Below are 57,671 nucleotides of genomic sequence, written 5' to 3' on the forward strand. Positions count from 1 at the left end.
TCACAAATTGGAAAAACAGGGAATGACCCAAAGTATGTCCCGTGTAGCCCACTGCATTGACAACGGGCCTATGGAAGGATTCTGGGGCATCCTAAAGCGAGAGATGTACTACGGCAAACGATTTACCAGCAAACAGAATCTAATAGATTCGATTGAAAACTACATTCAGTATTACAACTACAAGCGTGTGCAACGTAATCTCGGAATCCTAACACCGATAGAGAAACACACCTTGTATTTAGCCGCATAAAAAGACCGGCAGACGAATCTACCGGCCTAAGAAATCTTATAATTTTTTATTGTCCTCTTGACGGGGAGCGGTTCAAAGGGCAGGCTGGCAAAATCCCAGCCGCTTTCCTTATACCATTTGTCATACATCCAGGAACCCTTGCAGACAATGCAGTTGCCCTTCTGCGGGGGGATGCGCTGAGAATTCAGCTGGTCCACACCGGCCCAGGTATGCCCGCGGGCCACATCATACTGCACCGAGAATTTATAGCCTTTGAAATTCTCCTTGATTTCCGGCTGCATTTCGATATAGGATTTTCCCGGGTCGCTGCCGCCGTAACCGGTGGGGCTTTCCCCGCCCTGATTGTTTTTCATATAGGAATTGTATTCCAACGGATAAGCCTCTTTATAGGCTTCTTTGCCCACATGGGCATAATTTTCATGGGATATCTTGGCCAATTTTACGCTGTCATCATTGGGCGCTGCACCCAGACGCACCACCACGAAGCCGAAGAACAGCGCACAGACGGCCACAATCCCTGCTAGAATCTTTTGCAGCTTACTCAACTTTTATCCCCCCTTCGAGATGGTTGCTTCCATGAGCTATGCGGCTGTGACATTTCAAACAGTCCGCTCCGGTGTCCTTGTCCACGCCCACGGCCATATGCACGCCGCTCATGGTCTGTTCATGGCAGCGCAGGCAGTTGCCATTCACAGTCTTTTCTCCACCCGCAGACAAATCAATCCGCGCCGGATAGTCGCGCAGTACCGCATGATAGGTATCCACCATGCCCGTACGGCCCTTCTCAATCATATAGATGGCCATATTGTCATGGGGAAGATGACATTCCACACAATCCTGTTTGCTATGCGTTGACTTGGCAAAGGATGCTGCTTCACCCTTCATCGCATGGCAGGATCCACAAAACGCCACCGACCCGGAAAAAGACATCATGCCCGCTCCGATGGCACAAACCACCAGACCAATCGCGAATCCGCCCGCCAGACAGCCCAGGGTATGTTTGGTAAAAAATGCTTTCCAATCCACTGCCGCTCCCCTCCTCTCGACTTTGGCCCCATTATATCATTATTCAGAATACTTTGAGGTTGCTACAGCAACTTCCCTGAAAAAAAATTGCAAAAAAAAGCTGAAAAAGCCCACTGCCTGCTTGCAGTTTAACTTTTCCAGCCTGTAAATCTTATCCTTATTGGAAATTCTGTACTTCTTCCACCGTGGGAATCGAAGTCTGTGCCCCCTGACGGGTTACGGCAATCGCGGAGGCTTTGGCACCAAAGTCGATGGCTTCGGCAAAGTTCTCACCGGTAAACCGGCTCATAAAGGCTGCCAGGAAGCAGTCGCCGGCCGCCGTGGTATCCACAGCCTTGACCTTGTATGCGGGGAATTTTTCAACCTGCTCTGCACTTACGAGCAAAGTACCGTCCCCGCCCAAAGTGACCAGCACATGTTTTACGCCTTTGGCAATCAGCGCCTGCGCAGCCGTGACCACTTCTTCTTCCGTTCCCGTGGGCAGGCCCGTGAGCAGCGCCAGTTCCGTTTCATTGGGCTTGGTGATGTCCACCTGTGCCCAAAGTTCATCCGGCAAATCCTTGCGTGCCGGCGCCGGGTCAAGCACGACGGTTTTGCCATGCGCCTTCGCTAGTTTAGCGGCAGCAATCACAGCAGGCACAGGAATTTCAAGCTGCATGACTACCGCATCTGTCTGCGAAAAGCGTTCTTCCTGCTCCAGCACCATTTTTTCGTCCACAGCCGCATTGGCACCGGCAATTACGCTGATGCTGTTCTGCCCACTGTTTTCGATTTCAATGAAGGCCTTGCCGGTTTCCACACCGGCAATTTTTTTGATGCCGTCTGTGTTTACGGAAACCTGTTCCAGATTTCTAAGCATCTGCTGGCCAAAGGTATCCGTGCCGACAGCACCAATCATGGCGGTATTGGCCCCGAGTTTGCCCAGCGCATAAGCCTGATTAGCCCCCTTGCCGCCGGGTACAAGCTTCATGCTGCGTGCCATCACGGTTTCCCCAGCCTGCGGTCTTCTGTCCATATAAACCGCAAAATCCATATTCAAACTGCCGACAACCAATACCTTATCCATGAAAATCCCTCACAATTACCTTATTTCTATGTTTTCTCCCACGAGGCCTATCCAGGCACCGTCCTTATCAAGGCCGCTGTCCTTATGCGCCAGCAGCCATTTATTCCGCTGCAGGAGAAGTTGATTCTCCCCGTTTTTCTCCAGCACAACGTCCAGCGGTTCATTCGTGCCACGGGGCAGCGCCACGCCCATGCGGAACTCCTTGCCGGAAACGCTGCAGGGCGCAAAGTGCAGGGTGGTGGCATAAAGCTCCACCGCCGTACCTGCGGGCACAAGGAAGGCCTCCACCTTAGCGGTATCATAGGTGAAATTTTTCCAGTCAATATCCTGCTGACAGCCCAGCAGCAAAATCAAATCCGTAGCGGCCATATCCACTTCCGAAGAACGGTGATATTCCAAGCCGTTGAGCTTGTTATTCCAGCCGCTGCAATGCCCCAGTTCCACCGGCATTCCGCCAAAGACCTCATCCCGCAAACGGGAAAATACAGGCAGCTGCTCAAACTCCGGTACCGATGGTTCATATTCCACCTGACCTTGTGCCACAGGCTTCCGCTCCCCTATGCAATTGCTAAAATCCTGCAAATCCAAGGGAAGCACACGGCCATATTTACGAAAGGCATCAGCCATTACAGTCTGCAAGTTTCATTTCCTCCCCTTCTTCTAAGCGGGCTTCCTTATGGAAGTACCAAGCGATAAAGGCAAAGCATACGACATTAACGATGAAGGACAGCTGCATGGAACCCGTGATATCGGATACATACCCCTGCAGAGCCGGCACGAAAGCGCCGCCGATAATGGACATCACGATGATGGCGCCAGCCGTTTCCGTGTATTTCTTTTCCACAGCATCCAGCGTGCGGGCATAAATCGTTGCCCAGCAGGGGCCAAAGAGGAAGCTGGCAAAGACTGCACCATAGAGAGCTGCCATGCCCGGAGCAAAGGCCACCACGAAGATATCCAGCACACCGATAGCAGCATAGAGAGCCAGAACCTTGTTGGCCGAGAATTTCGTCATCAAGAAGTTAGCCACAAATTTGCCGATAAAGAAGAAGATAAAGCTTACGACCATGTAATTGGCGGCAGCACGTTCATTGATGGACGGGTCCAGATGCAGAGCCAGACGAATCGTAAAGGACCAGACAGCCACCTGCATGCCCACATAGAGGAACTGTGCCACAATACCGCGTTTGAAGCGGCCATTGCCTGCCAGATAAGAAAGCGTCTTGCCAATGCTGGGCACACCTTCTGTCGAAGCACTCTTAACCTTGCATTTCGGATAGGCCGTAACCGCAAACAGCACAAAGATACCGAGGAGAATGTAAATCATGATATGATAGGGTTCCAACGTATGCTGCAGCATTTCCATTTTATAGGCAGCTGCCTGCACGGCATCCATGCTGGCCAGCTGTGCAGCCATGGATTCGCCTTCCTGGAAGATGAGGTATTTGCCTAAAAGAATGCCGGCAATGGAACCAATCGGCTGGAAGGTCTGGCTGATGTTCAAGCGCAGCGTAGCCGTTTCCTGCGGGCCAAGCATTGTGCTATACGTATTGACCGAGGTTTCCAGGAAGCCCAAGCCGATAGCAATGGCAAAGATGGCCACGAGGAACATCGTATACGTTGCCATATGCGAAGCGGGGAAGAACAGGCTGCAGCCGGCAATGTAGAAGCCCAGACCGCAGAGAATCGCCGTCTTATAGGTCGTATTGCGAATGACCATGGAGGCCGGAATCGAAATCAGAAAATAACCGCTGTAAAACGCACTCTGCACCAAAGCACTGGCAAAGTCGCTCAAGGCAAACACGCTCTTAAACTGCGTGATGAGCACATCATTTAAGCTGGCTGCCGCCGCCCACAGAGGCACCAGACAGGAAAGGAGAATAAACTGAAATACCGGAATCTTGCTGATATAACCATTGTCATACTGTACAATATCGTTGCGATTACCAAAGAGCATTGGTATACCTCCTAAAATTTTCATTAGCCAGCGGCAGGCGCCGCCGTACTACCACGAACCACAAAGTCCGTGTACATCTGCGTTTTCGTATGGATGCTGCCGGGATTCTTGGCCAGCTGCAGAAGCTTCTGCACGGCCAACTCACCGAGTTCCTTTGTATGCACCTTAATGGTCGTAAGCCCCGGCGCAAATACCGCACTGAACTCAATATCATCAAAACCGATTACCGACACATCCTCCGGAACCCGAATATGATGCTTCTGCAAGGCCTGCATTACCCCTAACGCCACCATGTCGTTGTAAGCCACAAAGGCTGTAGGCAGTTCCACGCCTTTAGCAATAAGCCCGTCAAAATATTCGTAGGCCCCGGTAATGGATACCGGCAGGCTAAATAAATACTTTTTCTCCACAGAGAGATTATGCTTGGCCATCCCCTGTTCATAGCCTTCATAGCGTTCATCGCCATTGGGAGAGCTTACATCCCCCTGCAGATAGCCGATTTTCTCATGGCCCAAAGAAGCCAGATAAGACACCGCCCGCGACACGGAATGACGATTTTCCATCAATACCGCGTGGAAGGGCAGGTCGGCAAAATTGCAATCCAGAAGCACCAACGGAATATCCGTCTGCGCAAAGATCTTCGCGTCATTTTCATTAAGCTCGGTCCCCACCAGCAGGATAGCTGCCGAAGGGTCTTCCAAAAGCCGTTCCACCTGCTGCTCGTAATCATCATCATGGCGATAGATGTTTACCAGTTTCGCCTCCATGCCATTTTCGCGGCAGGCAGCCGTGACGCTTTCCAGAAGATTATTAAAGAACGGGGCGTCCGACAAAATCTTACCCGAATCGTGATAAATCACCAGCTTGATGCTTTTGATTTTGTTCTCCGTGATATAGCCGCACTCTTTGGCAATGGCCAAAATCTGCATGGCCGTATCGTGATTTACGCCCTTCTTGTTATTGAGGGCATTGGACACGGTTGCGGGAGAAAAACCGGACAGTTCGCTAATCTTCTTGATATTAACCTTCACGCTTTGTCAACTCCTATTAAAAGACAACTCCTGCCCGCAGGATGACATTGGGATATGGCGTGAACTCGCCGGTACGAATAGCGAAGCGAACCTTTTGCGACAGCTTCTTCAAGTCATCATGGGGCATATATTCATATTCGATATTCCCCAGCTTTTCCTTGATGTACTTGTGCAGCTCCGGGTTATGTTCGTGGATTTCCTCTGCCAGATAGCAGCCTTCCACAGCGGCTTCTGAAAGCAGCGCATCCATAACCTGACGGAATGTGGGCACCCCTTTGGTCACAGCTAAATCAATCACCGTGACTCCCGGAGGGATGGGCATTCCCGCATCCCCGACCATAAATAAATCCTTATGGCCGAGGGCAGCTACACAGCCGGATAACTGGGCGTGTAATATTCCTGACTTCTTCATTATCCATTACCTCCCCGATAAACGTCAAGCGGACTATATAAATATTTGGCCATTTATTTATATAATTTTTATATTTACAAATGTCATTATAATTACATATCTAAAACAAGTCAATAGTTTTTCTTATTTTTTTATATTATTTTCGCTATAAATAGCATAAAAATCGTTTTTTGTTCGCCAAAGTAATAGAAAACCAAAAAATTCCTGTAAATATTTTTATAAATATTTACAGGAATTTTTTATGTTTTATTATTAAATGCTATTTACATCTGCTTAACCGGCACCGGCCCACGAGAAAGGGCGATGGCGCCCGTACGGGCAATTTCGATGATTTCGTATTCGGAAAGGACTTCGATAATGCCGTCAATCTTGCTCTGTTGACCCGTAAGTTCGATAACGACATTTTCCTGGCTCACATCCACGATACTGGCGCGGAAGATATTGACGATATCGATAAGCTCGGCACGGTTGCTCTTATCCGCCCGAACTTTAATCATCACGAGTTCCCGCTCAATGGAATCCACCTCGGACAGGTTGACGATTTTGATGACGTCAATGAGCTTGCCCAGCTGCGTAACCACCTGGTCCAGCTCATTTTTCGATTCCACCGACACCACGATATTGATGCGGGTCACATCCGGCTCTTCGGTGTAACCAGCGGAAATGCTTTCGATATTGAAGGCCCGGCGGCTGATCAGCCCCGATACATGGGTCAGAACACCAGGTTTATTGTCTACGAGAACCGCGAGTAAATATTTTTTCATCATTTTTTACCTCCCAGTACCATCTGGTCAAGCCGCTTGCCGCCCGGAACCATCGGCAGGACATCTTCCTCCTCCGGAATCAGCACATCGATAAGGGCAGGGCCTTCTTCGGCCATGATTTGCGGCAATACCGTATCGAGTTCTTCCTTCTTGGTCAGACGGTAGCCTTTAAGCCCCATGGCTTCCGCCAGTTTCACAAAATCCGTCTTGCCCTTGAGTTCCGACTGGGAATAATGATGATTGTAGAACAGACGCTGCCACTGGCCCACCATGCCTAAGATGCAGTTATGGACAATGACCACCTTCACGTCGATATTGTTGTCCGCAATGGTGGCAAATTCCTGACAGTTCATCATAATACTGCCATCACCGGTAAAGAGTACGACTTTGCTCTTTGGTGCACCTATCTTAGCCCCCATAGCTGCAGGCAGACCGTAGCCCATGGTGCCCTGACCGCCGGAAGTCAGGAAATGACGGGGCTTGAACACATCAAAGAACTGCGCCGCCCACATCTGATGCTGCCCCACATCCGTGACCGCAATGGTATCCTTATCGGAAAGCTCGCTGACTTTCCGAATAAGTGCTCCCGGCTTAATCGCATCGCCTTGTTCCACGAAGCTGAAGGGGTGCTCCTTATGCATTTTGAGGACTTCTTCCTTCCAGCCCTTGAACTTTTCGGCAAAGGATTCTCCAACCGCCGCCAGCTGCTCATTAAAGCGGGGCAGTGTCCAACGCAAATCCCCCAATACCTTCAAGTCAGCCGTAACATTCTTGTTGATTTCCGCCCGGTCAAGCTCAAAGTGAACGATTTTCGCCTTGGGCGCAAAACCATCCACCCTGCCGGTCACGCGGTCGCTGAAGCGCATGCCGATGCACAGCAACAGGTCGCATTTCTGAATGGCCATATTGGATGCATAACTGCCATGCATCCCCGCAAAGCCCAAAAATCCCTCGGTATCAGCTGGCACGGAGCCCAAGCCCAAAAGCGTTGAAGTCACCGGCACGCCTAAAACCTGCGCCAGCTTCTGCACCTCGGCCGCCATATCGGAACTGATGATACCGCCACCGGCAAAAATCAGCGGGCGTTCAGCCTTGCGTACGGCCTCCACTACTGCCGCAATTTCCTCTTCATGACCATCATAGACACCGGAATAACCGCGCAGGTTTACCTTTTCTGGATATTTATAGTCGATTTTGGCGTCAAAGACATCTTTGGCTACATCAATGACTACCGGCCCCTTGCGTCCCGTACGGGCGATAAAGAACGCCTCTTTAAGCACACGCGGCAGTTCTTTTACATCTTTGACCAGATAGTTGTGCTTGGTAATCGGCGTCGTGATACCGAAAATATCGGCTTCCTGGAAAGAATCCTTGCCAATATAGGGATTGGCCACCTGCCCTGTGATGCAGACCAGCGGCACCGAATCCGTGCACGCCGTGGCAATGCCTGTAATGAGGTTCGTTGCCCCCGGCCCGGAAGTGGCAAAGACAACTCCGACTTTCCCTGTAGCCCGCGCATAACCGTCCGCCGCATGAATGGCCCCCTGCTCATGCCGGGTCAATATATGCGGAAATTTCATCTTGTAAACCGCATCATACAGTGTCAGCACCGCTCCTCCAGGATAGCCGAACACCACATCTACGCCTTCCTTTTTCAGGCTTTCCAATACCGCCTGAGCTCCATTCATCATCAAATCAAGCCCTCCCCATCGTCTGCGTAGCCATGACAAAACACAACTTCGCCGTCTCTAAGTTTACATTTCAAGTCAAAGTCATAGGATTATTATACACTATTTGTATACAATATTACAATATGAGAATACCATAAGTATTTATCCTATAAAAGCAAGATAAAAAATACCGGCTAACTTATTCGTCAGCCGGTATTGAATTTCCTGCTATACCTTAAATTTCGCTACTTGTTTTTTAAGGTTTTCCGCACCTTCCATAGATGCGTTCATCTTATCTAAAATATCGTTGGCTTTCTGCGCCACATCGGTAACCTTTTCGGCCACGGTGGTGTTGCCCACAGCCCCTTCATGAGTGGCCTTGGCGATTTCTTCCATGGACTGGTTCATGGTTTCCACGGCGCGGATAAGTTCCTGCGATGCCGTGTTGCTCTTTTGGGCAAAATCATTCACATAATCGGCATCCTCCTGATAGCGGATAGCCGTTTCATTGATGAGTTCGTAATCCTTGCCGACCTTTTCATCCATGAATGTCAGCAGGTCAAAAGCACCATCAGAGAGGTTCTGTACCGAGCCGGTCACCTTGCCGGTCAGCTCCTTAATCTTTTCGGCGGTGTCATGGGACTGTTCGGCCAGTTTTCTAACCTCGTCAGCAACTACAGCAAAGCCGCGGCCGGCATCGCCAGCTCTGGCCGCTTCGATAGCAGCATTGAGCGCTAGCAAATTGGTCTGTTCGGCGATTTCCGTAATATCCTGCGTGAGGTTATTGATGTTATCAACAACCTTAACGGATTCGATGGCTTCTTCGAGGGATTTTTTCGTACCTTCATACATCTGTTCTGCTTCTTTGCTGGATTTTTCCATGGTTGCCTTTAGAGAACTTGCCCGCTTGGCGATTTCCACCGTATAGCCCTCGCTATCGGCAGCAGCCTTAGCTGTAGCATGAATCTTATCGCGGAGATGATCAGAAAGGTTCTGCATGCTCACGGTGGAGGCAGCGGTTTCTTCCATGCCGGCAGCCATTTCCTCGGTTACCGCCGACATATCCTGCGTGCTTTCATTGAGGTTGCCGACCAAAGCCTGAACATCCGTAACCATGTTGGCGCTGTTTTCCGCCTCGTCATGGACATTTTTCAGCACAGTGCGCAAGGATTTCTGCATTTTGGCCAAAGCCTGCACCATCATGCCCACTTCATCCTGACGGGCAGCCAGTTGCTGCGGGATATCCTGGGTCAAATCCCCATCGGCAACAGCGTTGAGCTGTTCGATGGAAGCCGAGAGCGGTGCGGCGATGTTCCGGGCAATCAGGAAGCCCACGGCAATCCCCACCAGCAGGCCTGCCAGAATAATGCCCAGGAAAATCTTGATGGTCAAATCGTAATTGGCGTTGTTTTCCTCAAAGAGCACCTTGCCCTGCAATACATTATCCGGGGTCAGCACCGCCATATCCGTGGCAATAACACCGGTGGCGGAGAGGTTTTCAAAAAGCTTTACCTTATCCTCCTGGGTATTGCCCAGCGATTCGCAGTCCTTGACCTTGGAGGCTACCGTCACGAGGTTCTTTTCCAGGCTGGCGATTGTTTCCTGCGCCCGAGGGCTTTTATCGATTTCCTTGACCTTTTCAATGTCCCCCTTGATGGAGTCCAATCGCCCGCTGATGTCCGCCAGGATGATCTTGCGGCTGTCGGCAGAGAAATCCTGCTGCAAGAGGTAAGCCACATCCACATCAATGCCCCGCAGATGATTGTTGGCATCATTGAGGTACTGGGTGGTCATCAGGTTGTAATTATACATATCATCCAAGGACTGTTTGGACTTGTGATTGGAATAAATCCCTACTGCTGCCACCACACAGGTGATAATCAGCATAATCGCAGAAAGCAGCAGTATCTTGGTTCTTACACTCAAATTTTCCATGACTGTATCCCCCTTCCCTTATTTGCGGAACTGCGCTATGTTTTCCTTGGTAATGGGGGTAAAGTCCACAGTGATGTTCTCCGTGGGAGTCGTCCCCTTCAGACAGGCGTCGGTGAGCTTAAAGGCACCCTCTGCCAAAGCATCCGCATCCTGCTTGACCGTCTGGCTCATTTCCCCACTAGCGATAAGCTTCAGGGCATCATCCACCGCATCAACGCCGGATACCAGACAGCCATTCAAGCGGCCTGCATCTTTAAGAGCCTGCACGGCACCAACAGCCATGCCATCATTTGCTGCAACCACGCCGTCAATCTGCGGGAACAGCTTTAGCCAGAGAGCTACGTCTTTGAGGGCATCTGCTGTGCGCCAATTAGCCGATTTGCTGGCCAGAAGCTGCACATCCGGGCGCTTGTCCAGGCAGGCCTCCTTAAAACCTTCCCAGCGCTTTACGCTGGCATCAAATCCCGTTTCGCCTTCGAGATAGACCACCTTGGCATTGGGCGGCAGATTCTTGGCCATGTATTCGCCCTGCATTCTTCCAGCCTGCTTCTCATCCGTCATGCAGGAAAAGAATTTGCCGCCGTTCAGGCCACGATTGGTAATAATAATGGGAATACCGGCCTCATTGGCCTTCTCCACCATGGGCACCAGCGCCGTAGCATCCACCGCTAGCAGCACAATGGCACCGGGCTTAGCCTCAATTGCTTCCTTCATCTGGTCAATCTGCAAGCTGACATCGCCCTTGGCATCCCGGAATTCCACAGGAATCCCCGCAGCCTGGGCTTTGTTGGCAAAAGATTTCCGGATCATATCCGTAAATCCATTTCCATCCTGATGGCTCAAGTAAAACACCGTGCTTGAAGCACTTCCACCGCCGCCACAACCGCTAAAACACAGCATAGTCATGGCAATCAACATCAACCCCAGTAGTGCACGAAAATTTTTCATCACACCGTCACCTCTTTATCTCCCATAATAAATATAGATAATTAAACGATTTCCTCATGTTCCTCTGTGAGTTCATGAGCTAATTTTATTAAAACACGGGTAATCCGTGCTCCGTCCACTTCTTCCACGTAGAAAAGGTTGCCCTGTGCCGCGGCCATCTGGCCGACTTTCGGCTCGCTGCCAATCTGGTCATAGAGCCAGCCCCCTACGCTGTCCACATCTTCATCTTCAATGGTGAGTTCCAATATATCTTCGAGTTCTTCCAACAGCATCTTGGCATCCACCGAGTAAACATTGTTTCCCCGCGCTTCTGCCGTAGGCCGTTCCTCGTCAAATTCGTCCTGAATATCACCGACGATTTCTTCCATGATATCCTCAATCGTGACCATACCTGCTGTACCGCCGTACTCGTCCACCACAATGGCCATCTGGCTGTGGCTGCCCTGCATGGTCTTCAACAGAACGTTGACATCCATGCTCTCCGGCACCACCAGCGCCTTGCGTGCCAGCTTGCGAAAATTGGGACGCTTGCCGCTGGCCATAGCCTTCATGAGGTCTTTTACATGGAGGAAACCGATAATATGGTCTTTATCCTCTTTGCAGATGGGATAACGGGTCATTTGCTCCGAGAGAATGACATCCATATTGTCCTGCCAACTGTCTTCGAGATAAATGACCACCATATCCGTGCGGGGCGTCATGATTTCCCGCACGTTGAGTTCCGTGAAGTCAAAGACATTGTCCACAAAGTCTGCTTCGGTATCGTCAATCAGCCCCTGCCGATGGCTTTCCTCCATGAGCAGGCGGATTTCTTCTTCGGTATGGGCCGACTCGCTTTCACTGGCGGCCTTAAAGCCCATGCGCGCCGTCACCCAGTTGGCGACATGATTTAAGAGCCAGACAAAGGGATACATGATTCTATGAAAAATCAGCATGGGCAGGGCCACCGAAAGCATGATTTTTTCCACATTCTGAATAGCCATGGTCTTCGGCGTAAGCTCGCCCAGCACGATATGTCCCGCCGTGATGATGGAAAACGCCAGCACCAGCGACAAGGTATGTCCAACCATATCATCAAGACCAACTAAGTGCGTCACAGGTAAAATAAGCTGCGCCACCACGGGTTCACCGACCCAGCCCAGACCCAGCGACGCCAGTGTTATGCCCAACTGCGTGACCGACAGAGACGCATCCAGATGGTCGGTGAGCCGCTTGGCATAAACCGCCCGCCGGCTGCCCTCCGCAATCAGGGTTTCCAGCCGGGAGGAACGGATTTTCACGCAGGCAAACTCTGCCGCCACAAAAAAGCCGTTCATAAAGATTAAAAACGCGACCAGTACTAACTGCAATAGTATCGGCACAATGTCCAAAAGTTATTCCCTCCAAATTTTTTCGTTTACTTGCTTTATTTACCTAGTCTACTTCGCCGTTGCCTTGCGTTTTCCCTGCCGGTTAGTGTGTTTCTTGCTTTTATTTGCCGTCTTTTTTTGCCCGCTTCCGGTGCCCTGTTTTACCGAAGGTTTCTTTTTCGACGGTGCAGGCTTGTCGCCGCCCTTTACGGGCTTAAACGCTATGCCCAGTTTCTTTTCAAGCTGTTCCAGCTTGTAAGCTTCCTTGTTGTCAGCCAAAGTGATAACCGTTCCCTTGGCACCGGCACGGGCCGTACGCCCTGCCCGATGCAGATAAATTTCACTGCTTTCCGGCAGGTCGAGGTTGAATACATAGTCCACATCCGGAATATCGAGGCCGCGAGCCGCTAAATCCGTGGACAGCAGGAGCTTAATGCGCCCGGCCTTAAAATCGGCAATAGCCTTCTGACGGGCCTGTTTGTTGTTGTGCCCCAAAAGCGTCCCCACCATGAAGCCTTCATAACGCAGCTGCGCCAAAATACGCTCGGCATCAAAGACCTTATTGATAAAGACCAGACCGCGCTTCACCGCCAGACGGCGGGCCAGATGGCGCACCGTTTCCACCTTGCTGCGGAATGGCGTCATGCGGTAAAGGTCTTCCCGCAAAGCCTGCACCGCGGGGTCAGCCTCAACCTTGACCACTTCCGGATGCTGCAGGAAATCCGCCCTTTCCAAGGCTTTTTTCGGTGCCGTAGCCGAAACCATCACCACCTGCCGGTCTTCGGGCAACAGGCGCACGACATCCGCCGTATTGGTCATATTCTGATCATCAAACAGCCGGTCAAATTCGTCGAGCACCAGCATTTTAACCTTGTGCAGCTTCAATTTATTCTTTTGCGCCAGCTCGATAATCCGCCCGGCAGACCCCACAATCAGCTGTGGCTTATCTTTCAGCTTATCCATCTGACGGGCAATATTGGCCCCGCCGATAAGCCCCTGCACCTTGATGCCGAGGTTTGCCCCCTGCGCGAGGTCGCGAGCCACACTTACAATCTGCATGGCCAGCTCATAGGTTGGCGCCAGAATAACGGCCTGTACATCGCGGGATTCCGCATCGATTTTCTGCAAAACCGGCAGCAGGTAGGCCAGCGTTTTACCCGTACCAGTGGGGGCCTGCGCCACCAGATTGCCGCCGCCCATTACTTTGGGAATGACCGCGTCCTGTACCTGCATGGGGGATTCGATATTCTGTTTCGTTAAAACAGCGGCTAACGCTTCGCTGATGCCAAAGTCTATAAAATTGCTCATTTTTTGATTACCTTTCTCTTGTTCGTGGTGATTGCTAATGCTTGCTCAGAGCGGGGACACGATTGGGGAGCTGCACTAAATGGCTGGCATGATTATTACATGAATCTAGTTACACGCGCCGGTCACCACGGCGCATTGACATCGCTCTGTCCAGTTTTTTACGTTTGCCAGCCAGCGGAGCAGTCGTTCCGCTCCCCAATCGTGTCCCCGCTCCTGCCTCTTTAGCGGCCGTTGCTTGTTTTTTTGTCGCGTTCAGCGACTACTTTATTGAAAATGTGCTTTCATGTCCCAAAGCACTTCTAACACGCTCCATAGATTCTGACAGCATTATACCATAAAAGACTAGCTTGCGCACAAAACATCGTATTAAAATTAGCTAGCATTGACTTGGGGTAGGGGGCATATTTTGTTCATGCCAGACATTTAGTGCCACCCGCAAAATATGCCCCCTTCCCCAGCCACAACGTACAAAAAGCAGGAATCTCCACCTTTCACCACGAATAAAAATATGGTATTTTATATATGCAACAAAGGAGGTCTATCGAATTGAAAAAAATACTTACGCTGCTTTCCATCGCTCTCTGCCTGAGCCTGCTGCCCAGTAATTTCAGCACCGCAGCAGCCACCCCGGCAACGCATGGCAAGAAAATCATCTTTATCCCACTCGACAACCGCCCCATTACGGACAAGGAAACCCGTGAAGTGGCCGAAAAAGCCGGCTATAACATCGTCGTTCCGCCCGAAACCTTGCTCGGCAGCCGTGAACAGCACGGCGACCCGGACGGACTTTGGCAGTGGCTGCGGGAAAATGCTCCCGGAGCAAAGGCCGCGGTTGTTTCTACCGACGCCATGCTCTATGGCAGCCTTGTCGCTTCCCGCAACCATGAATTAACGCAGGAGCAAATCAACGACCGCGTGAGCCGTTTCCAAAAACTCCATGAAGATTTTCCCCGCCTGCCCGTTTATGGCTTTGGCACCATTTTACGGACGCTTTTAACCGCCAACCATTCTGGTGCAGGCATGGAGCCGGCAATTTATCAGCAGAACGCAGTAAAAATCCGCGACTACAGTGCACTCCGCGATAAAACCGAGATGGGCAAGGCTTCCAAAAAAGAACAGCGGGAAATGCAAAAACTCGAACAGGAAATCGCCCCGGCGGTAATGGAGGACTGGACACACCGCCACAACCTCAACTTCAACGCCAATAAGGACCTGCTGGACCTCACCCAAGCAAATAATTTATCCTTCCTGTTTTTAGGCGGCGATGACGGTGCTTTTTATTCCCAAACCCATTACGAAATCCGCCATCTGCAGGAGTACAGCAAAAACATTGGCAAAACGAAGGTGCAGATAACGTCCGGCGCCGATGAACTCGGCATGGTCATGCTCTGCCGGGCTATCCTCGATGATAAGCGGGATATTCCCTTTGTCTATACCGCCTACAACACCGGCAAGGGGCGCGACACCATTCCCGCTTATTGCAACGAAAAAATCGGCGACGACATGGACAACACCATTATCGCCGCCGGCGGTATGCAGGTTCCTGTACCAGAACGCGCAGAACTGATCATGGCCATCAACACGAATCCGGATGGCAAAACCGGCAGTGCCAATAACCCGGACAACACCATTGTCCCCCGCAAAGGCACTATGCCCTTTGTCCATATGGTCAAGGATTTTGTAGATAAAGGCTATCCCACAGCCGTAGCGGATATCGCCTATGGCAACGGTGCGGACAACGCCTTGATGAATGAGCTGCACAAGGCCGATTTGCAATTCAAGCTGCTGGCCTACGGCGGCTGGAACACCGCAACCAATACCACCGGCTTCCTGCTCGGCACCGGCCTGCTCGCCAAATGGATGGACAGACCGGCACAGGAAGAACTGATGCTGGCCCGTTATTTGGAGGACTGGGGCTATCAGGCCAATGTCCGCCAGAGCCTTGGCAGCGCCGTATGGAGCCAGCCCGGCTACAATCAAGCAACCGGCAATCTGGACGGCGCCCGCAGCTTTGCCGCAACACAGGGCACGATTCTCTTAAAAGATTTTGCCCAGCAAAACATCAGCCTGCCCGCAGGGCTTTCCTTGGAAAAATTACAGATTACCCATCCCTGGAACCGCCTATTTGAATGTGAAATCTTCTTTTGACAAATTGCAGTTTGTCGGCAAGTTCGTGATAAAGGTATCCAGTTCATGCGTTGTCAGGGGCAAACGGGGAGTACTTTTTCTGTTTCCCGCTAAACGACCCCCTCGGAAAAAATAGCTGTCCAGTTACCCGCGCCGGGCAGGCCAACGGCGCTGCTTTCAGCGTATTTGCTTAGCGGCTTCCTACAGGGGCCGGCCTTCACTACGTTCAGGCAGTCGCTCCTAACAGAAAAAGCACTCCCCGTTCACCCCAAGTTGCGGATTAGCCTATTGCCACGAACTCGTTGCTCCCGTCACAAGAACATCGATGTACTTGTTGCTTATCACTACGAAAATGACGGTTTGTACGGACATCACCACCTACGCCTAAACTGAGCTGTAACAAATAAGTTCAATCTCGCAATAACATCGATAAACTGCAATTTATAAAAACTCTGTTGACGTTTTCATGTCAACAGAGTTTTTTATTTTCCATTTATGAATCCAGCAGCGGCATTCCTTTGCTATCATCGAACGTCGCCGTACACCGCGGATAATTCGTGCATCCCCAGAATGCCCCGTTCTTTCCGCGAATCAGCCGCAAATGCCCTTCCCGGCATTTCGGACATAAGTATTTATCATCAGCCGCCTTGTTTTCCTTGGCGGCTTTTTCGAGCGGGCTTGCCGAATACTTTGGCTTATCGCCCCAGTTCTGCCACTGGCGCGGGGCAGGACGGCTGGCCTCGTAGCTGGCCATATCCGCCGCCATCTGCGCCTCGTAATCAACTGCCGCGAACAGGGAATTCAAATCCGCCATATCCTGTGCACTCGGGCCTGCGCCTGTTTGAGCATACGCCATCGTTGGATCAGGTCTTGGCTCCGTCCGCACTGCCCCGCCGCTTTGCCGTGCCAGCTGGCTGGCCGATACTGCCGCGGGGGCCGTACTGCGGAAACTGCGTGCCATTCTGGCCTTGGCATCCTCCAAGTCCGGCTGACCATCTTTGTCGTTGCAGGTCATACGGCATTTCGGGTAGTTTGAACACCCCCAGAACAGGCCGTTCTTGCCTTTGCGCTGGGTCAACACGCCGCTATGGCAGCGCGGGCAGACATTATCCCCCGTGACTTCCATCTGGGCATTGCCCGCCTTAGCGCAGAGTTTTTTGGTAAATTCAATCTGACCGGTCAAAAATTCGGCTAAGGTGCCGTCCCCTTCGGACATGGAATGAAGCTTATCCTCCCAGATGGCCGTAGAATCGGGATAGGTCATTTCGTCAGGCAGGGCATCAACCAGAAGATAGGCCGCCGGCGTGGGCACAAGGTATTTTTTCTTGCCCTGTTTCTGCATGAACTTGCGCTTGACCAAATCCTCGATAATGGTCGCGCGCGTAGCTTCGGTACCGATGCCGTAGACGTCCTTTAACTGCTTTTTGGCTTCGGGATTCTTCACATACTTATGGATTTCCTTCATGCCCGCAAGCAGCGTGGACTCGGTAAAGCGCACCGGCGGTTTGGTGGCCCGCTGAATAATATCGCCCTTTTCATAGGTGACATTATCCTTTTTCTTCATCACGGGCAGGGTGCCGTCGCTTTCCTCACTGTCGTTTTCGTTATCGCTGTCCTCGTCAGCCGCCTTTTTCTTCGCGGATTGGTACATGATTTTCCAGCCCAAATCTCGCTCCGTGCGGCCACTGGCCGTGAACAGTTCCTCCTTATACGTAACCTCCACCTTGGTCTGGTCGTAAAGGTGCACCGGATAGAACTGCGCCATATAGCCACGGGCAATCAGGAAGTAGAGATTACGCTCCTCGGTGGTCATAGTCTGCATGTTCGCCTTGACCGTAGTGGGAATGATGGCATGATGGGCCGAAATCTTCTTGTCATTCCAGGCCCGGCTTTTGCTTTTCGTATCTACGCCGTTCGTCCAGCCCGCCAGCCGTTCGTCTCCGGCCTGTGCCAGATTGGTGATGATTTTCACAGCATCGCCAAACTGATTGGTTGGCAGATACTCACAGTCGGAACGCGGATAGGTGGTGAGTTTTTTCTCGTAGAGCTTTTGCGCCGTATCGAGTACGACCTGCGGCGCATAGCCAAACATCTTGCCCGCCAAAACCTGCAAGGAGGACAGGGAAAAGGGCAGGGGCTGCGGCTCCTGCTTTTTCGTCTTTTGGTAAGCCGAGATTACGCCTTCGCGCGGCTCCTGCTGAAATTCTGCGAGCTTCGCCTCGGCGATTTTCTTATCAATCAGGCGGTTTTCGCTGTCCAGCCCCGCCATGGTATCCTTAGGCTTCCACTGCGCCGTGAAACGGCCATTTTCATGGGCAAACTCGGCCTTGATTGTATAGTAATCGACGGGCTTAAAATTTTCAATCTCCCGTTCCCGGCGTACGACCAAAGAAAGCGTCGGCGTCTTGACCCGGCCAATGGGCAGCACCAGTTTATCATGCCCCGCCCGCCTTGCCGCCAGCGTATAGGCCCGCGAAAGGTTCATGCCGATAAGCCAGTCTGCCCGCGCCCGCGCTAGTGCCGACTGCTTGAGATTAAAGAACTCGCTGTTCTCCCGCAGATTGGCATTGGCCTTCTTGATGCTCGCTTCATCTAAGGCGTTCAACAAAATTCGCTTGACCGGCTTTTTATTACCTAGATAGTCGAGCACCTCATCCACCAACAGCTGCCCTTCACGGTCAGGGTCGCCGCCATGGACGATTTCATCACAGCGCTCAATGAGTCCCTTGACGATAGCAAACTGCTTTTCGCAGGATTTATCGACAAAAAGCTTCCACTCCTGCGGGATAATCGGCAGGTCTTCGGCCCGCCATCTTTTATACTTCGGGTCGTATTCATCCGGTTCTGCCTGGCGCAGGATATGGCCAAAGAGCCAGGTCACGACCCCTTCCCCGGTTTCGAGATAACCGTCGCAGCGGCGCACAGGCCCCTTTAAGCATTTGGCAATTTCCCGCCCCATGCTGGGTTTTTCGGCAATATATAAACGCAATTTTCCTTACTCCTACTCAAAAAATCAACCGATACAAACCATAGATAACCAGCCCCAGCCAACAGATGACAAAGAGCGTTGCCGTAAACAGAATGGCCGGCATATAGCGCAGCATTTTCCCGGCCTGCGCTTCTGCCTGATAGCGCACATGTGAAGGCAGCATATTCGTAAGCCCCATAACCGCCGCCGGCACAATCACCGCATCATCAATAACTCCCGCCAAGGGAATGGCATCGGGTATAAGGTCAATCGGACTGATCAGATATATAATCGCCGCTATCAGCAGCCCCTTCAAATTCCGGGGCGTATCCCGATGCTTAAGCGCCACCAGCATCACGAGCAAATCATAGCGGAACAGCTTCAAAAACGTAAGAATCCTGCGCATATTAACCCCTCTTTCCGTAATCTATTTTCTAATGTTACCACAAACCCAGTCATACTTCAAAGCAAATTGACAGCCATAGGCACAGGTGCTTGCTTTGTGGCAATGAGCGCACTGCCGCAGGCTGGCTCACAAAGCTGCTCCACTAAATACCTCGCTGAAAGCCGCGCCGTGGTAACCGGCGCAAGCAGCTAAACAGGCAAAAGTCCCCATGTGAGTCATTTGCGCGACTGCCACAAAGTAAGTACCTGTGCCCCCTCGCATGAACATTGATAATAGAAACAAAGCACCCCTTCGCATGAGCAGTACGAAGGGGTGCTTTGCTGTGTATTATATTTTAGGAGAGCTTTAACGAAAGCCTGTATATAATATAGCATTATTGAGAATGAAAATCAATAGATGATTGAGATTTTTTTCAAAATCTTTTACATGAGCAATGTCTGAATTTTTTTATCCAAAATCTCCAGATTGTTACTAGAGATAATGAGTATCTCCGTGCCCCTGTCAACTTCGCCCTTGGCCTTCTGCGTACAGGCATGGGATACGGCATTGGTATTGATGACGAGGATATCCGTACCGGCAAGCTTATCCCGGTCAAAATTCTTGCTGCTGCCAATAATCTTAAAGCCGGGATGGCGCTCCGCCACTTTTGCCTGCCAGGCATCTGTGCCCCCGATGACCGCCACCTTCAAGGGCAGGTCAGCAAAGCAGTCCACGGGAACTTCCTCGACTTCTTCCTCTGCTTCTTCGGCAATTTCTTCCACAGGCTGCGGCTCTATCGGCTCATGCCGGCGCAGACGCTCTCGAATTTCTTTTAAGCTGTCCTGCAGGCGAATATTTTCCACCAAAATATCTTCGTACTTTTCCTTATAATTGTTGCGTTCAGCCTGCACGACAGCCAGTTGATTTTCCAAGTCCAGGCATTTACCTTCCAACTCCGCCAGCCGCTTCAACGCACTTTTAGGCGGTTTTGTCTGCGCCATATTCTTCATCTCTCCTCACGCTTTTGTGCCCCATTCAACCAACGCCAATCACTTGACCGATTTTCTTCCACATACGCCATACAAAAGCACTGCCCAAATAGGCGACCACCACGCCAGCCAGCACATCTGTAGGGTAATGTGCGCCCAGATAAAGGCGGGAAAAGGCCATCACGACCGCCAAGGCCATGACCAAAACACGCTCCCAGCCGCGATGCAGACGCCAAACGATAAAGGCCAGCGCAAAAGCACAGACTGTATGCCCAGAAGGAAAGGAAAACGAACGGGGCAAAGGTCCTAACAACATAAGGTCGGGAATTTGCAAAAAAGGGCGGGGACGCATGACCACATGCTTTATGCATTCCCCCACACCACCACAGAACAGTATCGAGATGAGCAACAGAATTCCCTGTCCCCGGCTGCTCCGCCGAAAGGCCAGCAGCATCGCCATAAACAGCCATACGGCACCGAAACTGCCGATAGCGCTGACAAACAGCATGACCGGCGTCAGATAATCGTTGCGTATATATTCCTGTATTCCCAAAAGTATTGCTTTATCCATCGAAAAACCTCCATTGTCCTAGTATAGCATAACCAGACCGGATTCTGCTAATCAAGCCCACATTTTCTTATAACAGAGTGTATATAATAATTGACAATAGTATACCCTCCTGTTATAATAAGTTACAAATTTACAGCTAATAATCATTCTCTCTATCACAAGGAGGAAAGCGATGAGTAAAAAATATTTCCCTTTGTCCGCTGACAAGCTACACGAAGTCATCCAGAAATTCCCTACCCCCTTCCATATATACGAAGAAAAAGCCATTCGCGAAAACATCCGCGCCTTGCAGTCCGCTTTTAGCTGGGCACCGGCCTTTCACGAGCAGTTTGCCGTCAAAGCCCTGCCCAATCCCCGCATTGTGCAGATTCTTCACGAGGAAGGCGCCGGTACCGACTGCAGCAGTCTGGCCGAACTGTTGATTTCCGAAGCCGCAGGATTAAAGGGCGAAGAAATCCTGCTGACTTCCAACGACACGCCCGCCGACGAATTCCAAAAAGCCGTAGAGCTTGGTGCCATCATCAATTTGGACGATATCACTCATCTCGACTATTTGGAAAAGCATGCCGGACTCCCCAAGGTGCTCTGTTTCCGCTATAATCCTGGTGATGAAGTGGAAGGCAACGATATCATCGGCCAGCCCACGGAAGCCAAATACGGCCTGACTCACGAGCAGATGCTGGAAGGCTACCGCCGTGCCAAGGAAAAGGGCGTCAAACGCTTCGGCCTGCACACGATGGTCGCTTCCAATGAGCGCCGTACCGAGGCCTTTCTGCTCACGGCCCGCCTGATGTTTGAACTGGCCATTGAGCTCAAGGAAAAACTGGACATCACAGTTGAATTTGTCAATCTCGGCGGCGGCTTTGGCATTCCCTATCGCCCGGAAGAAGAACCGCTGAACCTGCAGGAAATCGGCGAAGGCATACATCAGCTTTACGACAAAATGATGGTGCCTCACGGGCTCGGCAATACGGCCATTATGACGGAAAGCGGCCGCGCCATGACCGGCCCCGCGGGCTGGCTGGTCTCCACCGTCCTGCACGAAAAGCATACCTACAAAGACTATATCGGTCTGGATTCCTGCATGGCCAACCTCATGCGCCCGGCCCTGTACGGTGCTTACCATCATATCACGGTCGCCGGCAAGGAAGATGCTCCGCTTGACCATGTATATGACGTAACCGGCTCCCTCTGCGAGAATAACGACAAGTTTGCTATCGACCGTAAGCTGCCGGAAATCAATGTCGGCGATATCGTGATTATCCACGACACGGGAGCGCATGGCAGCTCCATGGGCTTCAACTACAACGGCAAGCTCTGGTGTGCTGAACTCCTGCTCCGCGAAGATGGCAATATCGAGCTCATCCGCCGCGCCCAAACAATCGATGATTACTTTGCTACATTGAAATATCCCGGCTCATTGCTATAAAAAAAAACAATATAAAAATACCTGCTTACATTGCTCAAAACAGTAAGCAGGTATTTTTGGTTACTCCCCCACAACCACTTTATTGCGACCACTTTTCTTAGCCTGATAAAGTGCCTCATCTACGCGTTTAAACAGCTCGGCTGTGGTATCGGAATCCGTTTGCCACAGTGTAAGCCCCAAACTACAGGTTATCTTATGTCCGGCCATAGGTTTTTGCTCAACCTGCAGACGAATCTTTTCTGCCAGTGCCTGCAATTCCGGTAAAGTTTGGATATTGGTAAGCACGAGGAATTCTTCTCCCCCCCACCGAATGCAGTCGGATTCATTGTCCAAGAGCTGCCGTACGACAGTGGCAAAACTGCGCAAAACAGCATCCCCCGTATCATGTCCATAACTATCGTTGATTTTCTTAAAGAAATCAATGTCCATCATCAGCAGGCCAAAAGGCTTTCCTGTCTTGCGGGCCACCGCCACTGCGGTTGCCAGTAGTTCTTTTAGTTTGTTGCGATTCCAGCACCCCGTAAGCGCATCGGTCTCGGATTTGCGCTGAACAGCAGCCACTTCTTTCTCCAGCCCCACAGTCCGCCGCAGCAGATTTTTCTCATGGCGCACCTGTTCCCGCAAAATGATGATCACAAAATACAAAAAAGCATAAACGCCCAACGGCGTCAGATATACATGCCAGGGAAGAAGATGATAACGTCCGCCCATACCATCAAAAACGCCCAACAGCGTAAAAACAGCCGTAGGCAAAAGCACCGTCCGGCACAGGACATCTCCCTGCCGCGCCGCCTTTATACACCAGAACATAGCCCAGCCCTCGCATACGGGCAACAAGATGTAAAACACTCCCATAAGGCCATTCATGGTATGCAGCCCTATAAGCTCCCCGCTCATCGCCAGCACAAACAGACCGATATTTGCCGCCAATACATAGTTCATGCGGGCATAAGGTTTATCCTCTAAAAGACTGGCCAGAATCAGATTCGCTGCAATGGGCAGCAGATAAGCCAGCACACTCAAACCATACCACCAAAAAACAGGCCAGTCCCAAAATAGGCTTTTCACATTAGAGGCACAGACAATCCAAAATGCAAATATCACCATAAAAAGAATGATATAGCCATAGAGCCGTTTCCATCCCGGATGATTGAAGTAGTAATAAAGAAACATGATGAAGATTATGGCCACCGCCACAGGAAAGGCCAGTACCAGAGGAACATCCGAAAAAAACAGCTGTGCCATCTGCGCCTGCTCCGTATCCACGGAAAACATGCTGAACCAGCCTAAATCCCTTGGTGAATTGGCATAAAGCTCCATCACCAGCAGCTGCTCTCCGGAAAATTCCGGCAACGAAAGCATATACGGCTGTGAACCATCATCAAAACGATGGGGCTGAAAATTCCCTTTGGCAAAGAAGAATTCCTCCCCCAGCCACATGCGCACTGCCTGTTTCGCCGTCATAAAGAGTAGCACTCTTTTTTGCGGGTCCAAATCCTGTACCGGCACTGCCAGCAACAACCGTTCTATTCCCGGGCTAAAAACAGGCCGCTTTTCCTTATCCCATATCGGCCAATCGCTGACATGCTGCCGTACAAATTCCGGTACACTCTGCCCGGCAGGCAGGGGCTGGGTAAGTTCATAATAACGCCATTGTGTTTCAAATTGCGCAGCTTCCGCCGTGCTGCCATCTGCTCCAGCCAGCCACAGACCCAGGCAGAGCAACAGTCCATATATGATTTTTGCCAAGCCGCTCTGCCTCCTTCTTCCTATTCGGTAACTACCTGATTGCGCCCATTGCATTTTGCCGCATACAGAGCATCGTCCATACGGCGGAAAATGCCCACCTGACTGTCATTTCCATCATACCACTGCGCCACTCCGGCACTGACTGTAATCTGCTGATGCCGGAAAAATTGGTGCACTTCCACCTGATGACGGATGCGCTCAGCCAGCGCCCGCGCCTGCTCCCGCTTAAAGCCGGGACAATAGACCACAAATTCTTCCCCGCCCCAGCGGAAAAATTCCTGTTTTCCCGTCAACTGCGAACGCACCAGCTCACCGAACTGATAAAGCACCCTGTCTCCTGCCTCATGCCCATACGTGTCATTGACGTTCTTAAAATAATCAATATCCAGCATGATGAGCGAAAATTCCTTGCCTGCCGCGATTTTCTGCCGGATAAAATCCTCAAAAGCCCCCCGGTTGCGACAGCCTGTCAGCTCGTCCATCTCCGCCTTGGCCATTGTAGCAGCAATTTCTGCCAGCAGTTCCTCTGCATGCGCCTCCAGTTCCCGTTCCCGGATAACCTGCTCCCGCACCATGCAGACCACAAAGCTGATGCAGGCATAAATGCCCAAAGGCAGCAAATAGACATGCCAACGCCAAAAATGCAGATACAAAAGCACACCATCAGCTATCCCGAGTACGCCCATAACAATCATCGGCACCATGGCAAATCTTGCATATACACGCCCGCGCTTAATCGCTTCCCATAGATTACGGAAGACAACAGCCTGCAAACAAAGCACCGCAGCATAGAGCAGCTGGCGGCACACCAGCAGCCCGTCAAATCCTGCCAATTCCAGGCTCAAAGCCAGTGCCGCCAATCCCGCATAACCCTTCACTACACGTTTTACCGACAAACGCAAATCTTCATCGAGAATTTCCACGATAATGGAATTGGCCGCCACCGGTAACAGATAACAAATGAAATTTTCCAAAAACCGCCAGATTACCGGTGCGTCCCACAAAAATTGCTTAACATTGGACAGGCTTACTGTCCATAGCGACATCAGCAGCAACAACGTCAGCAGTTTAACATTCAAGCACCGCTGTTTTGGCCGATTAAACATATACATCAGTGTAACCATACTCAGCAGCACCGCCACGGGGAGCGCAATAACATAGGGAAAATCCACCGCAAAAACCCGTCTTGCCTGAGCCTGCTGAGTATCCACCACAAAATTTTTGAACACGCCCAACTGATGTGGGAAGTCCGCATACAAATGAAAGAGCAGCATGGTCTCATGCGGCACATAAGGCAGCTCCACCATGTGCCATTTTTTTCCATGCCCTAAAAATTGTGGGCCAAAATTGCCATCGGCATAAATCTTGCTGCCATCGACAAAAACTTCTACAGCCTGTCCATCAAGCGAAAAAAGCAATGTATTTTTCCATGGCTCTGTAGGCTGCATGGATACTTCCAGCCAGACTTCCTGATTTTTCCCCGGGATAGGCGATTGAAAGCTGCCAAAATCAAAGTACTTCCATTTCCCCTGACTTTCCGAAGTGAGATACTGCCAATCGTCGCCAATAACCGCAGCCTCACAGGGCAGCAGCCCCATAAGCATACAAAGAAGGCATAGCACCATTACACCTATCCGTTTCATAGCTCCATGCCTCCTTCACCTCACCAATCTGCTCACTATATATATTAGGCAATATCGTAATGTTTTCCTGCTAATCAGGCAAGGTCTTACGTCTCTTTATTCAGTTTCATCATCACTATAGAGGTTCTTGAACCAGTGCATATTGGTCTTCGGTTCCCGGCAAACCCGGTTACGCCCCGTCCGTTTAGCCATATAGAGTGCCTCATCTACCCGTTTCAGCAGTTGTGCCTCGGTATCTTCTGCTCCATGCCAGGAAGCCACGCCCAGGCTGCTGGTAATATGAATATTCCCCTCATGCAGTGGCGTATCTTCCACCTTGGAACGCAGCCGTTCGGCAATCATCATGGCCTCATCTCCGGTGCAATGATGGAAAAGAATGATAAACTCCTCCCCGCCCCAACGCACAAATACATCTTTTTTCTTGATATTTTTCCGGACGGTTTCCGCAAAACCGGCCAGTACCACATCCCCCACCTCATGCCCATAGTTATCGTTAATCCGTTTGAAAAAATCGATATCCATCATGATGAGGGAAAAGGGTTCTTCCTCGTTTTTATGCTGCAAGATTTCTGCTGCCAGCACCACTTCCAGCTTATTGCGATTGTAGCATTTGGTCAGATTATCCGTTGTCGCTTTTTCGATAGCCTGCGTAACTTCCTGCTTGAGCCCCTCCTCCCGGGTCATCAGCATGCGTTCCCGCTTTATCTGATGGCGCACGATAAAGGCTGCAAACACGCACAGGGATAAGGTTGTGTACGGCAGCACATAGCCATCCAGCACATACCAGTGCTGATACATGGATATGCCGTCAATCGTGCCGGCACCCGCCATAAACAACAGCGGCACAGACACTGCCTTGGCGTACATATTGCCATAGCGCACAGAACGAATGATTGCATATAACGCCACCAGTTCCAGCACAGGCAGCAGGATATAAAATGCAGCCAGCCCCCTGCTCATGCCATTAAAGCCCAGCAGTTCCGCAGCCAATACCCCAATCAGCAGCAGCGCATAAGCCAATACTGTCCAGCGCACCAGCCGTTTGCCCTTCCTGTCCACCACCTGAAAAATGACGATATTGGCCAAAAGCGGCAATAAATATTCCGATAATTGCATAAGGAACCGCCATAAAACAGGTGCATCGAGCAAATATTGCCTGGAATTGGCCGCACAGACCAGCCAGACCAAAAATGCCGTCATAAAGGCAATAAAGGATTTGTAAAGCCGTTTAGGCGCTGCAGGGCCGCCGGCATAGATCAAAATCAGTACCAACAAAAATCCTGTCAGGGGGATGTTCATCAAATACGGTATATCCTGCCGAAAAAGACGCAGCACCTGGTCTACATCACTGTCCAGCCATATCTTGCCAAAATATCCCCGGCTTTGGTCTGCCGGCGAATAGGCGTGAATCCGCAATTCCCTGCCAGCACTTTCAGCCGGCAATGCAACGATATGCCAGCGCTGTCCATAAGCCATAAAAGCCGGCCGCAGTTCGCCATACTTATAGATGCATTCGTTCTCCAGCCAGATTTCAAAAGCCTGATCATGAACCTGCAGGAGCAATGAGGCATCGCGAGGCAAAACGTCCGGCAAAGTGGTTTTCAGCCAGACTTTGCCCTCACGACTATCCAATGGCGGCGTATGGGGAAAATCAAACGGGTACCACTCTGCACCTTCCTCGGCCTGCCAATACCATTGACCTTCCAGTTCAGCGGCCAGAGCGCTGGCCGGCACCAGCCATAAAAATAATAGCAAAAAGAGAGGGAACAGCCCACGCAAAGCAACAGCCGTATACCATTCTGCTGATTTAACCTGCAAGCGTATCCCCCCTCTTGTCAAAAAGCTCCACCGGAAAACCGATAGAGCTTTATTATTTTACTGTATATGTTTCCGCTTAAGCCAGCACGCGGGCGAGTCTGACCAATTCCGGATTCAGCGTCTTAGTGTTGTTTACCGCGTCAAAGAGATTTACGCCGACAACCTTGCCTTCGTTGAAGCCAAAGACCACATTGGTCGCACCGGAGATGATGGCCAGTGCTGCCTTTTCGCCCAGCATCGAAGCCTTGATACGGTCCTCAATGGTCGGGGAACCACCGCGCTGAATATGACCGAGTACGGATACACGGGTATCAATACCCGTCTTATCCTCAACCAGTTTGCCCAGACCAACAGCCGAACCAGCACCTTCTGCTACTACGATAATGCTGTAACGCTTACCAGCATCATACATGGCCTTGAGCTCATGGCAGATTTCATCGAGGTCATATTTCACTTCCGGTACGAGAACGTATTCTGCACCACCGGCAATACCGGCCATCATCGCGAGCCAGCCGGAGTTGCGGCCCATAACTTCTACGAGCATGATGCGGCGATGGGCTGACGCCGTATCGCGCAGCTTGTTGATGGCATCCACGATGGTGTTGGCAGCCGTATCACAGCCGATGGTGTAATCCATGCCCCATACATCGTTATCAATCGTGCCCGGCAGACCTACGATAGGCATACCCGTTTCCTTGGACAGGAGAGAGCCGCCAGTCAGGGAACCGTCACCGCCGATGATGACCAGACCCTCAATGCCCCGCTTCACCAGATTGTCAAAGCCCTTCTTACGGCCTTCAGGCGTTTTGAACTCCATGCTGCGAGCCGTTCCCAGGAAAGTACCGCCGCGCTGAATCATATCCGCCACGCTGCGGCTGGTGAGTTCTACGATATTGTCATCAATCATACCGGCGTAACCATCATAGATACCATAGACCTTCACCCCTTCATGCAGGGCAGTGCGGACTACGGCGCGGGCAGCCGCATTCATCCCCGGGCTGTCGCCGCCAGAGGTCATTACGGCAATTGCTTTTTTAATCATGCAAACATCTCTCCTATATAGAAATCCATAACTAACACTATCAATCTATAGCATACCTGCCTATTATTTTACGCAAGTATCCTGTAAATGTAAAGTATTTACACGCAATTTGTTCGGAAAATATTAAAGCCTTCCCCAAGCGGGGAAGGCTTCGTATTTCAGGAAATTATTTCACACTCATGATGCCCAGAGCATAGCAAACGATACCGAGAGCAAAGAGACCGAAGATAATCCAGATTGCGTTGACCTTGCGGCGCAGCAGAGCCATGCAGGCAAAGGTCATGAGCAGAGGTACAAGACCCGGCATAAGCTGGTCGAGGATACCCTGAACCGTCGTTACCACATGTTCGCCTTTGGCATTGGTAATTTCCGAAACGACTACCGGAATGTTGACCGAAGTCCATTTGTTAACGAGCGCACCCATGACGAACAGACCGAGAATGGAAGCACCTTCCGTAATCTTCTGGAGCTTGTTGCCAGCGATATCCTGTACGATGTCCGTACCTTTTGCATAACCGTACTTAATGCCGTACCAACGAACACCAATACGGATGAGGTTAAAGAGAACGAAGAACAGGATAGGACCGATGATGCTGCCGGTCAGTGCGAAGGAAGCACCGAGAGCAGCGGTAATCGGACGGAGCGTACCCCAGAAAATCGGGTCGCCGACACCAGCCAGAGGGCCCATCATACCAACTTTGATACCGTTGATAACACCGTCGGGAATGTCTGCACCATTAGCCTTCTTTTCCTCGAGAGCGGCCGTGATACCGATAATCGGAGCAGTTACGAACGGCTGCGTGTTATAGAATTCCAGATGACGTTTGATTGCCTTTTTGAGTTCTTCACCTTCATAAAGGCGGCGCAGAATGGGAACCATGCCGAAGCAGTAGCCCAGGCCCTGCATACGTTCCATGTTCCAGGAAGCCTGCAGGAAATTAGAACGGACGAAAGTCCAGAAAAAGTCGCTAGAAGTAATCTTCTTTTCCATTATATTATCCTCCTCTAGTTGCTGATTAACACGAGATTAGTCCAGTTCGTCATCAAGGTCACTGGAGCTTGCAGCAGCGGCAGCAGCCGGAGCAGCAGCAACTTCCTGATACTTCGGGTTAAGCTGAATGTAAACCACAGCGCAAACGAGACCGATAACGCCCAGAGCAACCAGGTTGAAATCCGTGAAAGCAGCTACAACGAAACCGAGGAAGAAGAACGGCATGAGATACTGTGCGCCCATCATGTTGATAACCATTGCATAACCAACAACTACGATGAAACCGCCGGCAACCTGCAAACCACCGGAAATAACAGGCGGAATAGCATTGAGCATATCCTGTACAGCGCCCGTACCAACCGTCATAGCAACGAGCAGTGCGGGGATACCAACGCGCAGACCCTGCAGAATGAGTGCACCATAGTTACAGAGGTCAATACCGAAGAGGTTGCCTTCTTCAGCATAATCATCAGCTTTGTGCTGGAATACTACGGAAATCGTCTTACAAATGATAGCCAGAACCTGACCAGCAGCTGCCAGCGGCATTGCGATAGCAATACCCGTTGCCACATCCTGATGGCTGGCAACAACGAGAATCGTGGAAATTACGGAAGCAAGAGCAGCATCCGGAGCGATAGCTGCACCGATGTTCATCCAGCCCAGAGCCATCATTTCCAAAGTACCGCCAATGATAATACCAGTGGTCATATCGCCTAAGATAAGTCCAGTAACGGTGCACGCAATCAGGGGACGATGCGTCTGAAATTCATCGAGGCAGGAGCCCATACCCGCAATCGTGGCGAAGATAAAGATTAGCAAAACTTGCATAGTGCCCATTATATATTCCCTCCATTATGAAAATCCTGCGGTGGCGAGCTGTCATACACCCCAGCCCGCCGTCGCAAAAATACGGCCAATTATTTAAGGACATCCATCAGCATAACTTTCTTATCCGTATCAACTTTGCGGATTTCCAGTTCAATGCCTTTTTCATTCAGTTTCTTGAAGGATTCGATATCCTGGTCGTCTACGGAAACAGCACCGGTAATCTGATGCTTGCCTTCATGGAAGCTCATGCCGCCGATATTGACACTCTTGATATCCACGCCATGTTCTACCATGTAGAGCACGCTGGTCGGATTCGTGAACAGGAGCAGGCATTTTTCATTTTCGTATTTCGGGTTGTTGTATACGCGAACAGCCTTTTCGAGGTCAACAACGTGGGATTTGATGCCAGCCGGAGCAACCTGCTTCAGGAGCGTTGCACGGATCGTGTCTTTTGCGACTTCATCATCGCAGACGATGATGCGGGTGCAACCCGTAACCTTGGACCAAACAGTAGCTACCTGACCATGGATAAGACGGTCATCAATTCTTGCAAGTACGATATTCATTATAAATCCTCCTCCTCATCATCGGCAATCTGGCTGGCATGGAATGTCTGCAAACCACTCTTGCCTGCTTCTACAGCACGCTCCATCAGAGCCTTGATATCCGAACCATCATCAGCCAGCTGAGCGCTGCACATCTCAATGAGCATGGGCAGGTTCACGCCGGTCACGATGCCATATTTCTCATTGCTAATCACCAGACGGCAAGCTGCATTGTAGGGGCTGCCACCGAACAGGTCATTCAGGAAGAGCACGCCATCCTCACAATCCAGATCCTTGATGGCCGCTTCATACTTGGCCACCACATCATCCGGTCCTTCACCAGGAACCAGTGTAACCGCAGCTACATTTTTCTGCTCACCGCAGATCATTTCGCAAGAACGAACCAGTTCTTCAGCGAAGATACCGTGCGTACCAACAACAATACCAAACATTCTCTCTACCTCCTAAAAATTTCCCCAAAATTAACATTTATGGTTGAATTTGAACGTTTTTGGCTTTTTTTGCCTTACGCCCCTATATAATGCAAGAAGCATGCCAACTTTGTGTATCAAAAACGAAATTTTATCTTTTCGTTTGTTTCACCCGTGTTTTTCACTTATTTTTCATAAAAGTTTTTGCTTTATGATACTATAAGTATTATTTTGATACACTTCAATACACTTTCCGATACTCTATTATACAAAATGACCTCCATCACGATAAAAAAAATACACTATGACAAATGTCATTGTCATAGTGTATGAACTGTATCACAGCATATTCGCCATAAAATAATATTCATCTTCGTCAAAACGTAATTTTAAAGTTTCGTCAAAGATTTGTGCGGCTTTTTTCAAAGCCATCAGTTTCTTTTTATCGACCAGCGACTTATCTTCCTTGTAGACGAGCGGACTGCGGGTTACTACCCGCTCCAAAGCACAGCCGCAGTGTACCAACAGCCGCACCCGCAAAGGATTGGAAAGTTTTAACTGCAAGTCCTTTTCCAGCGACTTATCAAATTCCAACAGTACGCTCATAATCTTGGCGGGATTTAAATAGGTAAGAAAACGCTGCAAAGACTCCTCACAAAGACGCTGGACAACCATATTGCCCTTGCCTTCTCCTTGTGGAATCCGCGACTCAAGAGCCGATTCACTGTTAAAGACCAATTCCGTCAGCAGGCGCTCCCCTTCTCCGTCGATGAGTTGTTCCAAGGGAATAAACGGCACATTCATGGCCGGCTTCTTCATGCCTACCGCTGCTACTATGCGGTATTCCTTGGCAATTTCTGCCAGCCGGTCATCCAGATGCAGTACGCCTACGGGAATGACTTCGATTATCCGCCCGGCATGGCGCAATACGTCCTCGACCAAAGCTTTTATCTTCATGGCAGCACCATGCCCGGACGAGCATATCGTCACAATCGCTTCCTGTGTATTAACAGGACCTTCATGTGTATCAACCGCCTCATAGCCTTTGAAGTTCAGCAGCGATTCATAGATACTCTCCAAATCCATCCCGGCAATATCCACCTTGCGCATAGCTTCGAGTATCAACGGTGTCGAAACCATATCCAATGTGCGCACAGGAATCTTCAGCCGCTCAGCCAAAAGCGCACCGATATTACATAACGAGCCCATATCTGCTAAGATAAGAACCCCCTTCTGGCACTCCATCCCCTTGAGCATGGCCGCCGTTTGCTCCAACACTTCCTGCGGATTGACCTCCAGCGGCATATCAATGGCAATGATATTGGTATCCGTAGAGCTGAACAGCCTTTTCGCCACCTCCACCATGGAACTGGCCGTGTTCTTGCCATGCGTAGCCACCAGAATGATAATTTTCTCTTCCAGTTCATCATCTTCAGCCGACTCCAATAGCAGAGCAATATACTCAATTTCCGCACGGGGCACCGTCACATGATAGTGCTGTTCAATCAGCACGCCGATTTCTTCTGCCATCCGCATATAGTCAGAGTCCTGAGGAATAGCCCCCTCGATTTCCGTATAAGGAATGGCTTCATGCGCCTTGACCCGCTTCAAAAAAGCCGACAGATGCAGGCTGAACGCATAGAGGAACCGGTCACGATAGCTGCGATTCAATCGTTTCTGCACATAAAGGGAAATCTGCTCAGAAAAGTCGACCAAAGCTTCATCGACGATTTTCAAGAGCCGCTCCCGGGTGGTCATATTGACCGAATGCTTCTTATTATATAGGTCTTTGACATAAACATTTACGTCTGTAGCCACAATCTGTTTAATCAGGTCATCACTGATGCCCTCGCCTTTCAGCAAAGCCACCTTATTTTCGACCACCTGATAGAGATTAAAGCCCTCGCGGCTGCCCTCATCATCAAGCTTGAACTTTCCTCCCGGAGGAGATACCAGCAAAGGTTCGCTGACATATTGGGTAAGTTCGGCAAGCGCCTGCCGGTTGGCCGATAACGTCAGCAAACCGTCCCGTACACCAGGCGGCAGCATCCGAAAATCCGCTTCGATAAAGCTGGGATTATCGATGCCATTCAAAAACGCCTGTGCGCAGAGCAATTTGATGTTGGATTTCAGCTGCCCCACGTTGCCGCTGCCAATACTGCCAATCAAGGCCTTCACCGCTTCCACGCTGATGCGTACCGGTTTTTTCACCCGCTGGGCTTCTTCCATAAACAACAGTTTCAGGATATCCAGCTTTTCCTCCAAGGTACGCTCCGAAAGCGGCTTGATGGTGATGATGTTCGGGATACGCCGTACAAAGGTCTTGGTCAAAGCCGATTTCGGGTCTTCCGTTGTCGCGCCGATAATCAGCACTTTTGCCCTGCGGCTGCGGGTGGTTTCGCCCAAACGGTTAAACGTCCCCGTATCCATAAAATAGAAAATCATTTCCTGCCCTTCCGGCGGCAGGCGATGAATTTCATCGAGGAACAGGACGCCGCCATCGGCTTCTTCCACCAGGCCGGCTTTGGCACTGTCTGCCCCCGTAAAAGCGCCTTTGATATGGCCAAACACATGGGAAATCAAGAGCTGCGGGTTGTTATAGTAATCCGCACAGTTAAACGTGATAAACGGCGCATCTTCGGCGAAACGGTGCATGGCCTTGCCATAAGCAAACATCATATGGGCAAAGAGCGTCTTGCCGACACCGGTCTGCCCGACTATCAAGGTATGCAGCCCATCCGGCGGATACAAAATCGCCGCTTTGCCCTGTTCCACCTGCCGTTTCAAGCTCTTGTCCGCACCAATCAGGCGGGCAAAGGGATTGGCCTCCTCCTCCGCATTGCGGACAAACAGACGCTTGCACTCCTCGACATCACGGAACTGCAATGGTCCCTGCCCCAATTCTGTCTCCAACAGCTCGGCCAGCGTTTCCCGGTCAAAATACCGCACCGGCCGCCCGGTAAATTTTACAATCTTGTCCTGCCGATGCAGTTCGTTTAGTTCCTTGGACACATTATTGCGCAGGATATCCAGCTCATCAGCGATTTCCTGCGCATCAAAACCAATCTGACCGGATAATTTATTCCCCTTGAACGTCCCTGAACGTTCCTTTATATAGAGATAAATCCGCTCACTTCGTTTCATCTGTATCACACCCCTTCGATACTCTTTTTAAATCATATAACAGAGTATCAAATAAGGCAAGCTGTGATTACTTGAGCAAACCATTATTTTGGGCAATCGTCCCTAAATACCGGCAGCTGGGCTTTACTCTGCGGTGCATGGTCTGCCTGTCCACCGCAATCAGACCAAAATGCTTGTCAAAGCCCATGGCCCATTCCAGATTATCCATAGAGCTCCAATAGATATAGCCCAGCAGAGGTACTCCGTCTTCTACAGCTGCATGCAGCCCCGTCACCGCCTCACGGATAAAATCAATGCGGCGGCTGTCATCCTGCGTGGCAATGCCGTTTTCCGTAACCATGACCGGCAAGCCTGTTTCCTTATACACACGACGCACGACGGAACTTACTGCCTCCGGACAATAGGGATAACCGCATTCCGTAAGTTCTTCATCCGCACCATGCGGCACCCGACCATTTGCATCATAGATTTCCCGCTCATAATTCTGCACAGCCGCAAAATCGGCATTCATATAGATATCCTTGTATTGGCCAAAGTAGCTCTGCCAAACTTTTTCCGCCACCTGTTCTCCGCCCGGAGCGGCACAAACATCCGACAAAGCAAGGCTCACGCCGACTTTGGCCTGCGGCGCAAACTCCCGCGCGGCTTTGACCGCTTCATTATGTGCCTGCCGGATGATTTCAATATGTTCCGGCTCGGAGGCCATATGAATGGTAAAATAATGTTCCAAATCCGTTCCACAGGCCTTTGCTGCCTGCTCCCGCCACTCCGGCGCCGTCCAGCCTTCTGCGGCCATGCCGATGGGCGGCACAAAATTCCATTCTGCAAACAACTGCTTGAGCATGGTGGCAATGTTTATCTCATTCATCGTAATGATATAGGGAATATGTTTTCCCAAGGATTTCAGCACATAGCGGGCATAACGGCCAAAGTAATACGGCGTTTTCTCGCCCTTCCAGCCGCCGTATTTCATCAGCCACTGCGGGCTGGTAAAATGATGCAGCGTTACCACAGGAGTGATTCCATGTTCCTCACAGGCAGCCAGCACATCAGCATAGTGCGCGATAGCCTCAGCAGGAAATTCACCTTCCCGCGGCTCAATCCGTGCCCATTCAATCGAGAAGCGATAGGCCTTCAGCCCTGCGCCCGCCATCAGGGCAATATCTTCCCGATAGTGCTGATAATGGTCGCAGGTATGATCCGATTTATCCTTGTAAATGGAACCTTCCACATGTTCTTCCGCCCAAATGTCAGAATGGATATTCATGCTCTCTACCTGATGGGCGGCCGTCGCACTGCCCCAAAGAAAATTCTGCGGAAAAAGCAGCTTACTCATGGATTATCGTCCTTTCTCATACAGCAATATTTAATAAATCACGAATTTCCTGCAATGCATAAGCCGCCTGTGAAACTTTGGCCGCTTCACCAATACCGGCTACCTGCATACCGGCATTTACACCTGCCTGAACGCCTGCCGGTGCATCTTCCACGACCAGACAGTTCTCCGGTTTGGCTCCCAGTTTCTGTGCAGCCAACAGGAAAACCTCCGGGTCCGGTTTGCTATGCGTGATTTCCGTACCGTCGGCAATGGCATCGAAAGCGTTTTCCAAACCGACCTGCGTTAAGATGCGCATGGTGTTTTTGCTCGATGACCCCACAGCGATATGCACGGCGTTTTTGCGCAAGCCAGCCAAGGTTTCCCGCACACCTTTCAAGGTATCCTCTATGGTCAGATTCCCTAAGAGTTCCTGATAATAACGGTTTTTCCGCTGGGCAAGTTCCTCTTTTTCTGCCTGCGTATAGTTTTTTTCCGCCCGCTCTAAAATGATTTCCAAACTCGCCATGCGGGATACGCCCCGCAGGCGGTTATTAATCGCTCTATCGAAATAAATGCCTTCTTCATCGGCAATTTTCTTCCATGCCTGATAATGGTATTCGTCCGTAGACACCAGCACGCCATCCAAATCAAAAATCACATTTTCATATCGCATAATCTCACCTCAAAATTTCGTCTGCCACATGCCGCAGAAGGGATCTACCGGACTTTTGCCCACAAATTCACTCTTGCCGACCAGTTTATTGACAATGGCTTTAAGCATGGCCGGAGCTGCCGTATAGCCGTTAATCAGCGTTTTTAAGGCAGGCATATCCTGCAAGAGATACGGCGAGCCTGTTGCCACACCGATAACCGGCAGGTCATGGATAAACCAGGGCATATTGGAAGCCATCGGCCAGTTCCATTCCATGCGCAGAGTGCTCTTGTTGCTGGCCGGCTCAATATTGGCATAGTAGATAACGGCATCATACTTTTTCACAATATCAGCACGTTTGATATCAATATAGGCAAAGCGCATAGCCTCTTTATCAAATACATCCACCGTAAAGCCAGCATCCTCCAACAGCGATTTGAACAGCTTGGCACTGCCGTTGCCAAAATAGCCCCATTCATCACCGAAGACATACAGGAGCAGACGCTTTTGCGTGGCAGGATTCAAGGGCAGGACATTTTGCGTATCCTTGACCAAGGTTGCCGCTTTGTCTGCGGCATCTTCTGCCCATTCCGTAAACTCATTCCTGCCCAGTACCGCCTGCAAAGCCGATTTCTCCGGCACCAGCGTGTTATTTTGCTGCCGCAGGTGCAGTTTTAAATGCGCTTTCAAGGCCAAAATCCGCGTAACAGCTTCATCTAAGCGTTTCTCCGTCAAAAGGCCATTTTTAAGCCCGTCCAGCATAAACTGGAAATCCTCTGCCATATTGCGGTTAAAGAGGAACATATCACAGCCGGCTGCTATGGCACGAGGCACGGACTCCCAGCGGCTCATCGCATTGGTAAAACCGCCCATCGGCGTAGCATCTGTGATAATCAGGCCGTTAAAGCCCAAATGCTCCCGCAAAAGTCCCTGCAACAGTTCCGGTGACAAGGTTGCTGGCAGTAAATCTTCCAGCGCTAAATCCGGATTGATTTTCTGCTGCCAGGCCGGCTGCAGGATATGGCCGACCATGACCGATTCTGCACCGGCAGCAATCAGCTGTCGATAGATTTCCCCATAGGTATTATCCCATTCTTCAGCAGAGCAGGAATTGATGGTCGGGTGCAGATGCTGGTCGCGATAGTCCATGCCATCTCCAGGGAAGTGCTTGATGGCGACCGCCATACCTTCTTCCTGCACACCTTTAGTAAACGCCTTGCTCATGGCAATAACCGTATCCGTATCATCGCCATAGGTGCGCACATTGGTAATCGGATTAAGATAATTTACATTTCTATCCACAATCGGGGAAAACGCCCAGTTGCAGCCCGTGGCATTGCCTTCTGCCGCCGATACCTTGCCCAAATGATAGGCATGTATTTCATCGCCAGTGGCAGCCATTTCCATGGGATAACCAAAGTATGTGCCTTCCGTCATCACGCCGTTGCCGCCCGCTTCGAGATTGGCCGCCAGCAGCAGCGGTACAGGCGATTTTTCCTGCAAATAGCGCTGTGCTCCTTGTATTTCCTTGCCCGGCAAGGCACGGAACATCATGCCGCCGGGGTGCAGGGTGTTCAAGACCTCCTGCAGGGCCTCCTTATCCGGCCCCGGAGCAATCGGGCAAAAGAGCTGGCCGACTTTCTCTTCAGTGCTCATTTTCTCTTTGGTTTCTTCCACCCAACGGATATCCTCATCCGTAAGGTAAAAGGGATTTGCATGTAAATCAATCTTGTTCTTCATCAGGGATTCCATCTTTCTTCATTAATTAAAACAGCAAGGCAAAGTCCAAACGGAAAATTTTCTTGCGCACCCCGCCCGGAATCGTATATCCATAAGGGCAAGAAGCATCAACCGTCCTGCCATACATATAGAACACATCAAAAATCGTATTGTTGATCGGTGACCATTGATAACCAGCCACCCAGCCCCGGAAACCTTCACCCAGGGTACTGATATAATCACCAATCATGCCGCCTGAACCACCGATAATCATGGCATCAGCCGGGGCATTATACCACGCCAATGTGTGTGCATGCTTGCCTTTGACTGGTGGCCAGGGATTGCCAAATTGCAGCTGTATTTTATAAGCATTCTTGCTTACATCCGAATTGGTATGAACCCAATCTGCAGTCAGCGTAGTATCCTTCCAAATCTGATGGTCAAAGCCCAGTTCTGTAAATCGGGTGCCCGTACTTTCCCAATTCTTAAACGGGAAGGCTGCATTTCTGGTGTTTGGCTTAGTCTGGTAAACGGCCTTCACATTGGTCTTGGGCGTCAGTTTATAATCCAGTTCCAATGACCAGAAGTTCTTGTTGACCAGGGCCGGATGCAGATTGTGTGAGCTGAGATTGTTGGTAAAGTCATTATCCGTATCGGCTTCAATCGAAGTCACCGGTTTGTACTGGGCCAAGGTAAAACGTCCGCTAAGCCGCTTCCCTTTGCCATAGCCGATTTCAATGCCCTGTATCTTTTCATCATTGAACATCAGGCCATAGCCCATAGTCGTTGCATAACGGCCTACCTTCAGCGAAAAGCCTCTATTGTTATAATCTACCCACTGCAGGGCGCCGAGATTGGTAAAATCTGCCTGCTCCGACTTGAAGCTGCGATTAAAGGTCGTACTGACGGTAATCATGGTATGCTTGTCAAAATGATATTGTGTATCCACCGACAGCTGCGTGGTTTTCTTCATAATCGGATCACTGGCCACGGCCATGCCATGCACATTATCATAACGGGTACCAAAGTAGCCATGGAACTGCACGCGGTCTACCTTTTGCTTCAGTTCCTCAATCTGCGCCCCGATATTTTTCAATTCCTTGCTGTATTCATCCTGCAAAGCCTGAATGATGATTTTTTGCTGGGCATCGGCTTGTTCCTGCTTATCCATTGCGCGGGAAATGATAACCGCCATTTCATAGCGGGACAGATTCCTGTCCCCATGGAACATGCCATCATCAAAGCCTTCGACCAGCCCCGCCTCAGTGAGCTGCTTTACCGCCTGATAAGACCAATGGCTGGACTTGACATCCGCCAGCGTCTTATGCGGAATATCCTTCTTTTGTTCGTTTTTATCTGCCTGTGCCAGCGCATTATTTTCCGCTGCCAGCTGCAGGGCTTTCTCGTTCAGAATTTCGGCACCGGCTGTGCCATTCAACTGCGATAACAACAGTAAAGAGATACCAAAAAGTGCTGCCTTCTTCATAACTCTCATCCTTTTATATGTTCATGCGTTAATTCTTCAACTTAGGCGCCCCCTATGCAGGGGAACTTATTATGCTTTTACAGGCTCAGCCTGCAGCTCACCTTCCTTTTTTCCCGCATCTACCTCAGGAATGGGAATTACAGCCAGGAAGGAAATGATCGAACAGATGGACAACAGAACGAAGAAGAAGGTATAACCATCATCACCCAGCAGGTTAACGCCGACAGCGATAAGCAGCGGAGCCACAAAATTAACCAGGGAAGATGCCAGATTGGTCGTGATATTCATAATGGCAATATCCTTGCCCGCATTTTCTTTGCTGGGCAGAATGCGGTTGACCAAAGCATTATCTACGGCATTATAGAGACCAAAACCAAAGTTGAAGACAAAGAACCCCGCGATTACCGTCCACAAATCCGTAGCAAAGGCAAAGAGAATCAAGCATACACCAGTAATCAGCGACGCCCCCATAACAAAGGGTTTCTGCTTGCGGAATTTATCCGACAGCCAGCCGCCGAAAAGACCTGCCAGCACCATCAGCAAGATGGACGCGCCCGTATAAGAACCAATTTCGAAAACTTCGGCTTCAGACAGATGGAATCTGGCCACATAGAAAAGCGTCAGCATGGTAAGACCGGCATTGGAAAAATTGATAAAGAGCTTCGTTAAGAGCGCCCAAGTGTATTCTGGATATTTCTTAAAGGACGGATAAAAGTTCTTAAAGCCCGTTTTGAAGGGATTGACAGCGCCCCCCTGTTCTTTCCGCTGTTCAGCAGGAATATAGGTATCCTTGACCAACAAGGCCGTAACAATACCGGCAATCAGCTGTACTGCACTGACCACGGCGATTTTCAATTCGACAGGCGTTGCCGCATAGATACCGATAATAATGGAACCGCTCATGACAAAAATAGGTGCTGCCGAACTCATAATCCCCGAAGCCCGGCCAAAGCGGTCCTCCTCTACCTGCTCAGGAATCATGGCAAAGCAGGACAAAGATACCATGCCATAGAAGAATTGGGCAATGCACCAGGAAGCCACCAGCATAGGCATGCTCTGTGCATAGGCCATTAACATCATAAAGATAAAGCCGCCCACAGAACCCGCCACCAGCCAAAAACGGCGGCGCCCCATTTTTACATGGGTCTTATCGGCAATCACGCCCCCCAGCGGAGTCAATACTACAATGGCCAGACTGGCAATTCCGGAGGCGATACCAAACGCACTGGTCGTTGCCTCTGCGCCAACTACGCTCATAATCTTAAACTGTATAAGTCCGAACATCAGCAAAACCAGTGGTGCAATCGCCGTACCGGCCCCAAGCACCATAGCAGCCATCAGGCGATAAAACGGTGTCTTATTCCACTTAATCGTATCCATAAAGCTTTCCCCCTAGAAACAGGTGATTCATTTTACTTTTACAGCAAGACACATCGCCGCGGACAACGCATCTATAATGCCAAAAGAAAACCGATTATCACTCTTATGAATTGTCTGTCGATTTTCTTTCTTCCTCACAGTTTATATTATAGCAAAGGAAAAATACGTGTTCCATGTAGATGACTTATATACATCCGACATATTTTTATATCAATCGTTTTCAATCGTTATTTTTTCTGTTATAATTGGACTGCATATCATTTATGCGTTTTCCTTTTGTTTCCTTCGTAATCCAAGGAGGTTTATCCTGTTACCATGCGTTATTTCACCACAGTTGCTAATGTTCAAGCGGAAATCAGCCGGTATTTTCACGCCACTGGCATAAGGGCCAGCGTTCCCCAAGCACTGGTCAGTATCTATAATTCCGGCAAATATTTGGAACAGTTTCCACCGCTGGCCATAGACAAGATTTGGGACACCATGGACGATGATGAATTCCTGCATCATGTCAATCAGCTTCCCATTGGCCTTGACCTCATCATTCAAAACGAAACGGAAAACAACAGCAACAAGGGCAACCCCATCGGCGAAGACCTGATGTTCTCCTTAGGCAATGACCTCATTGTCTTTAAGGCTTTTAATTACATCAACATCGATATCCATAAGCATAATTTCTTTGAAATGGGCTATATCCTGCGCGGTCATTGCCTGCTGACGGTCGAACAGGAAACCATCGACCTGCAGCCCGGACAGTTCTACATCATCGGCCCCAACGCCCGGCATTGCATTCAGATGGACGATGATGAGTCCGTACTCATCTGCATCGATATCCGCAAGAGTACCTTTGAAAACGCCTTTTTCAATCTGATGGCGGGCGAGGATTTGCTCTCCTACTTCTTCCAATCCATTCTCGCCCGTCCAGACTATCCCAATTACATCATCTTCACCAGCAAAAATGAAGAAAATATCCGCCGCCTGCTGAAGACCTTGATGATGGAAAGTTATTTAGGTGACAGCTACCATAATCTCTGCGGCATCAGCATCGTCAACCTCCTCATGTGCTATATGCTGCGCCATTACAGTGATACCATTCAGTTCTACAGCTACGATTTTCTCTCCACCCGCGCCCCTTTAATCATGCGCTATATTCAGACCCACTACCAAACCGTGACCCTGCGGGAGCTTTCCCAGGTCTTCCACTACAATGAAGCCTACCTGTCCACCTTGATCAGCAAGAACGCCGGCATGAACTTTTCCACCCTGCTCAATAAACTCAAAACCGGCCGCGCTAAAACCTATCTCGAAACCAGCAATATGAGCGTACAAGAAATCAGCGAAGCCGTAGGCTACAGCTCCGCTGACCATTTCTCCCGCACCTTCAAACAATACTATAACTGTTCCCCGCAAAAATACCGCATGAACTTCCGGCGGGAAAAAGAATAAAAAAAATTACCAAATCTAGTCGTTTTAGCTAATCACCTCATAAACACACTGAATTAGCGTACGAACAAAAAGTTAGGATTCAATAAAAAAGCGCAATATGCTGTTTTCATCAGCGTATAAATAAAAAATAAGTATGACCATCCATCATAACGATCATACTTATGTCGACTACTACGAACATCATCTATTTCATCGCCTATAAAAGACAATTTTTATGCGAAAATCTTTTTTCAATGTATCAATTAATGTGTTTGATTCCTATCACCATAAAAATCCATATTATATGATATATACCATGCAATCTCCCCGCCCACCATACAACCTTCTTCATAATTTGATCTTTTGCAAGTTAAACGTGGTATCTCAAACCATCCATTAGATTCATGTATATACATATGTCTTTCAGATAATACGTCTGACCAAATATACTTCCACATTCTGGACGATTCATCACACCATCTGCCTGATGGGTCAAATGTAACCATCGATGCTTGTATCTTGTATTCAGGAGGATTATATTCTAACACAGAAACAGTATTCACATCTAGACAAGTCGCGTAACCTTGTCGGAATTGTAAAATAATGTAATTACTACTACCTTTAAAAAAATCGCCATGTTTAATCCATCCAGGAATTTTTTTAGATGGAGCGGCATAAGAATCCGCTGTAAAAGCCGACAACAATATCGAACATAATAATAAAAAAAACAGACTTTTAAACAATCGAATTTTCATTAATTATACGCCTCCAAAACCATGTAAATTTTAATCTCGATTCAATTTTATGATATATTTACATACAAGTCAAGAATATTATTTTGAAGTGGTAATTAAATTCTAAGGACTTAACCGTTTTTTGTATAGTACTGGTCTCACATCAATTGTAAAGCTACAACACATAAAAAATATACATTTTATAGACATTTTTATATTTTTGTGATATGATTTTTATATATAGAAAGGAGTTGTTTTTATGCGTATTATTTCAAAGATTTTATTGTTAACAGCAGTAATGATTGTCTCATTATGCATTACTTGTTTTGCAAAATTACCCAGCAACCAAACATCATTAGGGGGAATCACCTTATTCCAACCAATATCTGATGTATTGAAGGTATATGGCACTCCCACTTATTTTGACAACAGTAAAATAGAATACGGAACACCTACTACCGTAATTATTGGTAAGACATCAGAATGGACCATAAATGAAGGGAGTGGAGGAAGTAAAACACCTATTGTAGGTATAATAAGAGTAACCGCCAATAATGGTTTCGCCACGCCTGCCGGAGTTACTGTTGGAATGGATACTGCAGTTCTTTATAAAGTATATGGGCATCCAGATAGACTAATGAATAAAAAATCTACTCCATATAACATTCCCAAAAGAAATGATTATGATACACTATATATATATTATGGACCAGCAGGACATAATTTTGCATTCTTTGTCCGCAACGAAAAAATTATTGAAATTTGTTTAGGGCTAGGTATTGGTGCGCTAGGTTAAAATAGAAAATTCTTAACACACATTTTCATTTAGCATAACATACTATTGATAATTATTTATAACACATCTCAAAAACAACGTACTACACGCGTTCGCTAAATGTAATATTCTATTATCCACAAAATGATATCCTAGAACATTCACTTCTCCTAATCTAAACAAATACACAAAAACATTTACAGCATTGAAATCAACTATAACCAATATAAGAAAAGGGACTTTGCGATGAATTTTAAAATTTTAAAATCACATATTTTTATTTATTTTTTCAAATTAATTATTGTCCTAACAGGAGTGCAAATAATGGGGACAGCAGTTGTCAATGCAGCACCATGGATTGACTTGGGTTATGGCAATTCTCATGGTGCAAAATGGAGTGTAGACAAAGGCTCCCTTACTGCCTGCGGCCACATTCCACATTCAACTTTACGCATAAAAGCTTCCTTGTGCGATGAATATTCAGAATGGGAACAACGTGAATACCGTTTTACCAAACAAGAAGGAATTTGGAAATATATGTGGACAGGATACACTGGGAAACATTCCTATATTTCTTCAGGATCCAACTGGGAAAAAGTATCTGGCAACCGCCTAGCTAACGATATTCTTTATATCGCCACACATCATTAATAAATAGTAATTATTCACCAGTGGTCAGTACCAATGGACGTCAAGCCTATTTGTCTATAAAATACACTACGATGTCTACGAACAAATGTACAAATTTATCGTTTATGTACTTCATACAGAGTACATAAACGAGGCTGCTGAATAACTACAATAAATATTAATGCTAGTAAAAAATAAATCTAGGGGACAAAATCTGAACGCATTTTGTCCCCTAGATTTATTTTATCGTCATAACGAGGATACCATTTTTCATATCAAAACTGCCTTTATACCCTGTACTGCCGTTCCAAATCACTTTATCCGCCGAGCTTTCGTCGGGCCGTCCATAATGAACACTCAGTTTATGCAGAATCTCTGCAACCTCCCCAGTATCCATCTGCACTGCCTGCCGTGGGCTTATGCAAAGACGCTCAATACGGCCATACGCATCAACAGACTCCTGATACACAGCCACACCGATACGTCCATGAAATTCCTCAAACACATATCCCTTGCGCTGCAGCATGGTTGTATACCCCGGCATATCTGCCACATACGTTCCTACCCGCGGCAGCGAATTCAGCGCATTGATATAACTGCGTCCAACACCCGCCGCCAGCACAGAACCTGCACAGAACACGATTACCATAGTCACCATCATCAAAATCCGCCATAACTTTCCCATGCCAATACCTCCAATCCCTTACACAGCGAAAAATCGTCTGAATTTTGTTTCTCTATTATTATCATAAGGCATTTCACAACAAAAAGCAAGAATTTTTCTAAATAATTGTCGTATTTTAACTATCAAACCTAAATATATGTCGTATTACTAAGCAAGACAATATTAAGCCCGCATGGGGCCGGTGATGTTTTTCGCAGCGTTTGACAAGCCTGTCTAAGCGAAGAAAAATATTACCAGCCCCATGCGGGCGCCAATCACCTCGTACTCAAAACATACTTCCAGCAAACCAAACCTAAGCCCGTGGGGACTGGCAATGTTTTTCCGCAGCTTTTGACAAGCCTGTCTATGGCGAAGGAAAAATATTGCCAGTCCCCACGGGCGCCTTAGCACCACGATGTAACACCGCACTATAATATCGTACTACAACAACGCACTAAGCCCCGGGACTGATTATGCTTTTCCGACGCGTTTGACAAACCTGTCTAAGCAGAGGAAAAACATCATCAGTCCCGGGGCGTCTTAGCACCTCATTGTCTCAATGTAATGTATGTATTACGCCAGATACCGTACCTCCCATTCTCCGGACCCAAACACCTGACTCGTTCCGTTCTTGAAATTAAGCCCTTCTGCCGCCTGCACGCTGGCACCTTCCGGCAAAGTCAGCCGTGCCCCGGCATTGGGCGGAACCGTCATTTTGACCGTTATCTCGCGGCCTGAACGTTCCCATTTTATCGCGGCCTTGCCATAGGGGGTTTCATGGCAGGCCTCGGCAAAATGCAAACTGCCGCCCGGCTGCGGATGGAAATTAATGAGCTTATAGCCCGGCTCCCGTTCGTCATAATCCAGACCTGCACCATAACGATAGAGCCAGTCACCAATCGCACCATAGGCATAATGATTAAAGGAGTTCATATCGGGACTGCAGAAACTGCCATCCGGCCGCTTGCCATCCCAATGTTCCCAAATCGTCGTGGCTCCCTGTTTTACCGGATAGAGCCAGCCCGGGAATTCCTCCCGTTCCAAAAGCTTCCAGGCCGCAGCGGTCTGGCCATTTTCCGACAAGGCTTGACACAGGCAAGGGGTTCCCATAAAGCCTGTCACCAAATGACCATCTTCTTCGAGCATATCGGCCAATTCTTTTGCCAGCTTGGGACGTACATCCGCAGGCGCCAGTTTATAGGCCAGCACCATGGCATAGGCGGACTGCGTTTTCACCGTCAATTCACCTTCCGGCAGATAATTGGCCCGGAAACGACGCAACAACTTTTCCAATTTTTGATTAAACGCCGCTGCTTCCTGCAGATACCCCAAAATTTTGGCACTGCGCGCCACAATCTCCAACGACACCAGATGATAGACAGAACAAGTAAACGGCGTAGGCGTTGCGCCCAGGGGAGTCTTGCCGTCACCATCCAAGGCCAGCCAGTCACCAAACTGCATTTTATAGTTAAACCGTCCCTGTTCATCCATGCGAGCATCCATAAAAGAAACCCACTTTTTCATGGAATCATACTGACAGCGCAGAATGGCTGTATCGCCCGTGGCCAGATAAAGGTTCCACGGTACAATGGTCGCGGCATCCGCCCAGCCAGAAGCCCCATCCATGCCCATGTGCTCAATCATCTCCGGCGAGGCCACAGGGGTCAGTACATCCGGTACTACATGGGGAACAGCACCGTTATCGGCCTGCTCTGCGACCAAATCGCCCAGCCATTTCTGATAAAAAGCATGGGTATTCACGAGGAAATTGGCCGTACTGCTGAAAATCTCTGCATCACCTGTCCAGCCCAGCCGCTCATCACGCTGCGGACAATCGGTGGGCACATCCAGGAAATTCCCTTTCAGGCCCCAAAGGATATTGTGCTGCAGCTGATTGATGAGCTTTTCCGAACACGCAAAAGAGCCTGTCTGCGGCATATCCGAATGGAGCACCTGAGCCGTGAAATCATCGGCCTGGGCATCTTCCGGCCAATCTTCCAGCCATGCATATTGGAAGCCCTGATAGGTGAAATGCGGCGTAAATACTTCTTCCGCATCACTGCCCTTGATATAAGTAAGGGTTTCCTTGGCTTCCCGCAGATTTTCCAGATAGACATTGCCGTCCTTATCCAGAACTTCAAAGCAATGCAGTTTTACCTGCGTGCCCTTGGCGCCCCGCACCTTGAACGTTACCCAGCCGGACATATTCTGCCCAAAATCAAGCACGCGTTCGCCTTTCGGGGTTACCAGCATTTTCTGAACCGGAATCTCCCCAGCCACACGAATAGGGGAAGCCGTCTGCGGCTGCAAATTATTCAGCGGATAATCGACACATTGAACCTTATGCCACATACCGGCCTCCGGTTCTGCTTTGCCGGCATCATAGGTTTCCCCACCATAGATTTCTGCGAAAAGCACCGGGCTGTCCGCCCCCAGCCAGCTTTCATCTGTGGCAAAGACTTCCTCCGTACCATCCGTGTAACGCACATGCAGCTGGCCAAAGAAGGCCGTCTGCTCACCGTAGAGATTGCGCACATGATGGAAGGTCAGCATGCCCTTGTACCAGCCGGCGCCCATATGCGCCCGCAGTTCATTGCGCCCATTTTTCAGGTATTCCGTAACCTCATAAGTCTGATAAGACAAGCGCTTCTGATAAGCCGTCCAGCCCGGTGCCAGTTCCTCCCGGCCAATCCGCTGTCCATTGATAAAGAACTGATACAGCCCCAGAGCCGTGGTATAAATTACGGCCTGTTCGACCGCTTTATCCAGTTGAATTTCTTTGCGCAGATACGTTCCCTTGGAATTATCCTTGTCCGCAGGCGTTTCTGCTGAAATAAACTTCCCCTGCCAGTTTTCTGCGATATTTCCCGTCAAAAAGCTGACCGGTTCAGACCACGGACACCATTTCCCCTCGGCAGCCGCCCGCACACGCACATAATAGCGTCTGCCGCTTTGCAGCTTCACATGAGGTTTTATCCCATTGGAGTCCTTACCAGCCATTTCGCCGCTGTCATAGATTAATTGAGTAAAATCTACTTTTTCTGCCGCCTGTATCTGAAAAGCGCTCTGCCGGAAATTCTTTTTCTCCGTGGCAAACTGCCAGCTAAGCACCGGAAAGCTCGTCACACCTGCCGCTTCTTCCATAAAATCCAGCAAAATCTTCTTGATGGTAAACATACTGATTCCTCCCCGAATCCATATTGTTTGTGCTTCGTTGCTATTGTAGCATGAAAAAAGCCCCATTTCACGGGGCTTTAAGGGACTGCAAAAGAGATGTCGGAAACTGCTAAAAATACACCTTAATCTATTGGGTGCAACAAGCACACAAGCAAAAAGGAGCTGCAAATTCACAGCTCCTTTACCTTTGTTATGCCAGATAAAATACCTGCTTCATCTTGGGTTGAGCACCCGTTTCCGGGTCCATTTCCATAACCATAACATCTTTCATATATTCGTTCCACTTGTCTACCACAGAGCTGGCCGCCTGATATTTTTCCGCATAGTCCACGCCCTTGTCACACTCAAAATAGCCAAACAGCTCATTACCTGTGTTCCAAATGGTGTAGTTGCTGATCCCTGCGTCCTTTAACACCTGTTTCAGTTCGGGCCAGATATTATCGTGGCGTTTTTTATATTCGGAAAGCATGCCGTCTTTTACCACAGCTTTCCACGCAAAACGTTCCATAAATCATCGACCTTTCCTTATTTATGCGCGACGGCATGCGCATGTGCTTCCGGCTCTACCAGCCAGCCATTTTCATCGATTTCATCACCATAGCGATCATGGGTGATTTCATCGAGGGTCTTGCCGCGGTCATCGCCGCCCCAGATGGCACCGGCCAGCCAGCTTACCACACAGAAACCAATCATCAGCACAGCAGCAATCTGGAAGCCCAGTGCCTCCATGATAAGCGGTACCGCAAAGCCCCAAATAGCGGCCGAAAATCTCGTCACAAAGAAGGTAAAGCCCTGCGCGGTCGCACGATAGCGTACGGGGAACAGTTCAGAACTCCAAAGCTGATAGAACTGCTGCTGCATGGAAAAGCCCCAGACAATCGTGAAGAAGAACAACATCCAGGTCTGCAGCATTTCACCGGGTAGTGCCCAGACAAACCAGCTGATAACCCCCAAGCCGGAGAAAATCGCGTAAACCTTACGACGATTGAACTTATCGGCCGTATACATAAAGATAATCGTGGTGACAATGCAAACGGCGAAATTCAGGGCCGTCATACCAAGTGCCATCGAATTGCTGAGATTGCCTACATGTTCATACACATAGGGCATGAAGAAACCATTGGTACTGGCAGCCAGATTCCAGAAGGCATAAACACAGACACACAGGGCTACCGTCTTAAAGCTGGTACCGCGGAGAATATCGGCATAGCGGACTTTTTTCTGCTTGATGCCGCGAGCAGCTAGTTCTGCTTCCTGTTTCTTGGCAGCTGCCCATTCGGTGGATTCCGGCATTTTAAGGCGCTGATACCAAATCCAGGCAGCAACCACAATCAAATGCGCAAAAATCAGGCGGTTACCCAAAAGGCCAAACATCTCATTCATGGGAATCGAGGCTGCAAACACAACCACGGGGCCAAGCATCCACGCTATCTGTGCCGAACCGCAGTGTTTTGCTCGATTTCTGGATGGTGCTTCCTCGGCGATAAATGTCCAGGAAGCCACCACATCAGCACCGACCATCAAACCGACAATTACATAACCCAAAAGGAACATCGGATAATTAGTTGCCAGACAGATAATGGCCACACCAATCATATAAATCAAAAGTGCCCAGTTATACACGAACTTACGACCATACTTGTCGCAAATCTTGCCACCGATAAGTGCACCTATCGCCGCACCACCGGTATTGGAGGATAATGCAGCCAAGAGCCCCATCTGCACACTGCTCATGCCCAGATAGTCCTGCCACATACTCAGGCCTGAAGCCCCCGCTACAATGGAGCCGGCATCAATGTAACTGATGAGACCGGCAATCAGGGTCTTTTTCCAGGCAGACATGTTGTAATCCAGTTCTACGTTTAACACTTCTTACCCTTCCTTTCGCTTCATAAAATTGTCAAGGCTTAAAAGATTTTGATAATTCCTTTTATTGTTACAGGGGCTTTCGCCCCTGCCGCAACCGTAAATCTTAATCCAGCAAATCGGTATTCAGGTCAATATTAAACTCTTTGGCCAAATCCAGGAAATTCTCCTTGGTGATGGTCTGTTTCTTGCCGCCCATGGAACGGACTTTCACACAGATTTCCGCGGCTTTTTCCACCGTATCCATCAGGCCAAAGGCTTCGTCGAAGTCATCGCCACAGACAAAGAGCCCGTGATGTGCCCAAACGACTACGCGATATTTTTCCATGAGTTTTGTTGACGCATCAGCAATGGCCTTGCCGCCGGGCACCATCCAGGGAACGACGCCCAAACCTTCCGGGAAAATCACGGGGTCTTCGGTCGCCATTTCCCAAAGTTCCCGAGTGAATTCCTTGTCGTTCAGCGGCAGAACAAAGGTCAAAGCAATGAGGTTAGTCGGATGGGCATGATAGATAATGCGGTTTTTGCCATCCGTCAGCTTCTTTTTAAGCTCATGATTCGCCAAATGGGTGGGCAATTCGCTGGTGGGGCGGCCGCCCTTGGCCAGCCCCCAGACGATCCCATAGTTTTCGCCCTTTTCATCAATTTTAATCAGGGCCACGTTTTCCTCAGGGGCAAGTTCTACATTGCGCATATACTTGCCGCTCCCCGTGACGAGGAAGTATTCCCCGGCCAGCCCCGGCACCGTGTTGCCGATGGGGAGCCATTCTTCTACCTCATGCAGGCAGTCCTTCACGGACTCCACTTCACTTGCCGGCACACGATAAGTCAGATTGCCGCCATTGCGTTCATGCCAGCCTTTCTTGAATGCATCTGCGGTCAGGCGGATAAAGCCTTCCATAAATTTTGCTGCTTTGATATCCATAAAACTACAACTCCTATCAAATGCGCTTTAACTGCACATTTTCCTCATATTCTTCAATCTGACGGAACCATTCGCCATCCTGCGGTGCACCATTGCGGCTGCAGAACTCTGCCCAAATATCGCCGAGCGGCAAGGTCTTTAATTCTTCCTGCACCACCATCAACTTGCTGAACTGGCCTTTATCCTGCAGGGCCTTGAGTTCTTCTACCGGCTGCAACATGGCAAAGAGCAGGGCCTTCTGGAAGTTACGGTAGCCGACAGTCCAGGCCGATACGCGGTTAATGGAGGCATCGAAATAATCCAGAGCCATCTTCACCCGGCCATCCAGGCCGCCGCAGCGTACGATTTCCCGGGCAATTTCCTTCGTTTCATCATCAAAGAGCACCACATGGTCGCTGTCCCAGCGCACAGGCCGTGTTACATGCAGAGCGATTTCATCAAAGAAGGTCAGCAGAGCCGGAATCTTGTCACTGACCACTTCCGTGGGATGATAATGACCGTTATCCATCAGTGGAATGCACTTATCCTTGTTCATGGCGGCATAGGTCAGCGAGAACTCGCCGCTGCCGGCGGTATAAGATTCCACGCCAATGCCGAAGACCTTGCTTTCCACGCAGGGTTTTACCTTGTTAAAATCAAAGGGTTCAGAAAGAATGGCGTCAATGCTTTCCTTATAGCGCTTGCGAGGGCCAAGGCGGTCGCCGGGAATATCCTTGAAGCCGTCACCGGTCCAAATGTTCATGACACAGGGCTGTCCCAGTTCCTCCGCCAGATAAGAGCTGATACGGATAGAGGCCTTGCCATGCTCAATCCAAAATTTGCGCGTTTCCTCATTTGCGGAAGACAAGGTCAGCGGGTCGCATTTGGGATGGGAAAAGAAGGTCGGATTAAAGTCGCAGCCCAGGCCTCTTTCCTTGCAGAACTGCACCCATTTGGCAAAGTGTTTCGGTTCGAGCTTATCCCGGTCTACCCATTCGCCCTTGTCGAAGATAGCATAGCTGGCATGCAGATTCATCTTGGGCTTGCCCGGCACCAGACTGATGACCTTGTCGATATCGGCCATCAGTTCTTCCGGCGTGCGTGCACGCCCCGGATAATTACCCGTGGTCTGGATGCCGCCGGTCAGCGGTTTATTCGGGTCTGTATCAAAGCCCCGCACATCATCCCCCTGCCAGCAATGCAGGGAAATGCTGACGTTTTTGAGTTTTTCCAAAACCTTTTCCACATCAATGCCCAGGGCAGCATATTTTTTCACAGCTTCTTCAAAACGAGACATCTTCTTACCTCCAGTTAAAACGATAATTTTCCTTCCACAGGCGAAACCGCAAAGGATTTTGCCACCACCTGCCGGGCTTCATGCAAGTCGGCAAAGCAGTTGTCTTTAAGCATCTGTGCCATTAAATTGCCTACAGCCGTCGCCTCTATGGGGCCGGCATAGACCTCTTTGCCCGTTTCCGTTGCCAGCAGGGCATTCAGGAACTTATCCTGGCAGCCGCCGCCCACCACATGAATCCGGGAATATGTTTTGCCCGTGAGTTCCTCAATCTCTGCCACGGTCTGCGCATAACATCTGGCCAGGCTCATGTATACGCAATACAGGATTTCGCCTTCTGTTTCCGGCACTTCCTGACCATGTTCCCGACAATAATCCTTTATCGCGCCAATCATGCTTTCCGGTGCCAGGAAACGGTCATCATTCACATTGACCACTGAAGTGAAGTACCTGCCGATATAGGCCAGCTGATAAAGTTCTTCAAAGGTGTACTTATGCTTGAATTCACGCCGCAGGGACTGCATCATCCACATGCCCATGATGTTTTTCAGATAACGGTAGCGGTAATGATAGCCGCCCTCGTTGGTAAAGTTATGCTCCCGGCTCTTTTCCGTACAATCGGGAATCAGTCGTTCGATGCCCATCAGCGACCAGGTGCCGGAACTCAGGAAAATCGCATCCTCAGCACTGGTCGGCACCGCCATGACCGCCGCACCGGTATCATGCGTGGCCGGCAAGACCACTTCAGTCTGAAAACCAGCCTCGTTGGCAATCTCCGCTGTTAAGCTGCCTACCACATCTTTCGGCATATGCAGCTTGCCAAAGATTTTGGTCGGCAGGCCCAATTTTTCCAGCAGTTCATAATCCCAATCCTGCGTCTCAGCATTGACCAGCTGCGTGGTTGTCGCATTGGTATATTCATTGACCATCTGCCCGGTCAGCAGATAATGCAAATACTCCGGAATCATCAGGAAATGTTCTGCCTGCGCCAAAAGCTCCGGCTGCGTCTTTTTTATCGCCATGAGCTGATAGATGGAATTAAAGAGCTGCTTTTGAATCCCATTGCGGCTATACAGCTCGCTTTCGCCAATTACCCGGTAGACTTCCTCGTCCATACCACGGGTTCGGCTGTCACGATAAGCGACGGTATCGCCGAGCAGTTTTCCCTCCTTATCCAACAAGACGAAATCAACGCCCCAGGTATCAATGGAAAGGCTTGCCGGAATGCGGTTCAACTTCCCGCACTCCTTGATTCCGGCCTTTACCTCATTGAATAGATGTTCAATATCCCAGCAAAGATGACCGTTTTTCCTGACCAGCTTATTTTCAAAACGATAGATTTCTTCAATGCGTATCTTGCCGTTTTCCAGCCAGCCCAAAATATGCCGCCCGCTGGAGGCACCGATATCAATGGCCAGATAATATTTACGCTGTGCCACTTTCTCAACTCCTCGCGCCAAACTCATCTTTAATCCAATAATGTTGTTTTTGTTTGTTTTGTTTGGACTTGTTTTTGTTTACAACCCAATAATACAACACAATAACAGAAAAATCAATAGTAAATACAGATATTTTTGTGGTTTTTTCTGTTTTTATTTTTGTTTCCTTGCGTATTCACCTGTATTTCGCTATAATAAACCCATAAAGCAAGACGAGGTGATTGTATGTTAGGTATTGAACGGCGCCAATTAATTATGGATAAAATTCAACAGGAAAAGAAAGTCTATGTCTCCGAGCTGAGCCAGCTCTTTTCCGTGACGGAAGAAACCGTGCGGCGGGATTTGGAGAAGCTGGAAGGCGAAAATTTCCTGCGCCGCAGCTACGGCGGGGCTGTACTCAATGAGCAAAAAGCCAGCGAGGATTTATCCTTCCTCAAACGCAGCACCATCAACAGCGAAGACAAGGAATATATCGCCCGCAAAGCTCGTGAACTCATCAGCGATGGCGATACCATCATGGTGGATTCCAGTACCACCTGTCTGGCACTGCTACAACAATTAAAAGAGCACAAAAACATCACCATTATCACCAACTCCATCCGTCTGGCCTATGACTTTGCGGCGGCCCCCTTCCGCATCATCTCCACTGGCGGCAATCTGCGGCCCAACTCACTGGCACTTACCGGAGCCGCCACCTGCAATGCACTCGAGCGCTACTGCGCCGACATTGCACTCATCAGCTGCAAAGGCTTACACCAGCAGTTTGGCGTGATGGAATCCAACGAGGACGAGTCCGTAGTCAAACAGGTCATGCTGCAGCAAGCAAAAAAATCCCTGCTGCTCCTCGACCACTCCAAATTCGACAAAACCGCCTTTGTCAAGACCTGCGATTTACAGGATATTGATACGCTCGTCACCGACAAGCAGCCCGATGCTCAATGGCAAAAACTGCTGGTGCAAAAACAAGTAACACTTATCTGTTAAAATCCTGCATTATACAAGCAGGATTTTCCCCCTTCCGCATAGAATACATAGCACACAGCGAAAAGGAGGGAATTCCATGGAAAAGCTAATCGCCGTCTGGCTGTTAAAGCGCGGCTATGCCGATGATGTTGAACAAGGGATACGCTTTGCCGAGGCTTTGGCAAAGAATGAATGTACAGAGGAAATGCTCGAAACCCTCGGACATAATATTGATGTATTTATGACCGTTGGCGGCCCGGTTACCGCCGAAAACCTCATGCCGTTCATGCAGGAAAAATACAACATGGCACAAAAGCTCATCAAGTTCTGGAGCGAAAATCCCAAAGACACCAACGCCATTTTCTTCTTTAATGAATGCAGGAAAAATGGTATTGAAGTTGAACAGTAAAAAATGGGGATGTTGCAGAAGTGCGAAATCACTTCTGCAACATCCCCGTATTTTTTTATTCCACTGCAACACCGCAATATTTGCGGATAAAGTAAGCAGGCGTGCAACTCCAGGCATGGCAGTAGCTTTCAATTTCCTTAGCACCATAGGGCGAAAAATCCCGCGCATCAGGATTGAAGGACTCATAATAGGTATCTGCCCCCTCTTGCAGCATTGCCCCCCAATAAGCTTTCATATGCGCAAATGCTTTATCCTGAAAACGACATTTACAAAGCGCTTCCAGATAAAAATGATGCATAAAAGGTGTCTGCGGCTTAAACGGCAAACGGTCCAGCTGCAACAGAAGTCTCCGTGCTTCCTCTTCCGGCAAAACACCCGCAAGGACGGCCCAAATTTGGGAGTGCCATGATACCTGTCCAGCTTCACCACTGCGAAAAACTTTTTTATCCTTGTCATAAAGCCGCATAATTGCTCGTTTCGCTTTTTCCATGCGCGTAAAGAACCCTTGTTTCTCCTCATTTCGTCCCAAGACCTCTGCCAGCCAGGACAATTTTTCCAGTGCCAGAATAAACACTGCCTGCGCACTGCATTGCTTATTCAGCCCCTCGCCCCAGTCAATAAAGCACCACCAGTCCGCAGAATCCTTGACCAAACCATGCTCATCCAATCGTTCACTAGCGATTTCCACCTGTCTTTGCGCAGTCGCATAAAGTTCCTGCAGCGTTTCCTCATCGCCAGTATATTTATAGTAGTCATAGAGCGTGAAGATAAAAAATAAGGCATAGTCAAAAAGATAGATATCGTCAACCTGAAGCCGAGGGCGCACAAAAAGCGTAGCGCCCACACGGCCTTCATTCTGCCGCAAGCCTGCAAAAAGATAAAGACATCGTTTAACCAAATCCGTATTCCCGAAGGTTAAATAATTGGTCTTGGCCTGCAGGTAAAGGTCTCCTAGCCACATGCGCCGGTCGCGCTTGGGCCCATCTTCAAAAACATCCTGCATACATTCATGCAAAGTCCAAATACCAGCCTTGTCTAATTGACACAGCTCGGTGTCCTGCGTATCCGGAGCTTTTACCTGCAAGATATCGGCCGAACTAACACAGCGCGTATCGACGTTCTGCAGCACCAGCTGATATTTAGGTGAAATCGCCAGAATCTTTATCTCTACATAACGAAAAGCATAACGACGTGGCAGTTTTATGGTGCAGGGAAATTCATCTACATGTATTCTTTCCTGCTGCAGCCAGCTGGCCGTAAGATTTCCCTTGTAGTTTTCCAATTGAGCCCCAAGTTCCAGTTCCTTTTCGCCAAAGGATAGTTCAAGCAATGCCGGAGCATCCGGCGGACTCCCCTCTGTGTCAAACGAAAAACGCACATACCCTGTAACATGATGACCAAAATCCAGTCGAAGTACGCTGCCCTCGTGCAAGGAAGGAATACTTTCCCCAGCAGCTTGCCATTCCCCCCCATCAAGAGATATACGCATGGGGGAAGCCATTGTTTCCCGTAACAGCGGTTTTAGTTCTTGGGCTTTTTCTATAAACACAGGATTAACCGTCATCTGAAATCCCGGCAAAGAATTTGTACTGGCCATATCTTTACCCTTTCTGCTCACAAAGCTCAGCTTCGTTCATATCCACATCTTCCTGCTGGCGGCGTGCGTCCAGCTCAGCTTTAATGCGCGGATATTCCTCATCAAGATTATAACGGCTCATCGTCAACATGGAGAAGACAAGCAATATCGCCGGCAGATAAACGTACATCGCCTGAATCGCCCAAATAGCTTCTTCACCTTGTACAGCCAAACTGCCGTCATAGCCACTCACCGCGAACAACAGCCCGGCCAGGCCGCCTGCAGCTGCCTGAGCACATTTCCCCAGAAAACCATTTATGGAGGAAAGCGTACCTGCCGTATTTACACCCGTCTTCCATTCGCCATAATCCACTGGGTCGGCTTGTATGGAAAAATAAATGCTTTCCTTCGCTCCATAACCAGCAGCCATAACGAAAGCGCCCGCCAGGATAATGAGTTCATTCCTGCCGCCTGCCCAAAGCACAGCCAATCCTAAAAGCTGTACCGCAGCAGACCAAAGAAACAAACGGCATTTCCCCAAGCGCTTGGCCAGATAAGGAACCAGGAAATTTACCGCCATGGGCACAATGGACATCATGCTGGCTACTGTAGCGGCCAAAGCCGTACTGCCCACATAGTATTTGAAGTAATAGATAAGGGCCCCCGTCTGCAAAAAGAAACCTGTCCACATAAAGAGAATATTGAAGGCAAATATCTGCCATGGGCGATTTGCCTTCAATGAGCGCAAAGCATCGCTAAGCGTCACTTTCGCAGGGGAAGCACTAACGCCAATCTCTCGAATGGATGCAAAGGTAAAGAAGAAAATTAAGCAGCCAACAATACCAAATATCAGCATAACATCATGGTATCCCTGCGCCTCATTGCCC

Annotated in this window: 49 protein-coding genes (1 of these 49 running past the window's edge); 8 read left to right on the top strand and 41 right to left on the bottom strand. The window is 49.4% G+C overall.

The annotated features are described in order from the left end of the window. A partial coding sequence (locus tag G598_RS0106985) for an IS3 family transposase (protein ID WP_157833229.1) occupies window positions 1-250 on the top strand: 250 nt, incomplete at its 5' end. 26 nt (window positions 251-276) lie between these two features. Here the strand turns inward: G598_RS0106985 and G598_RS0106990 are convergent. The 13 genes from G598_RS0106990 to G598_RS0107050 all read right to left on the bottom strand — a co-directional run bounded on the left by G598_RS0106990 (window position 277) and on the right by G598_RS0107050 (window position 13,716). Continuing rightward, entirely contained in the window at window positions 277-795 is a 519-nt protein-coding gene (locus G598_RS0106990; RefSeq protein ID WP_026766352.1) for an ammonia-forming cytochrome c nitrite reductase subunit c552, read from the bottom strand. Then, the gene (locus G598_RS0106995; protein WP_026766353.1) at window positions 788-1,276 is read right to left on the bottom strand and encodes a cytochrome c3 family protein; all 489 of its coding nucleotides are present in this window, start codon (window positions 1,274-1,276) and stop codon (window positions 788-790) included. Before G598_RS0106995 ends, G598_RS0106990 begins: the two co-directional genes overlap by 8 nt. Before the next feature lie 157 nt (window positions 1,277-1,433). Beyond that, entirely contained in the window at window positions 1,434-2,342 is a 909-nt protein-coding gene (gene rbsK, locus G598_RS0107000; RefSeq protein ID WP_026766354.1) for a ribokinase, read from the bottom strand. Between the two features lie 15 nt (window positions 2,343-2,357). After that, the gene (locus G598_RS0107005; RefSeq protein WP_026766355.1) at window positions 2,358-2,981 is read right to left on the bottom strand and encodes a DUF4867 family protein; all 624 of its coding nucleotides are present in this window, start codon (window positions 2,979-2,981) and stop codon (window positions 2,358-2,360) included. Beyond that, window positions 2,962-4,299, bottom strand: coding sequence for an L-fucose:H+ symporter permease (gene fucP / locus G598_RS0107010; protein ID WP_026766356.1), 1,338 nt, complete (start codon window positions 4,297-4,299; stop codon window positions 2,962-2,964). The genes G598_RS0107005 and fucP overlap by 20 nt, the downstream gene beginning before the upstream one ends. A gap of 23 nt (window positions 4,300-4,322) precedes the next feature. After that, on the bottom strand, window positions 4,323-5,330 hold the full coding sequence (locus G598_RS0107015) for a LacI family DNA-binding transcriptional regulator (protein ID WP_026766357.1): 1,008 nt from the start codon (window positions 5,328-5,330) through the stop codon (window positions 4,323-4,325). 16 nt (window positions 5,331-5,346) lie between these two features. Beyond that, window positions 5,347-5,742 carry a D-ribose pyranase gene (gene rbsD / locus G598_RS0107020; RefSeq protein WP_026766358.1) on the bottom strand — a complete coding sequence of 132 codons (396 nt, stop codon included), beginning with the start codon at window positions 5,740-5,742 and terminating at the stop codon, window positions 5,347-5,349. 263 nt (window positions 5,743-6,005) lie between these two features. Then, window positions 6,006-6,506 (bottom strand): acetolactate synthase small subunit, encoded by a 501-nt coding sequence (ilvN, locus tag G598_RS0107025; RefSeq protein WP_026766359.1) that lies wholly within the window; start codon window positions 6,504-6,506, stop codon window positions 6,006-6,008. Beyond that, on the bottom strand, window positions 6,506-8,197 hold the full coding sequence (gene ilvB, locus G598_RS0107030) for a biosynthetic-type acetolactate synthase large subunit (protein WP_037363501.1): 1,692 nt from the start codon (window positions 8,195-8,197) through the stop codon (window positions 6,506-6,508). The genes ilvN and ilvB overlap by 1 nt, the downstream gene beginning before the upstream one ends. Window positions 8,198-8,404: 207 nt before the next feature. Beyond that, complete coding sequence (locus G598_RS0107035) at window positions 8,405-10,111, bottom strand: methyl-accepting chemotaxis protein (protein ID WP_026766361.1); 1,707 nt, start codon at window positions 10,109-10,111, stop codon at window positions 8,405-8,407. Window positions 10,112-10,129: 18 nt separating this feature from the next. Next, on the bottom strand, window positions 10,130-11,059 hold the full coding sequence (locus tag G598_RS0107040) for a sugar ABC transporter substrate-binding protein (RefSeq protein ID WP_037363502.1): 930 nt from the start codon (window positions 11,057-11,059) through the stop codon (window positions 10,130-10,132). A gap of 41 nt (window positions 11,060-11,100) precedes the next feature. After that, the gene (locus tag G598_RS0107045) at window positions 11,101-12,429 is read right to left on the bottom strand and encodes a hemolysin family protein (RefSeq protein WP_026766363.1); all 1,329 of its coding nucleotides are present in this window, start codon (window positions 12,427-12,429) and stop codon (window positions 11,101-11,103) included. A gap of 48 nt (window positions 12,430-12,477) precedes the next feature. Beyond that, window positions 12,478-13,716: a DEAD/DEAH box helicase gene (locus tag G598_RS0107050; RefSeq protein ID WP_026766364.1), complete on the bottom strand. Its 1,239-nt coding sequence runs from the start codon at window positions 13,714-13,716 to the stop codon at window positions 12,478-12,480. Window positions 13,717-14,262: 546 nt separating this feature from the next. Between G598_RS0107050 and G598_RS0107055 the strand changes: the two genes are divergently transcribed. After that, window positions 14,263-15,864, top strand: a complete 1,602-nt coding sequence (locus G598_RS0107055; protein WP_026766365.1) for a DUF4127 family protein — start codon at window positions 14,263-14,265, stop codon at window positions 15,862-15,864. A 472-nt stretch (window positions 15,865-16,336) separates the two neighbouring features. Here the strand turns inward: G598_RS0107055 and G598_RS0107060 are convergent, their stop codons facing one another. The 4 genes from G598_RS0107060 to G598_RS17285 all read right to left on the bottom strand — a co-directional run bounded on the left by G598_RS0107060 (window position 16,337) and on the right by G598_RS17285 (window position 20,756). Beyond that, window positions 16,337-18,832, bottom strand: coding sequence for a DNA topoisomerase III (locus tag G598_RS0107060; protein WP_026766366.1), 2,496 nt, complete (start codon window positions 18,830-18,832; stop codon window positions 16,337-16,339). A gap of 16 nt (window positions 18,833-18,848) precedes the next feature. Beyond that, window positions 18,849-19,217, bottom strand: coding sequence for a YkvA family protein (locus tag G598_RS0107065; RefSeq protein ID WP_026766367.1), 369 nt, complete (start codon window positions 19,215-19,217; stop codon window positions 18,849-18,851). 422 nt (window positions 19,218-19,639) lie between these two features. Beyond that, complete coding sequence (locus tag G598_RS0107070; protein ID WP_026766368.1) at window positions 19,640-20,197, bottom strand: hypothetical protein; 558 nt, start codon at window positions 20,195-20,197, stop codon at window positions 19,640-19,642. Window positions 20,198-20,231: 34 nt separating this feature from the next. After that, a complete protein-coding gene (locus tag G598_RS17285) occupies window positions 20,232-20,756 on the bottom strand; it encodes a phosphatase PAP2 family protein (protein ID WP_051180042.1) in 525 nt (174 codons plus the stop codon). Window positions 20,757-20,928: 172 nt separating this feature from the next. On the opposite strand from G598_RS17285, the gene G598_RS0107080 reads away from it, so the two are divergent. Next, window positions 20,929-22,185 (top strand): diaminopimelate decarboxylase family protein, encoded by a 1,257-nt coding sequence (locus G598_RS0107080; RefSeq protein WP_026766369.1) that lies wholly within the window; start codon window positions 20,929-20,931, stop codon window positions 22,183-22,185. Between the two features lie 60 nt (window positions 22,186-22,245). Here the strand turns inward: G598_RS0107080 and G598_RS0107085 are convergent, their stop codons facing one another. The 14 genes from G598_RS0107085 to G598_RS0107150 form a co-directional block, all read right to left on the bottom strand. Beyond that, window positions 22,246-23,934 carry a GGDEF domain-containing protein gene (locus G598_RS0107085; protein ID WP_026766370.1) on the bottom strand — a complete coding sequence of 563 codons (1,689 nt, stop codon included), beginning with the start codon at window positions 23,932-23,934 and terminating at the stop codon, window positions 22,246-22,248. A 20-nt stretch (window positions 23,935-23,954) separates the two neighbouring features. Then, window positions 23,955-25,577, bottom strand: coding sequence for a GGDEF domain-containing protein (locus G598_RS0107090; RefSeq protein ID WP_026766371.1), 1,623 nt, complete (start codon window positions 25,575-25,577; stop codon window positions 23,955-23,957). A 96-nt stretch (window positions 25,578-25,673) separates the two neighbouring features. Then, a complete protein-coding gene (locus tag G598_RS0107095) occupies window positions 25,674-27,395 on the bottom strand; it encodes a GGDEF domain-containing protein (RefSeq protein WP_026766372.1) in 1,722 nt (573 codons plus the stop codon). A 76-nt stretch (window positions 27,396-27,471) separates the two neighbouring features. Beyond that, entirely contained in the window at window positions 27,472-28,437 is a 966-nt protein-coding gene (pfkA, locus tag G598_RS0107100; protein ID WP_026766373.1) for a 6-phosphofructokinase, read from the bottom strand. Window positions 28,438-28,603: 166 nt separating this feature from the next. Next, complete coding sequence (gene manZ / locus G598_RS0107105) at window positions 28,604-29,428, bottom strand: PTS mannose transporter subunit IID (RefSeq protein WP_026766374.1); 825 nt, start codon at window positions 29,426-29,428, stop codon at window positions 28,604-28,606. Window positions 29,429-29,464: 36 nt separating this feature from the next. After that, window positions 29,465-30,265: a PTS mannose/fructose/sorbose transporter subunit IIC gene (locus tag G598_RS0107110; protein WP_026766375.1), complete on the bottom strand. Its 801-nt coding sequence runs from the start codon at window positions 30,263-30,265 to the stop codon at window positions 29,465-29,467. Between the two features lie 80 nt (window positions 30,266-30,345). After that, window positions 30,346-30,822, bottom strand: a complete 477-nt coding sequence (locus G598_RS0107115; protein WP_026766376.1) for a mannose/fructose/sorbose PTS transporter subunit IIB — start codon at window positions 30,820-30,822, stop codon at window positions 30,346-30,348. Further along, on the bottom strand, window positions 30,822-31,253 hold the full coding sequence (locus G598_RS0107120; RefSeq protein WP_026766377.1) for a PTS sugar transporter subunit IIA: 432 nt from the start codon (window positions 31,251-31,253) through the stop codon (window positions 30,822-30,824). Before G598_RS0107120 ends, G598_RS0107115 begins: the two co-directional genes overlap by 1 nt. Window positions 31,254-31,571: 318 nt before the next feature. Continuing rightward, window positions 31,572-34,376, bottom strand: coding sequence for a sigma-54-dependent transcriptional regulator (locus G598_RS0107125; protein ID WP_026766378.1), 2,805 nt, complete (start codon window positions 34,374-34,376; stop codon window positions 31,572-31,574). 67 nt (window positions 34,377-34,443) lie between these two features. After that, window positions 34,444-35,712 (bottom strand): glycoside hydrolase family 1 protein, encoded by a 1,269-nt coding sequence (locus G598_RS0107130; protein WP_026766379.1) that lies wholly within the window; start codon window positions 35,710-35,712, stop codon window positions 34,444-34,446. A 16-nt stretch (window positions 35,713-35,728) separates the two neighbouring features. Further along, a complete protein-coding gene (gene pgmB / locus G598_RS0107135; protein ID WP_026766380.1) occupies window positions 35,729-36,367 on the bottom strand; it encodes a beta-phosphoglucomutase in 639 nt (212 codons plus the stop codon). A gap of 9 nt (window positions 36,368-36,376) precedes the next feature. After that, complete coding sequence (locus G598_RS0107140; protein ID WP_051180054.1) at window positions 36,377-38,086, bottom strand: glycoside hydrolase family 3 N-terminal domain-containing protein; 1,710 nt, start codon at window positions 38,084-38,086, stop codon at window positions 36,377-36,379. 25 nt (window positions 38,087-38,111) lie between these two features. Next, window positions 38,112-39,551 carry an S-layer homology domain-containing protein gene (locus G598_RS0107145; RefSeq protein WP_026766382.1) on the bottom strand — a complete coding sequence of 480 codons (1,440 nt, stop codon included), beginning with the start codon at window positions 39,549-39,551 and terminating at the stop codon, window positions 38,112-38,114. Window positions 39,552-39,620: 69 nt separating this feature from the next. Beyond that, window positions 39,621-40,931 (bottom strand): MFS transporter, encoded by a 1,311-nt coding sequence (locus G598_RS0107150; RefSeq protein WP_026766383.1) that lies wholly within the window; start codon window positions 40,929-40,931, stop codon window positions 39,621-39,623. 315 nt (window positions 40,932-41,246) lie between these two features. Between G598_RS0107150 and G598_RS0107155 the strand changes: the two genes are divergently transcribed. Further along, window positions 41,247-42,374: an AraC family transcriptional regulator gene (locus tag G598_RS0107155; RefSeq protein ID WP_026766384.1), complete on the top strand. Its 1,128-nt coding sequence runs from the start codon at window positions 41,247-41,249 to the stop codon at window positions 42,372-42,374. A 242-nt stretch (window positions 42,375-42,616) separates the two neighbouring features. Here G598_RS0107155 and G598_RS0107160 read toward each other — a convergent pair whose 3' ends face one another. Next, on the bottom strand, window positions 42,617-43,108 hold the full coding sequence (locus G598_RS0107160; RefSeq protein WP_026766385.1) for a hypothetical protein: 492 nt from the start codon (window positions 43,106-43,108) through the stop codon (window positions 42,617-42,619). Between the two features lie 238 nt (window positions 43,109-43,346). Here G598_RS0107160 and G598_RS18540 point away from each other — a divergent pair, with 238 nt between their 5' ends. Then, entirely contained in the window at window positions 43,347-43,883 is a 537-nt protein-coding gene (locus tag G598_RS18540) for a hypothetical protein (RefSeq protein WP_051180044.1), read from the top strand. 225 nt (window positions 43,884-44,108) lie between these two features. Further along, window positions 44,109-44,513, top strand: coding sequence for a hypothetical protein (locus tag G598_RS0107170; protein WP_157833291.1), 405 nt, complete (start codon window positions 44,109-44,111; stop codon window positions 44,511-44,513). 217 nt (window positions 44,514-44,730) lie between these two features. On the opposite strand, the gene G598_RS0107175 is transcribed toward G598_RS0107170, so the two are convergent. The 7 genes from G598_RS0107175 to rhaB form a co-directional block, all read right to left on the bottom strand. Continuing rightward, the gene (locus G598_RS0107175; RefSeq protein WP_026766387.1) at window positions 44,731-45,177 is read right to left on the bottom strand and encodes a hypothetical protein; all 447 of its coding nucleotides are present in this window, start codon (window positions 45,175-45,177) and stop codon (window positions 44,731-44,733) included. Between the two features lie 552 nt (window positions 45,178-45,729). Further along, window positions 45,730-48,333 carry an alpha-L-rhamnosidase gene (locus G598_RS0107180; RefSeq protein WP_026766388.1) on the bottom strand — a complete coding sequence of 868 codons (2,604 nt, stop codon included), beginning with the start codon at window positions 48,331-48,333 and terminating at the stop codon, window positions 45,730-45,732. Between the two features lie 190 nt (window positions 48,334-48,523). Continuing rightward, window positions 48,524-48,841: an L-rhamnose mutarotase gene (locus tag G598_RS0107185; RefSeq protein WP_026766389.1), complete on the bottom strand. Its 318-nt coding sequence runs from the start codon at window positions 48,839-48,841 to the stop codon at window positions 48,524-48,526. 17 nt (window positions 48,842-48,858) lie between these two features. Further along, entirely contained in the window at window positions 48,859-50,202 is a 1,344-nt protein-coding gene (locus tag G598_RS0107190) for an MFS transporter (RefSeq protein ID WP_026766390.1), read from the bottom strand. A 103-nt stretch (window positions 50,203-50,305) separates the two neighbouring features. Further along, on the bottom strand, window positions 50,306-51,124 hold the full coding sequence (gene rhaD, locus G598_RS0107195) for a rhamnulose-1-phosphate aldolase (protein WP_026766391.1): 819 nt from the start codon (window positions 51,122-51,124) through the stop codon (window positions 50,306-50,308). A 16-nt stretch (window positions 51,125-51,140) separates the two neighbouring features. Next, entirely contained in the window at window positions 51,141-52,400 is a 1,260-nt protein-coding gene (locus G598_RS0107200) for an L-rhamnose isomerase (RefSeq protein ID WP_026766392.1), read from the bottom strand. A gap of 14 nt (window positions 52,401-52,414) precedes the next feature. After that, the gene (rhaB, locus tag G598_RS0107205; protein ID WP_026766393.1) at window positions 52,415-53,836 is read right to left on the bottom strand and encodes a rhamnulokinase; all 1,422 of its coding nucleotides are present in this window, start codon (window positions 53,834-53,836) and stop codon (window positions 52,415-52,417) included. Between the two features lie 225 nt (window positions 53,837-54,061). On the opposite strand from rhaB, the gene G598_RS0107210 reads away from it, so the two are divergent. Beyond that, window positions 54,062-54,820, top strand: a complete 759-nt coding sequence (locus G598_RS0107210) for a DeoR/GlpR family DNA-binding transcription regulator (RefSeq protein WP_026766394.1) — start codon at window positions 54,062-54,064, stop codon at window positions 54,818-54,820. Window positions 54,821-54,896: 76 nt separating this feature from the next. Continuing rightward, entirely contained in the window at window positions 54,897-55,208 is a 312-nt protein-coding gene (locus G598_RS0107215; RefSeq protein WP_026766395.1) for a hypothetical protein, read from the top strand. 55 nt (window positions 55,209-55,263) lie between these two features. Here the strand turns inward: G598_RS0107215 and G598_RS0107220 are convergent, their stop codons facing one another. Then, the gene (locus tag G598_RS0107220) at window positions 55,264-56,826 is read right to left on the bottom strand and encodes an alpha-L-rhamnosidase-related protein (protein WP_051180048.1); all 1,563 of its coding nucleotides are present in this window, start codon (window positions 56,824-56,826) and stop codon (window positions 55,264-55,266) included. Further along, window positions 56,810-57,671, bottom strand: partial view of an MFS transporter gene (locus tag G598_RS17295; protein ID WP_051180050.1) — the 3' portion only. The gene runs 536 nt beyond the window's last position; the window shows 862 of its 1,398 coding nt (coding positions 537-1,398); its start codon lies beyond the right edge, outside the window — the gene reads right to left on this strand; its stop codon occupies window positions 56,810-56,812. Before G598_RS17295 ends, G598_RS0107220 begins: the two co-directional genes overlap by 17 nt.

Source organism: Selenomonas ruminantium subsp. ruminantium ATCC 12561, from assembly GCF_000424065.1.
Taxonomy (GTDB): Bacteria; Bacillota; Negativicutes; order Selenomonadales; family Selenomonadaceae; genus Selenomonas_A; species Selenomonas_A ruminantium.

Coding starts and splice junctions, on each gene's coding strand:
- rbsK (WP_026766354.1), bottom strand. CDS start 2,342: ATGGATAAGGTATTGGTTGTCGGCAGTTTGAATATGGATTTTGCGGTT.
- fucP (WP_026766356.1), bottom strand. CDS start 4,299: ATGCTCTTTGGTAATCGCAACGATATTGTACAGTATGACAATGGTTAT.
- rbsD (WP_026766358.1), bottom strand. CDS start 5,742: ATGAAGAAGTCAGGAATATTACACGCCCAGTTATCCGGCTGTGTAGCT.
- ilvN (WP_026766359.1), bottom strand. CDS start 6,506: ATGAAAAAATATTTACTCGCGGTTCTCGTAGACAATAAACCTGGTGTT.
- ilvB (WP_037363501.1), bottom strand. CDS start 8,197: ATGATGAATGGAGCTCAGGCGGTATTGGAAAGCCTGAAAAAGGAAGGC.
- G598_RS0107035 (WP_026766361.1), bottom strand. CDS start 10,111: ATGGAAAATTTGAGTGTAAGAACCAAGATACTGCTGCTTTCTGCGATT.
- G598_RS0107040 (WP_037363502.1), bottom strand. CDS start 11,059: ATGAAAAATTTTCGTGCACTACTGGGGTTGATGTTGATTGCCATGACT.
- G598_RS0107050 (WP_026766364.1), bottom strand. CDS start 13,716: ATGAGCAATTTTATAGACTTTGGCATCAGCGAAGCGTTAGCCGCTGTT.
- G598_RS0107065 (WP_026766367.1), bottom strand. CDS start 19,217: ATGCGCAGGATTCTTACGTTTTTGAAGCTGTTCCGCTATGATTTGCTC.
- G598_RS0107070 (WP_026766368.1), bottom strand. CDS start 20,197: ATGGCGCAGACAAAACCGCCTAAAAGTGCGTTGAAGCGGCTGGCGGAG.
- G598_RS17285 (WP_051180042.1), bottom strand. CDS start 20,756: ATGGATAAAGCAATACTTTTGGGAATACAGGAATATATACGCAACGAT.
- G598_RS0107080 (WP_026766369.1), top strand. CDS start 20,929: ATGAGTAAAAAATATTTCCCTTTGTCCGCTGACAAGCTACACGAAGTC.
- G598_RS0107090 (WP_026766371.1), bottom strand. CDS start 25,577: ATGAAACGGATAGGTGTAATGGTGCTATGCCTTCTTTGTATGCTTATG.
- pfkA (WP_026766373.1), bottom strand. CDS start 28,437: ATGATTAAAAAAGCAATTGCCGTAATGACCTCTGGCGGCGACAGCCCG.
- manZ (WP_026766374.1), bottom strand. CDS start 29,428: ATGGAAAAGAAGATTACTTCTAGCGACTTTTTCTGGACTTTCGTCCGT.
- G598_RS0107110 (WP_026766375.1), bottom strand. CDS start 30,265: ATGGGCACTATGCAAGTTTTGCTAATCTTTATCTTCGCCACGATTGCG.
- G598_RS0107115 (WP_026766376.1), bottom strand. CDS start 30,822: ATGAATATCGTACTTGCAAGAATTGATGACCGTCTTATCCATGGTCAG.
- G598_RS0107120 (WP_026766377.1), bottom strand. CDS start 31,253: ATGTTTGGTATTGTTGTTGGTACGCACGGTATCTTCGCTGAAGAACTG.
- G598_RS0107125 (WP_026766378.1), bottom strand. CDS start 34,376: ATGAAACGAAGTGAGCGGATTTATCTCTATATAAAGGAACGTTCAGGG.
- G598_RS0107130 (WP_026766379.1), bottom strand. CDS start 35,712: ATGAGTAAGCTGCTTTTTCCGCAGAATTTTCTTTGGGGCAGTGCGACG.
- pgmB (WP_026766380.1), bottom strand. CDS start 36,367: ATGCGATATGAAAATGTGATTTTTGATTTGGATGGCGTGCTGGTGTCT.
- G598_RS0107140 (WP_051180054.1), bottom strand. CDS start 38,086: ATGAAGAACAAGATTGATTTACATGCAAATCCCTTTTACCTTACGGAT.
- G598_RS0107145 (WP_026766382.1), bottom strand. CDS start 39,551: ATGAAGAAGGCAGCACTTTTTGGTATCTCTTTACTGTTGTTATCGCAG.
- G598_RS0107150 (WP_026766383.1), bottom strand. CDS start 40,931: ATGGATACGATTAAGTGGAATAAGACACCGTTTTATCGCCTGATGGCT.
- G598_RS0107155 (WP_026766384.1), top strand. CDS start 41,247: ATGCGTTATTTCACCACAGTTGCTAATGTTCAAGCGGAAATCAGCCGG.
- G598_RS0107160 (WP_026766385.1), bottom strand. CDS start 43,108: ATGAAAATTCGATTGTTTAAAAGTCTGTTTTTTTTATTATTATGTTCG.
- G598_RS18540 (WP_051180044.1), top strand. CDS start 43,347: ATGCGTATTATTTCAAAGATTTTATTGTTAACAGCAGTAATGATTGTC.
- G598_RS0107170 (WP_157833291.1), top strand. CDS start 44,109: ATGAATTTTAAAATTTTAAAATCACATATTTTTATTTATTTTTTCAAA.
- G598_RS0107175 (WP_026766387.1), bottom strand. CDS start 45,177: ATGGGAAAGTTATGGCGGATTTTGATGATGGTGACTATGGTAATCGTG.
- G598_RS0107180 (WP_026766388.1), bottom strand. CDS start 48,333: ATGTTTACCATCAAGAAGATTTTGCTGGATTTTATGGAAGAAGCGGCA.
- G598_RS0107185 (WP_026766389.1), bottom strand. CDS start 48,841: ATGGAACGTTTTGCGTGGAAAGCTGTGGTAAAAGACGGCATGCTTTCC.
- rhaD (WP_026766391.1), bottom strand. CDS start 51,124: ATGGATATCAAAGCAGCAAAATTTATGGAAGGCTTTATCCGCCTGACC.
- G598_RS0107200 (WP_026766392.1), bottom strand. CDS start 52,400: ATGTCTCGTTTTGAAGAAGCTGTGAAAAAATATGCTGCCCTGGGCATT.
- G598_RS0107210 (WP_026766394.1), top strand. CDS start 54,062: ATGTTAGGTATTGAACGGCGCCAATTAATTATGGATAAAATTCAACAG.
- G598_RS0107215 (WP_026766395.1), top strand. CDS start 54,897: ATGGAAAAGCTAATCGCCGTCTGGCTGTTAAAGCGCGGCTATGCCGAT.